General features: G+C 41.6%; 51 protein-coding genes, 3 tRNA genes and 3 rRNA genes (2 of these 57 cut by a window edge). 19 read left to right on the top strand and 38 right to left on the bottom strand.

Going from position 1 to position 57,671, the window contains the following annotated elements; all coding sequences use genetic code 11:
• The 7 genes from clpB to M1F14_RS19075 form a co-directional block, all read left to right on the top strand.
• Positions 1–958 carry the end of an ATP-dependent chaperone ClpB gene (gene clpB / locus M1F14_RS19105; protein ID WP_042848669.1) on the top strand. Its footprint begins 1,616 nt before the window's first position, so the window shows 958 of its 2,574 coding nt (coding positions 1,617–2,574); the start codon falls outside the window, past its left edge; its stop codon occupies positions 956–958.
• Positions 959–1,584: 626 nt separating this feature from the next.
• A 16S ribosomal RNA gene (locus tag M1F14_RS19100) occupies positions 1,585–3,125 on the top strand.
• 65 nt (positions 3,126–3,190) lie between these two features.
• Positions 3,191–3,267, top strand: a tRNA-Ile gene (locus M1F14_RS19095).
• Positions 3,268–3,422: 155 nt separating this feature from the next.
• Positions 3,423–3,498, top strand: a tRNA-Ala gene (locus M1F14_RS19090).
• A 315-nt stretch (positions 3,499–3,813) separates the two neighbouring features.
• Positions 3,814–6,722, top strand: a 23S ribosomal RNA gene (locus M1F14_RS19085).
• A gap of 146 nt (positions 6,723–6,868) precedes the next feature.
• A 5S ribosomal RNA gene (gene rrf / locus M1F14_RS19080) occupies positions 6,869–6,984 on the top strand.
• The 16S, 23S and 5S rRNA genes sit together here with 3 tRNA genes alongside, the layout of an rRNA operon.
• Before the next feature lie 62 nt (positions 6,985–7,046).
• Positions 7,047–7,123 (top strand) — tRNA-Asp (locus M1F14_RS19075).
• 82 nt (positions 7,124–7,205) lie between these two features.
• Here the strand turns inward: M1F14_RS19075 and M1F14_RS19070 are convergent.
• From M1F14_RS19070 to M1F14_RS19040, 7 genes are all read right to left on the bottom strand, one after another.
• The gene (locus tag M1F14_RS19070; RefSeq protein WP_371025592.1) at positions 7,206–7,916 is read right to left on the bottom strand and encodes an ArsR/SmtB family transcription factor; all 711 of its coding nucleotides are present in this window, start codon (positions 7,914–7,916) and stop codon (positions 7,206–7,208) included.
• Positions 7,876–8,301, bottom strand: a complete 426-nt coding sequence (locus M1F14_RS19065; protein ID WP_042848415.1) for an amino acid-binding protein — start codon at positions 8,299–8,301, stop codon at positions 7,876–7,878. Before M1F14_RS19065 ends, M1F14_RS19070 begins: the two co-directional genes overlap by 41 nt.
• Before the next feature lie 5 nt (positions 8,302–8,306).
• Positions 8,307–8,618 carry an antibiotic biosynthesis monooxygenase gene (locus M1F14_RS19060; RefSeq protein WP_042848413.1) on the bottom strand — a complete coding sequence of 104 codons (312 nt, stop codon included), beginning with the start codon at positions 8,616–8,618 and terminating at the stop codon, positions 8,307–8,309.
• A gap of 145 nt (positions 8,619–8,763) precedes the next feature.
• Entirely contained in the window at positions 8,764–9,096 is a 333-nt protein-coding gene (locus M1F14_RS19055; RefSeq protein WP_131680524.1) for a YfiM family lipoprotein, read from the bottom strand.
• Positions 9,097–9,164: 68 nt separating this feature from the next.
• A complete protein-coding gene (gene pssA, locus M1F14_RS19050; RefSeq protein ID WP_042848412.1) occupies positions 9,165–10,520 on the bottom strand; it encodes a CDP-diacylglycerol--serine O-phosphatidyltransferase in 1,356 nt (451 codons plus the stop codon).
• Positions 10,521–10,679: 159 nt separating this feature from the next.
• Complete coding sequence (locus tag M1F14_RS19045; RefSeq protein WP_048606336.1) at positions 10,680–13,325, bottom strand: bifunctional acetate--CoA ligase family protein/GNAT family N-acetyltransferase; 2,646 nt, start codon at positions 13,323–13,325, stop codon at positions 10,680–10,682.
• A gap of 227 nt (positions 13,326–13,552) precedes the next feature.
• Positions 13,553–14,254 (bottom strand): tRNA-uridine aminocarboxypropyltransferase, encoded by a 702-nt coding sequence (locus M1F14_RS19040; protein WP_181469124.1) that lies wholly within the window; start codon positions 14,252–14,254, stop codon positions 13,553–13,555.
• Between the two features lie 171 nt (positions 14,255–14,425).
• Here M1F14_RS19040 and M1F14_RS19035 point away from each other — a divergent pair, with 171 nt between their 5' ends.
• The gene (locus tag M1F14_RS19035; protein ID WP_131680476.1) at positions 14,426–15,511 is read left to right on the top strand and encodes a tRNA/rRNA methyltransferase; all 1,086 of its coding nucleotides are present in this window, start codon (positions 14,426–14,428) and stop codon (positions 15,509–15,511) included.
• 89 nt (positions 15,512–15,600) lie between these two features.
• On the opposite strand, the gene M1F14_RS19030 is transcribed toward M1F14_RS19035, so the two are convergent.
• On the bottom strand, positions 15,601–16,164 hold the full coding sequence (locus M1F14_RS19030) for an NAD(P)H-dependent oxidoreductase (RefSeq protein ID WP_042848406.1): 564 nt from the start codon (positions 16,162–16,164) through the stop codon (positions 15,601–15,603).
• Between the two features lie 103 nt (positions 16,165–16,267).
• On the opposite strand from M1F14_RS19030, the gene M1F14_RS19025 reads away from it, so the two are divergent.
• A complete protein-coding gene (locus M1F14_RS19025; RefSeq protein WP_042848404.1) occupies positions 16,268–16,630 on the top strand; it encodes a helix-turn-helix domain-containing protein in 363 nt (120 codons plus the stop codon).
• 150 nt (positions 16,631–16,780) lie between these two features.
• On the opposite strand, the gene M1F14_RS19020 is transcribed toward M1F14_RS19025, so the two are convergent.
• The 12 genes from M1F14_RS19020 to nrdH all read right to left on the bottom strand — a co-directional run bounded on the left by M1F14_RS19020 (position 16,781) and on the right by nrdH (position 30,727).
• On the bottom strand, positions 16,781–17,203 hold the full coding sequence (locus M1F14_RS19020) for a hypothetical protein (RefSeq protein ID WP_208292086.1): 423 nt from the start codon (positions 17,201–17,203) through the stop codon (positions 16,781–16,783).
• Between the two features lie 109 nt (positions 17,204–17,312).
• Entirely contained in the window at positions 17,313–18,809 is a 1,497-nt protein-coding gene (gene emrB / locus M1F14_RS19015; RefSeq protein WP_048606368.1) for a multidrug efflux MFS transporter permease subunit EmrB, read from the bottom strand.
• Positions 18,810–18,862: 53 nt separating this feature from the next.
• Positions 18,863–20,044 carry a multidrug efflux MFS transporter periplasmic adaptor subunit EmrA gene (gene emrA / locus M1F14_RS19010; protein ID WP_042848400.1) on the bottom strand — a complete coding sequence of 394 codons (1,182 nt, stop codon included), beginning with the start codon at positions 20,042–20,044 and terminating at the stop codon, positions 18,863–18,865.
• 216 nt (positions 20,045–20,260) lie between these two features.
• Positions 20,261–20,776 carry a transcriptional repressor MprA gene (mprA, locus tag M1F14_RS19005; RefSeq protein ID WP_042848398.1) on the bottom strand — a complete coding sequence of 172 codons (516 nt, stop codon included), beginning with the start codon at positions 20,774–20,776 and terminating at the stop codon, positions 20,261–20,263.
• Between the two features lie 663 nt (positions 20,777–21,439).
• Entirely contained in the window at positions 21,440–22,639 is a 1,200-nt protein-coding gene (locus M1F14_RS19000; protein WP_181469125.1) for an MFS transporter, read from the bottom strand.
• Between the two features lie 134 nt (positions 22,640–22,773).
• Positions 22,774–23,769: a glycine betaine/L-proline ABC transporter substrate-binding protein ProX gene (gene proX, locus M1F14_RS18995; RefSeq protein WP_181469126.1), complete on the bottom strand. Its 996-nt coding sequence runs from the start codon at positions 23,767–23,769 to the stop codon at positions 22,774–22,776.
• Positions 23,770–23,863: 94 nt separating this feature from the next.
• Positions 23,864–25,027: a glycine betaine/L-proline ABC transporter permease ProW gene (proW, locus tag M1F14_RS18990; protein ID WP_181469127.1), complete on the bottom strand. Its 1,164-nt coding sequence runs from the start codon at positions 25,025–25,027 to the stop codon at positions 23,864–23,866.
• A complete protein-coding gene (gene proV / locus M1F14_RS18985; protein WP_181469128.1) occupies positions 25,020–26,219 on the bottom strand; it encodes a glycine betaine/L-proline ABC transporter ATP-binding protein ProV in 1,200 nt (399 codons plus the stop codon). The genes proW and proV overlap by 8 nt, the downstream gene beginning before the upstream one ends.
• A 727-nt stretch (positions 26,220–26,946) precedes the next feature.
• On the bottom strand, positions 26,947–27,918 hold the full coding sequence (gene nrdF / locus M1F14_RS18980; RefSeq protein ID WP_042848390.1) for a class 1b ribonucleoside-diphosphate reductase subunit beta: 972 nt from the start codon (positions 27,916–27,918) through the stop codon (positions 26,947–26,949).
• Positions 27,919–27,932: 14 nt separating this feature from the next.
• A complete protein-coding gene (gene nrdE, locus M1F14_RS18975; RefSeq protein ID WP_071547823.1) occupies positions 27,933–30,065 on the bottom strand; it encodes a class 1b ribonucleoside-diphosphate reductase subunit alpha in 2,133 nt (710 codons plus the stop codon).
• Positions 30,066–30,077: 12 nt separating this feature from the next.
• Positions 30,078–30,491 (bottom strand): class Ib ribonucleoside-diphosphate reductase assembly flavoprotein NrdI, encoded by a 414-nt coding sequence (nrdI, locus tag M1F14_RS18970; RefSeq protein ID WP_042848388.1) that lies wholly within the window; start codon positions 30,489–30,491, stop codon positions 30,078–30,080.
• Positions 30,492–30,499: 8 nt separating this feature from the next.
• Positions 30,500–30,727, bottom strand: coding sequence for a glutaredoxin-like protein NrdH (nrdH, locus tag M1F14_RS18965; RefSeq protein WP_181469129.1), 228 nt, complete (start codon positions 30,725–30,727; stop codon positions 30,500–30,502).
• Between the two features lie 287 nt (positions 30,728–31,014).
• On the opposite strand from nrdH, the gene M1F14_RS18960 reads away from it, so the two are divergent.
• Both M1F14_RS18960 and cspE read left to right on the top strand, forming a co-directional pair.
• Positions 31,015–31,473 carry a methylated-DNA--[protein]-cysteine S-methyltransferase gene (locus tag M1F14_RS18960; protein WP_042848385.1) on the top strand — a complete coding sequence of 153 codons (459 nt, stop codon included), beginning with the start codon at positions 31,015–31,017 and terminating at the stop codon, positions 31,471–31,473.
• 217 nt (positions 31,474–31,690) lie between these two features.
• The gene (gene cspE, locus M1F14_RS18955; RefSeq protein ID WP_014657708.1) at positions 31,691–31,900 is read left to right on the top strand and encodes a transcription antiterminator/RNA stability regulator CspE; all 210 of its coding nucleotides are present in this window, start codon (positions 31,691–31,693) and stop codon (positions 31,898–31,900) included.
• Between the two features lie 156 nt (positions 31,901–32,056).
• Here cspE and lipA read toward each other — a convergent pair whose 3' ends face one another.
• The 9 genes from lipA to rsfS all read right to left on the bottom strand — a co-directional run bounded on the left by lipA (position 32,057) and on the right by rsfS (position 40,676).
• Positions 32,057–33,022, bottom strand: a complete 966-nt coding sequence (lipA, locus tag M1F14_RS18950) for a lipoyl synthase (protein ID WP_042848383.1) — start codon at positions 33,020–33,022, stop codon at positions 32,057–32,059.
• Positions 33,023–33,146: 124 nt separating this feature from the next.
• Positions 33,147–33,710 (bottom strand): lipoyl(octanoyl) transferase LipB, encoded by a 564-nt coding sequence (gene lipB, locus M1F14_RS18945; protein WP_336431474.1) that lies wholly within the window; start codon positions 33,708–33,710, stop codon positions 33,147–33,149.
• A gap of 296 nt (positions 33,711–34,006) precedes the next feature.
• Positions 34,007–34,270, bottom strand: coding sequence for a DUF493 family protein YbeD (gene ybeD, locus M1F14_RS18940; protein WP_042848378.1), 264 nt, complete (start codon positions 34,268–34,270; stop codon positions 34,007–34,009).
• A 135-nt stretch (positions 34,271–34,405) separates the two neighbouring features.
• On the bottom strand, positions 34,406–35,617 hold the full coding sequence (dacA, locus tag M1F14_RS18935; protein WP_042848376.1) for a D-alanyl-D-alanine carboxypeptidase DacA: 1,212 nt from the start codon (positions 35,615–35,617) through the stop codon (positions 34,406–34,408).
• Between the two features lie 188 nt (positions 35,618–35,805).
• Positions 35,806–36,777, bottom strand: coding sequence for an endolytic peptidoglycan transglycosylase RlpA (gene rlpA / locus M1F14_RS18930; RefSeq protein ID WP_048606341.1), 972 nt, complete (start codon positions 36,775–36,777; stop codon positions 35,806–35,808).
• Positions 36,778–36,790: 13 nt separating this feature from the next.
• Positions 36,791–37,903 carry a peptidoglycan glycosyltransferase MrdB gene (mrdB, locus tag M1F14_RS18925; RefSeq protein WP_042848373.1) on the bottom strand — a complete coding sequence of 371 codons (1,113 nt, stop codon included), beginning with the start codon at positions 37,901–37,903 and terminating at the stop codon, positions 36,791–36,793.
• Between the two features lie 51 nt (positions 37,904–37,954).
• Complete coding sequence (gene mrdA, locus M1F14_RS18920; protein ID WP_042848372.1) at positions 37,955–39,844, bottom strand: peptidoglycan DD-transpeptidase MrdA; 1,890 nt, start codon at positions 39,842–39,844, stop codon at positions 37,955–37,957.
• Positions 39,845–39,876: 32 nt separating this feature from the next.
• Positions 39,877–40,347, bottom strand: coding sequence for a 23S rRNA (pseudouridine(1915)-N(3))-methyltransferase RlmH (rlmH, locus tag M1F14_RS18915; RefSeq protein WP_048606343.1), 471 nt, complete (start codon positions 40,345–40,347; stop codon positions 39,877–39,879).
• Positions 40,348–40,349: 2 nt separating this feature from the next.
• Positions 40,350–40,676 carry a ribosome silencing factor gene (gene rsfS, locus M1F14_RS18910; RefSeq protein ID WP_080750930.1) on the bottom strand — a complete coding sequence of 109 codons (327 nt, stop codon included), beginning with the start codon at positions 40,674–40,676 and terminating at the stop codon, positions 40,350–40,352.
• A 321-nt stretch (positions 40,677–40,997) separates the two neighbouring features.
• Between rsfS and M1F14_RS18905 the strand changes: the two genes are divergently transcribed.
• Positions 40,998–41,669 (top strand): DUF1722 domain-containing protein, encoded by a 672-nt coding sequence (locus M1F14_RS18905; protein WP_225832864.1) that lies wholly within the window; start codon positions 40,998–41,000, stop codon positions 41,667–41,669.
• On the opposite strand, the gene nadD is transcribed toward M1F14_RS18905, so the two are convergent.
• The 4 genes from nadD to leuS are packed head-to-tail and all read right to left on the bottom strand — an operon-like array spanning position 41,657 to position 46,508.
• Positions 41,657–42,331 (bottom strand): nicotinate-nucleotide adenylyltransferase, encoded by a 675-nt coding sequence (gene nadD, locus M1F14_RS18900; protein WP_131680482.1) that lies wholly within the window; start codon positions 42,329–42,331, stop codon positions 41,657–41,659. The genes M1F14_RS18905 and nadD overlap by 13 nt on opposite strands.
• A complete protein-coding gene (gene holA / locus M1F14_RS18895) occupies positions 42,324–43,355 on the bottom strand; it encodes a DNA polymerase III subunit delta (RefSeq protein WP_181469130.1) in 1,032 nt (343 codons plus the stop codon). The genes nadD and holA overlap by 8 nt, the downstream gene beginning before the upstream one ends.
• Positions 43,355–43,894, bottom strand: a complete 540-nt coding sequence (gene lptE, locus M1F14_RS18890) for an LPS assembly lipoprotein LptE (RefSeq protein WP_042848364.1) — start codon at positions 43,892–43,894, stop codon at positions 43,355–43,357. Before lptE ends, holA begins: the two co-directional genes overlap by 1 nt.
• Positions 43,895–43,925: 31 nt before the next feature.
• Positions 43,926–46,508, bottom strand: coding sequence for a leucine--tRNA ligase (leuS, locus tag M1F14_RS18885; RefSeq protein WP_166685904.1), 2,583 nt, complete (start codon positions 46,506–46,508; stop codon positions 43,926–43,928).
• 374 nt (positions 46,509–46,882) lie between these two features.
• Between leuS and M1F14_RS18880 the strand changes: the two genes are divergently transcribed.
• Positions 46,883–47,299, top strand: a complete 417-nt coding sequence (locus M1F14_RS18880; RefSeq protein WP_042848361.1) for a GFA family protein — start codon at positions 46,883–46,885, stop codon at positions 47,297–47,299.
• A gap of 310 nt (positions 47,300–47,609) precedes the next feature.
• On the opposite strand, the gene M1F14_RS18875 is transcribed toward M1F14_RS18880, so the two are convergent.
• The 4 genes from M1F14_RS18875 to M1F14_RS18860 form a co-directional block, all read right to left on the bottom strand.
• Positions 47,610–48,335, bottom strand: a complete 726-nt coding sequence (locus M1F14_RS18875; protein ID WP_042848359.1) for an amino acid ABC transporter ATP-binding protein — start codon at positions 48,333–48,335, stop codon at positions 47,610–47,612.
• Positions 48,332–49,012, bottom strand: coding sequence for a glutamate/aspartate ABC transporter permease GltK (gene gltK, locus M1F14_RS18870; RefSeq protein WP_042848358.1), 681 nt, complete (start codon positions 49,010–49,012; stop codon positions 48,332–48,334). Before gltK ends, M1F14_RS18875 begins: the two co-directional genes overlap by 4 nt.
• 1 nt (position 49,013) lies before the next feature.
• The gene (locus M1F14_RS18865; protein WP_181469131.1) at positions 49,014–49,754 is read right to left on the bottom strand and encodes an amino acid ABC transporter permease; all 741 of its coding nucleotides are present in this window, start codon (positions 49,752–49,754) and stop codon (positions 49,014–49,016) included.
• A 118-nt stretch (positions 49,755–49,872) separates the two neighbouring features.
• Complete coding sequence (locus M1F14_RS18860; protein WP_042848356.1) at positions 49,873–50,766, bottom strand: amino acid ABC transporter substrate-binding protein; 894 nt, start codon at positions 50,764–50,766, stop codon at positions 49,873–49,875.
• A 650-nt stretch (positions 50,767–51,416) separates the two neighbouring features.
• On the opposite strand from M1F14_RS18860, the gene M1F14_RS18855 reads away from it, so the two are divergent.
• The 5 genes from M1F14_RS18855 (at position 51,417) to M1F14_RS18835 (ending at position 56,099) form a co-directional block, all read left to right on the top strand.
• Entirely contained in the window at positions 51,417–51,827 is a 411-nt protein-coding gene (locus M1F14_RS18855) for a hypothetical protein (RefSeq protein WP_042848354.1), read from the top strand.
• A gap of 48 nt (positions 51,828–51,875) precedes the next feature.
• Positions 51,876–53,954, top strand: coding sequence for a protein-disulfide reductase DsbD (locus M1F14_RS18850; RefSeq protein WP_048606351.1), 2,079 nt, complete (start codon positions 51,876–51,878; stop codon positions 53,952–53,954).
• Positions 53,951–54,682 (top strand): DsbA family protein, encoded by a 732-nt coding sequence (locus M1F14_RS18845; protein WP_042848351.1) that lies wholly within the window; start codon positions 53,951–53,953, stop codon positions 54,680–54,682. Before M1F14_RS18850 ends, M1F14_RS18845 begins: the two co-directional genes overlap by 4 nt.
• A gap of 278 nt (positions 54,683–54,960) precedes the next feature.
• Positions 54,961–55,461 (top strand): protein disulfide oxidoreductase, encoded by a 501-nt coding sequence (locus M1F14_RS18840; protein ID WP_042848350.1) that lies wholly within the window; start codon positions 54,961–54,963, stop codon positions 55,459–55,461.
• Positions 55,462–55,571: 110 nt separating this feature from the next.
• Complete coding sequence (locus tag M1F14_RS18835) at positions 55,572–56,099, top strand: hypothetical protein (protein WP_048606353.1); 528 nt, start codon at positions 55,572–55,574, stop codon at positions 56,097–56,099.
• A 48-nt stretch (positions 56,100–56,147) separates the two neighbouring features.
• On the opposite strand, the gene M1F14_RS18830 is transcribed toward M1F14_RS18835, so the two are convergent.
• Positions 56,148–56,861: an NrtR DNA-binding winged helix domain-containing protein gene (locus M1F14_RS18830; protein WP_181469132.1), complete on the bottom strand. Its 714-nt coding sequence runs from the start codon at positions 56,859–56,861 to the stop codon at positions 56,148–56,150.
• A 151-nt stretch (positions 56,862–57,012) separates the two neighbouring features.
• Here M1F14_RS18830 and M1F14_RS18825 point away from each other — a divergent pair, with 151 nt between their 5' ends.
• Positions 57,013–57,671, top strand: the 5' portion of a protein-coding gene (locus M1F14_RS18825; RefSeq protein ID WP_042848346.1) for an SPFH domain-containing protein. 361 nt of this gene lie beyond the right edge of the window; the window shows 659 of its 1,020 coding nt (coding positions 1–659); its start codon is at positions 57,013–57,015; its stop codon lies off the right edge, out of view.

Here is a 57,671-nt window from a genome sequence, read left to right as displayed (position 1 = left end):
TTTAGCGCGTTGGACTGGGATACCTGTATCAAGAATGCTTGAAAGTGAACGGGAAAAACTGTTACGTATGGAGCAGCAATTACATCAACGTGTTATTGGTCAAGATGAAGCGGTTGTTGCTGTATCTAATGCGATTCGTCGTAGTCGCGCAGGTTTATCTGATCCAAATAGACCTATAGGTTCATTTATGTTCTTAGGGCCTACAGGGGTCGGTAAAACTGAGCTGTGTAAGGCGCTGGCGAACTTTATGTTTGATAGCGATGACGCAATGGTGCGTATCGATATGTCTGAATTTATGGAAAAACATGCGGTATCGCGTTTAGTGGGTGCGCCTCCAGGTTATGTCGGTTACGAGGAAGGTGGCTATTTAACTGAAGCCGTTAGACGTCGTCCATATTCTGTTATTTTATTGGATGAAGTTGAAAAAGCGCATCCAGATGTCTTCAATATTTTATTGCAAGTACTGGATGATGGGCGTTTAACTGATGGTCAAGGTAGAACGGTAGACTTCCGTAATACGGTAATTATCATGACATCTAACTTGGGTTCTGACTTAATCCAAGAAAGGTTTGGCATGATCGGTTATTCAGAAATGAAAGATATGGTAATGGAAGTGGTATCCCATAGTTTCAGACCTGAGTTTATTAACCGTATTGACGAAGTGGTTGTATTCCATCCATTAGGTAAAGAGCAAATTACGAATATTGCTAATATTCAGTTAGCTCGTTTATATAAACGTCTTGAAGAACACGGCTATGAAGTGACAGCGACTCCAGCTGCACTTGAGAAAATTGGTGAGGCAGGTTTTGACCCAATCTTCGGTGCAAGGCCATTGAAACGTGCTATTCAACAAGAAATTGAAAACCCTCTGGCACAAGAAATTTTGTCAGGTAGGTTATTACCGGGTAAACCTGTCATTTTAGATGTAGAAAATGACGAGATAGTTGCTAAGCAGTAATTGATATTATTATAGAATCAAAAGGTGGCTAATATTAGCCACCTTTTTTATATCAAATTACGTATAAAACCGCGTTTTTTGCTTGAGAATTGGGCGTAAAGTATAAAATATAATCACTTGAGGTTTTTTTTTCAAAAAACACTTGCCAGATTTTTCTGACTCCCTATAATGCGCCACCACTGACCGGGAACAAGACAACGCAAAGCGCGATGAACACTGAAACGGCAGCGAGAGATTCTGAAAAGAAAAAGCAAAAAATTGCTTGACTCTCACAGAGGAAAACGTATTATACGGCTCCTCGCGACAACGACCTCGACCTCGAAGTCGAAAATCAAACAGATTTAGTCGCAACGCTCTTTAACAATTTATCAGACAATCTGTGTGGGCACTCACAGGACACTATCAAAAAAATATTTGATTTTAAGTCTTGAAGAGTGACTAACACGTTAATTCATATATATGAAATAAGGTAGTAACGCTTATTTTGGAAGGATAACGCGAAGGCAAGCAGAGATAACCCGAGACAGTACTTAGGTACGGCGAGGGGAAGCGATGTGAAGCCGACAACGTTAGCCGAACAAAAGAACGTTACGGTCAGTAAGACATTCTTTGAGCATCAAGCTTTTTAATTGAAGAGTTTGATCATGGCTCAGATTGAACGCTGGCGGCAGGCCTAACACATGCAAGTCGAGCGGTAACAGGGGAAGCTTGCTTCTCGCTGACGAGCGGCGGACGGGTGAGTAATGTATGGGGATCTGCCCGATAGAGGGGGATAACCACTGGAAACGGTGGCTAATACCGCATAATCTCTTAGGAGCAAAGCAGGGGAACTTCGGTCCTTGCGCTATCGGATGAACCCATATGGGATTAGCTAGTAGGTGGGGTAATGGCTCACCTAGGCGACGATCCCTAGCTGGTCTGAGAGGATGATCAGCCACACTGGGACTGAGACACGGCCCAGACTCCTACGGGAGGCAGCAGTGGGGAATATTGCACAATGGGCGCAAGCCTGATGCAGCCATGCCGCGTGTATGAAGAAGGCCTTAGGGTTGTAAAGTACTTTCAGTCGGGAGGAAGGCGTTGATGCTAATATCATCAACGATTGACGTTACCGACAGGAAGAAGCACCGGCTAACTCCGTGCCAGCAGCCGCGGTAATACGGAGGGTGCAAGCGTTAATCGGAATTACTGGGCGTAAAGCGCACGCAGGCGGTTGATTAAGTTAGATGTGAAATCCCCGGGCTTAACCTGGGAATGGCATCTAAGACTGGTCAGCTAGAGTCTTGTAGAGGGGGGTAGAATTCCATGTGTAGCGGTGAAATGCGTAGAGATGTGGAGGAATACCGGTGGCGAAGGCGGCCCCCTGGACAAAGACTGACGCTCAGGTGCGAAAGCGTGGGGAGCAAACAGGATTAGATACCCTGGTAGTCCACGCTGTAAACGATGTCGATTTGAAGGTTGTTCCCTTGAGGAGTGGCTTTCGGAGCTAACGCGTTAAATCGACCGCCTGGGGAGTACGGCCGCAAGGTTAAAACTCAAATGAATTGACGGGGGCCCGCACAAGCGGTGGAGCATGTGGTTTAATTCGATGCAACGCGAAGAACCTTACCTACTCTTGACATCCAGAGAACTTAGCAGAGATGCTTTGGTGCCTTCGGGAACTCTGAGACAGGTGCTGCATGGCTGTCGTCAGCTCGTGTTGTGAAATGTTGGGTTAAGTCCCGCAACGAGCGCAACCCTTATCCTTTGTTGCCAGCGATTCGGTCGGGAACTCAAAGGAGACTGCCGGTGATAAACCGGAGGAAGGTGGGGATGACGTCAAGTCATCATGGCCCTTACGAGTAGGGCTACACACGTGCTACAATGGCGTATACAAAGAGAAGCGACCTCGCGAGAGCAAGCGGAACTCATAAAGTACGTCGTAGTCCGGATTGGAGTCTGCAACTCGACTCCATGAAGTCGGAATCGCTAGTAATCGTAGATCAGAATGCTACGGTGAATACGTTCCCGGGCCTTGTACACACCGCCCGTCACACCATGGGAGTGGGTTGCAAAAGAAGTAGGTAGCTTAACCTTCGGGAGGGCGCTTACCACTTTGTGATTCATGACTGGGGTGAAGTCGTAACAAGGTAACCGTAGGGGAACCTGCGGTTGGAACACCTCCTTACCATTGAAGTGTTTTTGTGAAGTGCTCACACAGATTGTCTGATGAAATAGAGTAGCAGTATCAATAGGCTTGTAGCTCAGGTGGTTAGAGCGCACCCCTGATAAGGGTGAGGTCGGTGGTTCAAGTCCACTCAGGCCTACCAAATTTTGTTTATTCGTTGTTGCAGATTAGCTCGTTTACCCAAAAGTAAACTTCGCCAATCCGCGCCTAGACTAAACAAAATTGGTAACTTTAAGCATACTAAAAGCGAGAAGTATAAATTTTATTATTTATCATTGATATTGAAATTACCTTTATGGGGCTATAGCTCAGCTGGGAGAGCGCCTGCCTTGCACGCAGGAGGTCAGCGGTTCGATCCCGCTTAGCTCCACCATAAATTTTTCTGATTATTCAGAATAGATTAGTCAAATAGTCTATTGCGAATAATTATGCTCTTTAACAATCTGGAACAAGCTGAAAATTGAAAACAACGCACATTGTTTATCGCTTAAACAATGTGAGAGTCTCTCAAAAATCTCAACTTGAATAGTGTACTTTGAACTATCGAGTCGACGAGCGAAATGAGTTCAAGGCAGCCCGCGCACAGCAAGCGCAGCGTACTTAATGTACGTGAGCATTGCGAGCACGGACTAACGCCGAAATCATGAAGCACAGTCACTCGTTGTCAGAAGACACCTTCGGGTTGTGAGGTTAAGCGACTAAGCGTACACGGTGGATGCCTAGGCAATCAGAGGCGATGAAGGACGTGCTAATCTGCGATAAGCGTCGGTAAGGTGATATGAACCGTTATACCCGACGATTTCCGAATGGGGAAACCCAGTGCAATTCGTTGCACTATCGTTTGATGAATACATAGTCAAACGAAGCGAACCGGGGGAACTGAAACATCTCAGTACCCCGAGGAAAAGAAATCAACCGAGATTCCCCTAGTAGCGGCGAGCGAACGGGGAGCAGCCCAGAGTCTTAATCAGCATTAGTATCAGGAGAACGGTCTGGAAAGTCCGGCAGTAAAGGGTGATAGCCCCGTATCTGAAGATATTAGTGTTGTGAACTCGACGAGTAGGGCGGGACACGTGTTATCCTGTCTGAATATGGGGGGACCATCCTCCAAGGCTAAATACTCCTGATTGACCGATAGTGAACCAGTACCGTGAGGGAAAGGCGAAAAGAACCCCGGCGAGGGGAGTGAAATAGAACCTGAAACCGTGTACGTACAAGCAGTGGGAGCCTTGATTTATCAGGGTGACTGCGTACCTTTTGTATAATGGGTCAGCGACTTATATTCTGTAGCAAGGTTAACCGTATAGGGGAGCCGTAGGGAAACCGAGTCTTAACTGGGCGAATGAGTTGCAGGGTATAGACCCGAAACCCGGTGATCTAGCCATGGGCAGGTTGAAGGTTGGGTAACACTAACTGGAGGACCGAACCGACTAATGTTGAAAAATTAGCGGATGACTTGTGGCTGGGGGTGAAAGGCCAATCAAACCGGGAGATAGCTGGTTCTCCCCGAAAGCTATTTAGGTAGCGCCTCGTGAACTCATCTTCGGGGGTAGAGCACTGTTTCGACTAGGGGGTCATCCCGACTTACCAACTCGATGCAAACTACGAATACCGAAGAATGTTATCACGGGAGACACACGGCGGGTGCTAACGTTCGTCGTGAAGAGGGAAACAACCCAGACCGCCAGCTAAGGTCCCAAAGTCATAGTTAAGTGGGAAACGAAGTGGGAAGGCTCAGACAGCCAGGATGTTGGCTTAGAAGCAGCCATCATTTAAAGAAAGCGTAATAGCTCACTGGTCGAGTCGGCCTGCGCGGAAGATGTAACGGGGCTAAACTATGCACCGAAGCTGCGGCAGCGATATGTAAATATTGTTGGGTAGGGGAGCGTTCTGTAAGCCTGTGAAGGTGTACTGTGAGGTATGCTGGAGGTATCAGAAGTGCGAATGCTGACATAAGTAACGATAATGCGGGTGAAAAACCCGCACGCCGGAAGACCAAGGGTTCCTGTCCAACGTTAATCGGGGCAGGGTGAGTCGACCCCTAAGGCGAGGCAGAAATGCGTAGTCGATGGGAAACGGGTTAATATTCCCGTACTGGTGATAATTGCGATGGGGGGACGGAGAAGGCTAGGCTGGCCGGGCGACGGTTGTCCCGGTTTAAGGATGTAGGCAGGTGAATTAGGCAAATCCGGTTCACTATATGCTGAGGTCTGATGACGAGTCACTACGGTGGCGAAGTAGCTCATGCCCCGCTTCCAGGAAAAGCCTCTAAGCTCTAGATTATCATTAATCGTACCCCAAACCGACACAGGTGGTCAGGTAGAGAATACTCAGGCGCTTGAGAGAACTCGGGTGAAGGAACTAGGCAAAATGGTGCCGTAACTTCGGGAGAAGGCACGCTGGCGTTAGGTGAAGTGGTTTACCCATGGAGCTGAAGCCAGTCGCAGATACCAGCTGGCTGCAACTGTTTATTAAAAACACAGCACTGTGCAAACACGAAAGTGGACGTATACGGTGTGACGCCTGCCCGGTGCTGGAAGGTTAATTGATGGGGTTATCCGTAAGGAGAAGCTCTTGATCGAAGCCCCAGTAAACGGCGGCCGTAACTATAACGGTCCTAAGGTAGCGAAATTCCTTGTCGGGTAAGTTCCGACCTGCACGAATGGCGTAATGATGGCCAGGCTGTCTCCACCCGAGACTCAGTGAAATTGAACTCGCTGTGAAGATGCAGTGTACCCGCGGCAAGACGGAAAGACCCCGTGAACCTTTACTATAGCTTGACACTGAACATTGAGCCTTGATGTGTAGGATAGGTGGGAGGCTTTGAAGTGTGGACGCTAGTCTGCATGGAGCCAACCTTGAAATACCACCCTTTAATGTTTGATGTTCTAACGTTGCCCCGTTATCCGGGGTGCGGACAGTGTCTGGTGGGTAGTTTGACTGGGGCGGTCTCCTCCCAAAGAGTAACGGAGGAGCACGAAGGTTGGCTAAGCATGGTCGGACATCATGCGGTTAGTGCAAAGGCATAAGCCAGCTTGACTGCGAGAGTGACGGCTCGAGCAGGTACGAAAGTAGGTCTTAGTGATCCGGTGGTTCTGAATGGAAGGGCCATCGCTCAACGGATAAAAGGTACTCCGGGGATAACAGGCTGATACCGCCCAAGAGTTCATATCGACGGCGGTGTTTGGCACCTCGATGTCGGCTCATCACATCCTGGGGCTGAAGTAGGTCCCAAGGGTACGGCTGTTCGCCGTTTAAAGTGGTACGCGAGCTGGGTTTAGAACGTCGTGAGACAGTTCGGTCCCTATCTGCCGTGGGCGTTGGAAGATTGAAAGGGGCTGCTCCTAGTACGAGAGGACCGGAGTGGACGCACCACTGGTGTTCGGGTTGTCATGCCAATGGCATTGCCCGGTAGCTAAGTGCGGAAGAGATAACCGCTGAAAGCATCTAAGCGGGAAACTTGCCTTGAGATGAGTCTTCCCTGACCCTTTAAGGGTCCTAAAGGAACGTTTAAGACTAAGACGTTGATAGGTTGGGTGTGTAAGCATAGCGATATGTTGAGCTAACCAATACTAATGAACCGTGAGGCTTAACCTGACAACACCGAAGGTGTTTTAGAGATTGAGAGATGAGGTTGATTCAATGAGCGTGAGAAGCCGAGAGGCGAGGGACACAGCAGCTTGTTCAAGATTGCAGTTCTGGTTTAGTGACGAAATGTACTAAACGGGAACAAACCGAATTTGTCTGGCGGCAATAGCGCGGTGGTCCCACCTGACCCCATGCCGAACTCAGCAGTGAAACGCCGTAGCGCCGATGGTAGTGTGGGGTCTCCCCATGTGAGAGTAGGGAACTGCCAGACATTAATTAAAAATTTATTGCTTATAAGAAGCAGTAAATTGCCGAAAGGCGAAAAGAATAAGTGGAGCGGTAGTTCAGTTGGTTAGAATACCTGCCTGTCACGCAGGGGGTCGCGGGTTCGAGTCCCGTCCGTTCCGCCACTTAATCAAGCCCCGTGATGAAAATTACGGGGCTTTTTTACATATATGAACCGAAGAATGCTAATAATATTAAATAGTTAAATTAGGTGATATCAATTTCAAAATAGCGCTTTAAGGCTTTTTTGCCCGTTGATGTAAAACTTACTTCCCTATAGCCTTTTATTCTGTTTATCCATCCGTTTTGCTCAAATATTTTTAATAATTCAGCGCCAGCGACTCCACTCAGATGCATACTTCGTTCGCTCCAGTCTAAACATTCACACACCATTTTTTTTGTTGTCTTTATTGGTAATTTGATGCCTAGCTGTTTAAAACCGTCAATGCCAAATGTAGAAAGTTTGTTCTCTTCGATTAATATCCAGCCTCTTTTTTGCATAGATTGATAGATTTTTACTGCGATTTCTCCTGCTAGGTGGTTATAACAGGTGCGCGCTTTGCGTAAGGTAATAGGTGTGGTGGTGGGGGGTTGACTCTTCATTTTCATTGAAACCCCCATTAAAGTTTCAATTAGAGCTGCGATATCTGTACCAGCGAGGCGATAGTAGCGGTGTCGCCCTTGAGACAGATAGGTAATTAATTGACTATTTAACAATTTTGCCAGATGGGCACTGGCCGTTGAAGGTGTGACCCCTGCAACGGTACTTAACTCTGTTGCAGTCCAAGCCTTGCCATCCATTAGCGCACAAAGAATACTGACCCTTGAGGGGTCAGCAATTGCAGAGGCAACATTTGAAATTGAGCGTTCTAAGTGTTCATTTTCCTCGGTTAGGAGGTCTGGCTGGGTTGATCTCACGGGGAACACTCCATTTTTTCGTGATTTTAATAGCGAGCTCATTGTTATCGGTTAATAGTATCAACCTATTGTTGTGATCACTATATTGCACAAGGATATTAATATGATAATGAGCGAGGTGTGCAGCTATTTTGCCAAGCTCTCCTGGGCAATCTTGATTGAGTTGACAAATTACAGGTTGTGAAATGCTTTCAAGCTGTAAACCTACGGAGAATAGAGCTTGATGAATATTTTCTGTGTGCTCAATTAAAAAATGTGCATGGCTTTTGCCCTCGACAGAAAAAACACCGCCACCTTCGAGACTGATGCCATGTTGGCCTAATGTAGCGCCAAGTATCGCTAATTTGCCCGGTTGATTATCAAGGATCACATAAATATCATACATAAAGGTTAGTCTCTTTTATTTAATGAATAATCTCTGATAACTTGTGCTACCCGAATATGGTACTGTGAAAAAATGGTGCTTTTCCCTTCAAATTGAGCATGCTGGTGTTGCATATTGTTTTTCCATTCAATTATGGCTTCTTCATTTTCCCACCACGATAGAGACAAAATCTTCCCAGTGGTTGTTAGGCTTTGAAAACGCTCAATAGAAATAAATCCTTTAATATTTAGCAACTCTGACTTGAGTTCAGCGGCTAGCTGAAAGTAACGGCTTTGTTGTTCAGGAATTGGATTTGCTTCAAATAGTACTGCGATCATAAAACCCCCTTCAGTTAGAAAGCCTTAATATAGTCAATTTTTTTAGGGATGCTTCGATAGAGAACGAAATGTATAAGATAGTGAAGAGGGGGCATCCGGTAAGGAATGATTTAGTGAAAGGGGACGATAAAGATGAAACCAAAGATTATTTAAATGATTGATATAAGCTATATCCTGCTACAGCTCCAGCAACGTCATAAGTGAAATCATGCCAGCTCCAACCAGTTCCTTCTGGCCGACTATCATATAATTCTTTTGCTGCACCTAGTGAGACTGAAAATAAAATACCGAATTGTGCTGCGTCTCTATGTCGCATATTTTGCCTATCAGCATATGCATTTCCTGCTGCAGCCATTGCTGCGGAAAATGCGAAGTGTTGGGCTTTATCTTTGCCTTTCCAGTTATCATTAGACCAATGATAACCACTACACCCAGTGATTAACATTATGAATATACTAATAATGAATGGCTTAAACATAGTAGGTATCATCACCGAGTCAACGGCCATAAAAAGCGCCACTAAAGTGACGCTGACTTGGACTGGGGTTATAAAATCCGGCTAATTAGCCTATCCACACGTATTCGACGTAATCTGCGGATAAGTTTTTTTACTTTTACTGGGTAGGTTTGAATGCTATCAAGTTCCCGAAAATGGCCTACCACTTTTGTGTGCGTGCGGATGCACTCTAATTCGTGGCTACGTTGATCTTGTAATTCTTGTTTTGGATCGTGGATAAGCACTGCATTTTCAAGATCTAGCCCCCATGCCCGAGGATTCAAGTTATTACCTGTTATTAACTGCCACTGATTATCTACCCACATCCCTTTTAGATGATAGGTATTTTCACCATCTTTCCACAGCCTAACGGTCAGTTGTTGATTATCGATAAAACGTTGCAGACGGCTTACAAAGCGGCGCAGGTTTATCTCATAGAGATAAGGTAGTGCACCTATAATTTTAAATGGTTCTTCAGGTGGGATATAGAAATCATTAGCTGTCTTATCACCAATAATAATTTCGACTTGCTTACCCTCTCTTAGCAACCGACTAATAATTCTAACTAAAACTGCTGGTAGATTAAAATAGGGCGTACAAATTGTGAGTTTTTTATTGGTAGAGCCCATTAAATGAGTGATCACACGGTTTAAATCATTCTTTTTACCAAGACCGACAAATGGAGTTACGGATAGCTCATCGTTTGAGGCATTCCCGATAAATTGATAAGAAGAACCCCTTAACCCCAAACGAAATTGTTTGATTAAGTGTTTAAATTCAGCTGTTTTAGGGCGAGTTGTTGTATTTAGTAAATGAACAGCCTCGGCTTGTAATAACGAGTCATCAATAAATTTTTTCATTGATGCGGTAAGTTGGCTATTTTTGATCAAATGATACCGATCATAACGGTACTTATCATGACGTTGTAAGTAAACATCATTAATACTTGCACCGCTGTACAGTAAAGTATCATCAAACAAGAAACCTTTTAGGTGCAACACACCTAAGGCTTCCCTAGTATTAACAGGAATGCCATAGACTGGAATATCGATATTAGGATAATGCTGAGCAACGTCATAGTACCAATCGGCGTTAGTTGCATTTGCTGCAACGCCTATTCTGCCACGTTGAGCACGGTGCCAGTCTACGAGAATTTTGATATCCAATGATGTATTAGCTTGTTTTGCAGCATATAACGCATGAAGTACGTCTTTGCCTGCATCATCTTTCTCTAAATACAAAGCGGTTATGTAGATAGTATTTTGAGCCTGAGAAATTTGTTTCAGCAGTTCATCACGAAAATCTTCTGTCTTATATAGCGTTTTTACATCAGCAATTTCTTGAGACAGTTTAGGTAAACTAACCAAATATTGTTGATGTTTTGCTTGTTTTAATTTTGACAACATCACAGTGTGAATTTTCTCTTATTAGTCCAATAGCAAATCGCTTTACGCACATTTTCAAGCGAATGATCTATGGATGATAGCATATTTAGCCAAACCATTTAGTACAAATTAACAGCCTGTTTAATTACCATACAAGTTATGTAGTTATATCCAGTTTTTTTACAGATAGAGTGTTAGGTTTACGACCCCATCCTCAAACTGAACATCAATTTCAAAGCCTAATTTTTTTGCCAAGCTGATCATATTTCTATTTTCAGGCATGGTTATTGCCGTCAATTTTTTTATACCGTGGTTACGGGTGTAATTAAGCAGCTTTTGCATTAGCTGGTAACCAAGAGTTTGCCCTTTCATATCTGAGCGCACTAATACAGCAAATTCAGCTTCTTGGTTATCTGGATCGGCCATTGCACGGGTAACGCCAATAATCTCAGGATTAGAACCTTGGTTTTTGACGGCCACGAAAGCCATTTCTCTGTCGTAATCAATTTGAGTCATGTTTGCGAGATCATCATGGGTGAATTCGCTGATCTCGCTAAAATAACGATAGTAAAGATCTTCTTTGGTGACTTGTTCGATAAAGGACTTCAGTAATGGTTCGTCTTCAGGAAGAATAGGCCGTAGCAGGCAGGTTAGGTCTTCTTTTAAGGCGATAGTTTCTTCGAGTTCGCTCGGATAAGGGCGAATAGCAAGCCTCGATGTTGTTGCACTATCTGTTGGACTTAATGTCATAGAGACATCAAGCAAGGTAAATTCGTCACCTGAAGCTAACAATGGATGAATGTCTAAACGTGTAATATTCGGGCAATCAATAATTAGATTTGAAACACGGACCAATAAGCTAGATAGCCCTAGTATATTTAAAGGTTCTAGGGCACTTCTGGATTTGATTTTATATCCTTTAATTGCATTGATTACCAGATAACGGGCCAAAGCCATATTAAGTGGCGGCAAGGCGACGGCTGCTTGGCTTTCTTGTTGCCATTCAATACCGCCTTCTCCTAACATAATTAAGGGACCAAATACGGGGTCTAATTCAACAGCAATTCTTAGCTCTTGGGCCCCAGCTCGGTTTGCCATACTTTGTACCAGTAACCCTTCAATGCGTGCATTAGGGAAATTAGTGGAAACACGCTCAATAATTGCTTTTGCGGCATCCTCGACTTCTTTCGCATTACGTAAATAAAGCATAACCCCCTGTACTTCAGATTTATGGACAATATCTGGAGAACGTAGTTTTAATGCCACGGGATAACCAATTTTTTCTGCAATTTCAATGGCCTCATCACTTGAATGGGCAATCCATGTTGGAAGGCTGTTTAAGCCATATGCCTTTAAGATAGGCTGGACTTCATGGGTATCTAAATGAAGGTTGTTGTTAGTTAATGCTTGTTGGATGTATTCATGAGCTTGCTGAGTGTTTGCCGTAATACCCACAGGGAGCGCTGGAGTTTCTTTGAGTTGTTTTTGATTACGGCGGTATTCCACCATATGCATATAGGCGGTAATAGCCCCTTCAGGAGTACGATAAGTTGGAATACCAGCTTCACTGAAAAGCCGGCGTGATTCTTGAGATGAATATTCGCCGCACCAATTGGTTAGGATGGTTAGCCATTTCCCCCTAGGGTGCTGCTTTATGGCCTTAATAATTTTTTCTGCCATTATTTTGCTTTCAGTGATCGCACTCGGTGTGTGGATCAATAACAAAGCATCGTGGTCGTGGCTATCAAGCATTTTATTTAGCACATTGATGTAGCGTTCAACCGTTGAGTCATCCCCTAAGTCGATAGGATTTTGCGTTGATAAATCAAGAGGCAATAAAGAGCTTAATTCATTTTCGGTTTCAATACTTAGCTTAGCCAGCTTACCATTACGTAACAGTAGTTCATCTAATGCCATCGCTGCGGGTGCTGAACCATTGCTCATGATAGACAGGCGTTCCCCCCGTAATGGCGTCATATAACTTAATGTTTCTACGGCGGAAAACATTTCATGAGTGTCTTGTACACGTAAAAGCCCGGCCCGTTGGATAGCCGCATCATAGGCGGCGTCTAAGCTAGGTTTATCACCGAGTAGTTCTTGTGCTTTACGCGTACGACCACTTTTTATGACTAAAATTGGCTTATTACGTGATGCACTACGAGATGAAGACAAAAAGCGCCTTGCATCACTGATGTTCTCAAGATAAAGCAAAATAGCACTTGTTTTACTGTCCCGAGCTAAGTAATCCAATAAGTCATCGATATCGATATCGATGCTATCACCAAGGGCAATAAAGTAGGAAAAACCGATTTCTCTGTGCCTGGCCCAGTCAAGAACAGTGTTTGAGACCGCGGCAGATTGAGAGATAAAGGCGAGTTTTCCTTTTAAAATTGGAATAGGTGAAAAACTGGCATTTAGCCCTTGCCATGGGGCAAGGAAGCCTAAGCTATTTGGGCCAAGTAACCGCATTTGGTACTGTTGAGCAACTTTTTTAAGTTCATTAAATTGAATAGAAGGGGATGATAAAACAATCACAACCTTACAACCAACAGCGCCTAATTGATGCAAACAATCGATATTCCGTGAGTAATGAGTGCAAATTACAGCAAGATCAGGTTTAAGAGGGAGTTCATCAACTGATGGATAAGCAAATACACCAAGTACTGAATGACGGTTTGGGTTAACAGGAAGGATTGGCCCTTTGAAGCCACTGGTTAGGAGATTTTTCATCATCACCGAACCTGCACGGTTCGGATTTTCAGATGCCCCAATAACAACAATAGACTTTGGTCTGAATAAAGATTCTAGCTGACTCACTAAACCCATGATTGGTAACCTTCCGTTTTGCTGGAACGAACTAAAAGCTCAATAGATAAAATAGGCTGAGTAATACTTATGAATACTATGCCCTAACTTTGACTTTGCGCTAGTTTATCCTGCCAATTTAATTAATTTATACAAGCACGTTCACGTTTTATGATAATGATGGTCCGAAAGTTAAAATTTCTTGGTACTACGTGCGTAAAATAAATTAAAAAATTACCCAAAAATAGTTAGAGCGAGGTTTCATTTAGCATCATTTGTGCCATTGGATGGTGAGGTTTACCTTCAAGATATTTGTGGCGAAATAGGTTGAAGTGGCTGAACAATTGTTGAGATGCGTTGGTATCCCCAGCTAATTCTAAAACTGTTGCAGCAACTTCCGCTGTACAGTGTTGTTCTTCCCTTGATGGCATCCGTAATAAATAATCAGTTCTTGCTTTGGTATTGATTGAAAGCATTGGAAGATTATTGAGATAAGGGCTTTTTCGAAACATTTTACGGGCTTCAGGCCAAGTGCCATCCAATAAAATAAACAACGGGGGTTTTTCAGAGATATTTGGTTGATTTACCACGGTGCGTTCACTTTCAGCGTAGCTCTCTGGAAAAATAAGATATGGTTGTTTTGTGGTGTCTTGTAATATAGCTAATAACTGCGCGTCCGGTTCAGTCCTTGACCATTGGAATGCGAGGGTATTAGGCAAAATATCTGCAATCAATTTCCCAGTATTACTTGGTTTAAATACTTCGCCATCAAACATAATTAAGCAAAATTGGCTTTTTGCTTGTGATGATACCGTATCTTTGCATAAGCATTGTGGAACAGGTAACAAGCAATATTCACAGCGTTTTACTCGACAACCTCTGGCTTTAAAAGGCTTAGTTGATAATGCAAGGCGCTGCTGGCGAAGGTGATAAACTGCATTCGGGGTCATGGTTAATTAAGGTTTTTAGGGGATTTAAAATGAGGGGCTTATTGTACGCAAAACGATTTCTATACGATAGAAGTATATTCAATAAGTTTTCGGTGAGATAATAGTGTGAATCGGTGGCGTAGCCTTGCAACATCATGTAATCTTCGCGCCATAGCTTAGTAGGGGATAGTGATGAACGACTCGAATGAATTTAGTGGTAAAAACGGCAAAGTAAAAGTGATGTATGTCCGTAGTGAAGAAGCGGACAACAATAAAAATAATGATAAACGCCGTGGCGGTCGTGACGGAGGGCGTGACGATAGACGTGGTAATGATAAACGCAGTAATGACCGACGTGATGGAAGAAATGACCGTGGTGGGCGCCCTAATCGTCCAGAGCGTCGTTCTGATAGCCGCGATGATGTATCTCGTGAGCGTTCACCATGGCGCACTGTTTCTAAACCAGATAGCGAAGAACTGGTTAACGACCATGGTGGAATTGCGGGTAAAAGCCAAATAGACCCGGAGCAATTACGTAAGCAACGTCAGGAAGAAACGCGTATCTATGGTGAAAACGCATGCCAAGCTATGTTTAAGAACCGGCCTGATGCGATTGTTCGTGCGTGGTTCTTACAATCTGTGACGCCACGTTTTCGTGATGCATTAAAATGGATGGCGGCAAACCGTAAAGCTTACCATGTTGTTGATGATGAAGAGTTATCAAAGGCATCGGGCACTGAACACCATGGTGGTGTCTGTTTTATCATCAAAAAGCGTGGTGGAATGAGCGCAGATGCTTATATACAGCAAGCGGCAGAGAAAGATTGTGTATTAGCACTAGAAGATGTAGGTAACCCACATAACCTAGGCGGAATGATGCGTAGCTGTGCCCACTTCGGTGTGAAAGGCGTTATTTTGCAAGATGCTGGCATGCTAGAGTCTGGTGCAGCAATTCGTACCGCAGAAGGCGGCGCTGAGCATATTAAAGCGATTGATGCTGACGGTTTAACCTCAACGTTGGATAAATTTCGTCAAGCAGGTTATACCATTGTGACTACCTCTAGCCATAAAGGAAGCCAAGATTTAGCGAAAGCTAAGTTACCCGCTAAAATGGTCTTAGTATTAGGCCAAGAAAGTGATGGCTTAAGTGATAGCACGTGGGATCAAGGGGATATGAGTCTGTATATTGGCGGTACAGGTAAAGTAGAAAGCTTGAACGTGTCTGTTGCAACTGGAATTATGTTGGCGCAATGGTGGCAGCAAAACCAAGTTAAGTAATAGCGCACTGAGTAAAAATTAAATCCAGGCTAGCTAAATATAAAGCTAGTTCTGGATTTATATTTAGCTCGTATAAAGTGAGAGCTAACTTAACAATTTATTGATTCAATAAATTCTAAATATTGGGTCATTTGTTTATCCGTAATATTCCCTTCAGGTGATAATTCAGTTAGTCCTTTTTCGTCATATGTTTCGGTACCATAAAACCCAAAAAAGCCGCCCCATTTAGCATTAATGTATAAGACGGTAACTTCGAACGGCCGCAATATCTCAGCGAGTGTATACTGATATTTTCCTTCAGCATGGTAGTCCTCATCCCTAATTCCAGCGGTAACGGCTAAAGCGATCGTTTTTTCTTTCAGTCTGTCGTGACTTTGTGAACCATATGCCCACCCATAAGTAAATACATCGTCTAGCCATTTTTTAAGTAATGGCGGAGAGTTAAACCAATAAATAGGAAATTGTAAGATCACATTGTCATGGGCTTCAATTAGCGCTTGCTCTCTAGCAACATCAATATTCCAATCTGGATAAGCTTCATAAATATTATGGATCGTAAAGTCATTGGTTTGTTTGGCGGCTTGTTCTAATAGATGACGATTAATAACAGAGTCTTGCATATTAGGATGAGCGACGACGATTAAAGTTTTCACTAAATTATTCCTTTGTTTGAAAGTATTGGCAGTATAAAATCCAATTTCAAAAAAGAAAATACGCACACTGACGATACATACTTACCTAAAGGATAGTGATAATATGAAAAATAGAGAGGAAATATTATGTGCTTTGAGTGGTATTAACCCGCAAGAAACTGGCTTCGGGTATACGCTTTCCGTTATCAATGGCAAATATAAAATGATCATTTTGTATTGGTTAGCGCAACATAAAGAAGTGATCCGTTTTAATGAGTTACAACGTTGTATCGGAACGATTACTTACAAGACATTAAGTTCGACGCTTAAAGAGTTAGAAAAAGATGGTTTAGTATTTAGAGAGGAATACCCTCAAATCCCCCCTAAAGTAGAATATAGTTTAACTCCCCGAGGAAAAACGTTAATTCCAGTTCTCAATATGATGTGTGAGTGGGGGGAACAAATACGTGACGAAATAGCAAATTAAAAGTCATGCGGGCTTAACTTCTATTATGGGGGGGATTTTTAGCAATAGCCGATTAATTATTTATGGCTTAATGAGTTTCACTCGTTGAGTTGTTATTGCGCTATAAGCCTATGACTGAGCAAATATGTAATATTTTTTGTATAAAGAATATTATTTATGCAATAAGCAAACTAGCTCAGTTAATTTAGGGGCTAAAAATTCCTCTTCGGAATAATTACATGAATAAGCTTCTAGCAAATGATTTGCGAATTGAATAAGGTCTAAGCGGGTTAATGGTGTTACTTTTGTCACGATTTTATAAGCTGCAGAAATTTCATTTAAACTGATGCAGTATTCATAATAGCCTGTTTCGATGGCTTGAGTAATTTCTTGTGGAATACAAGTAAAATCAAGGTCATCAGCTTCAAGTTTTAGCTGCAGATAAGCCTGAACATCGTCCAATATATCGAAAGGGTAAATTTCTTGGTATTGATTGACATAGCAAATAAGTTTTTTGCGGTATTGCTCTGCTTGGAAGTCATCTAAGGTGTTGATCAGTTCTACTAGCTGGCTATTTTCAACCCATGATTTCATGATAATTTACCTGAGCAATCTGATTAGTGAATTAGTGTATTGGTTAGAAAGGCGATAAGCAAAAAAATAACCCCACATAAAAAGTGGGGCTAGGATGATAAAGCGGGGGCTAATGTGCACCACCACCTTTTGAACCTGCACCGAATGGGGGTTTTGCAAACCAAACAATGACCATTAATAAGATAAAAATCCCTGCGGATAACCAAAAGATCTCATTTGCGGAGATAATAAGCCCTTGGTCTGTAATGGTTTTCGCTAAATATGCAGCACTTTGTTGCTCATTCAAACCAATCTTTGCCAGTTCATGATACATATATTGGGCATTAGGGTTGTAAGGGTTGACAAACTCTGTGAGGTTTTCATGGTGCATTGATTCCCTTTGTGTCCACATCGTGGTAGTAATCGATGTCCCTATTGCCCCTGCTAATGTACGGGTAAAGTTGGATAGGCTGGATGCTGAAGCCATTTTCTCAGGCGGTAGGCCTGATAAGGTAATGGTTGTTAGTGGCATAAAGAAACAGGCGATGGCTAGGCCTTGTACAAATTGTGGCCATGCTGCTGCTGCGAAACTCATATCCGGTTCAAAGGTATAAGCTCGCCAATAGTAACAAACAGCATAGATAATAAAGCTGAATGTAACCAGATAGCGCATGTCAATTCGGTTACCAAAACGACCAATTATTGGGGTAATTAACAAGGGTAATAAACCAACGGGTGCAGAAGCCAAGCCTGCCCATGTTGCGGTATAGCCGTAAACCTCCTGCAATAATTGGGGCAGTAATACAATGGTCCCAAAATATAGCATGTAAGCGAGGCTTAGGGATAAGCAGCCAATAGTAAAATTCCGTTCTTTAAATAGTGAAAGGTCAATTACGGGGTGTTCATCCGTGAGCTCCCATACGATCAGGAAAGCAATAGCAACAACGGCAATTATGGTCAAAACAATAATTTCGGTAGAGTTAAACCAATCGAGTTCTTTGCCTTGGTCAAGCATGATTTGTAATGCGCCAATCCCTACTACAAGCAATACTAAACCAATAGTATCAATGCGTTGTATCGATATTTTTGTTTCACGACCTTTTAGCGTTTTCATGATGGCAAAAATAATCGCGATACTAAATGGTACGTTGATAAAAAATATCCAGCCCCAATGATAGTTGTCACTAATGTACCCACCAAGAATTGGCCCGCAAATAGGCGCAATGACAATGGTCATTGACCAAAGAGCTAATGCCATATTTCGCTTAGCTGGTGGGTAGTTATTAAGAAGCAGGCTCTGAGATAATGGGATCAGTGGTCCCGCAACTAAGCCTTGCAATACACGGAATAAAATTAGCATTTCTAAACTACTAGAAATGCCACATAGCCATGAAGTTAAAGCAAATAGCCCTGTCGACCACAAAAATAATCTTACTTCGCCTATCCGGCGAGCTAGCCAGCCAGTGATTGGAATTGAAATTGCATTAGCGACACCAAAGGAGGTAATTACCCAAGTTCCCTGTGAGTTAGAAGCACCTAAGTTACCCGCAATAGTTGGGATCGCTACGTTAGCAATCGTAGAGTCAAGTACTTGCATAAAGGTTGCCAATGAAAGGGCAATAGTCATCCAAGCAAGTTTTGATCCTGTTAACGGTGCTGGCGTCACGGTTGCTCCCTCACTTATTTATTCCCTGAGTTATTATTAATTATCTCAGTAACTATTTTATCGGCAGGTGACATATCAACGGCTAATGCTGCAGTGTGGTATGCAGGTGTATCGCGCATGCCTTTAGAAAGTACTTTGCCATCTTTATTTAAAGTATCGACGGTCACTTCAGTTGATAACCCTATGCGCAGGGGATGCTCTTCAACTTGATTAGCATCTAAGGCGATACGAACGGGGAGACGTTGTACGACTTTGATCCAATTACCGCTCGCATTTTGTGCGGGGAGTAATGAAAAGGCACTCCCTGTCCCCATATCTAAACCGACGACGGTTCCATTGAAAACAATATCTTTACCGTAGAAATCAGTGGTGACCTTTGCAGTTTGGCCAATACGCATATCCGCAAGTTGAGTTTCTTTAAAATTAGCGTCAATCCACATGCCACTAGAAGGGACGATAGCCATTAATGGTGTTGAAGGCGTAATCTGTGAACCTACTTGTACACTGCGGCGGGAAACATAACCATCGACGGGGCTGACGATTTTAGTTCGTTGTAAGGTTAACCAAGCGTTTCTCACTTGTGTTGCGGCTTGTTCTACAGCGGGTTGTTTTGCTATTGGGGTGTTAAGAACAATGGCTTGATTGGCATTGTACTGTTCAATTGCCATATCTAATGCGGCTTTTGCACTGACGACAGCCTCTCTGGCATGTTGTAGTTCTTCTTTGCCGATAACATTGCTACTACCTAGAACTTCTCTGCGTTTTAAATCATTTTGTAATCGGTTAAGTTCTGAACGCTTAACGGCAATGTTCGCTTGCAATTGGCGGCTGTTAATTATGTGTTGGCGTGTTTGGCGCACACTATTGGCAAGTTCTGTTTTTGCTTTTTCAAGTGCTATTTCTGCATCCCTAGGGTCGAGCGTGACTAGCGTGGTCCCACTTTTGACGAAGTCAGTGTTATCAACATTGACCGTCATGACACTTCCAGAAACTTGAGATTGAATTTGTACTTGGTTACCTGCGACATATGCATTGTCTGTAGACTCATAATGACGAAGTACGAGATACCAGTAAACAGCCCAGCCAACGCCAATAGCAATAAAAATAATGGTTAAAAACACGAGCGCATTTCTACGTTGTCTTTTTTTATTTGGTTGGGGAGTCTGCGTTTGTTGCATTTCCTCAGGGGAACTCATACTCATATTCTCCATGTTCGATGGATAGGGATCACAATTGTTTCCAGTAGTTAGGGATTAACCACTGGAAACTAAGACTACAAATGATTTTGCTGCTCGATGGGATATCGTAAAGCATAAGAATGAAAGGATAACGAAATATTGTTAGCTGAAAAGTTTTTTTTCACCTTTGAGCGTAAGAATGCCTCAAATACATTAACCCTATAAAGATCATGGTTAATCTTTTATCGTATCCAGTTTGGTGAGTAATTTACGCATCAGCATATCCAGCTGTTGTTTTTCATTAGCATCCAAAACAGACCAAATATCAATAAGGGCGCCATGCTGAGGTGGCAATAAACCATTTAAGAATTCAGTTCCTTTCTCAGTCAAATGCAAGTGTAGGCAACGTCTGTCGTTATGGCTTTCTTTACGTTCAATCCAACCATTTTTTTCAAGCTCATCGGCTATGCGTGTGGCGTTGGTTCGTGAGGAACCGAGTGCTGCACTAAGTTCAGAGGGCTGGATACTACGGGAGTCTTTTGTATCAAGGATCATTAATGCCATGAATAAAGTTTCATTAATACCTTGAGCTCTTAACATGTTATTACGTGATTCAAGTAGCTTGCCATGAACATGCATACATAGGCGTGTTAAGAGAATTTCTTGATACGGAATCGGTGCTTCATGTGAATCTTGCTGTGCAACACGAGCGTTTAGTAGTTCTTCAGTCGGTGTAAATGAACTTTCCATTATTTGGATACCTTATTAGTTTCAGTTGGTAAGATTACAACTGTCATCAACCACCTAAATGGTATATTAAAAGATAGAATTAGCAATTATACTTACTTAATACCGTCGATTTTATTTTGATTATGATACATCATTCATAAATTTTATGAATGTAATTTACAGGTTTCAGTATAGCGTAACCAATCATTTTTGCTTTTTTAGACATGATTGGTTATGAAGCAACCAAAAATAAATCGATTTAGGCACTAAATATAATCATATAAAACAATATATAATCACATCACATTAACTCAATACCACTTTTTTTATTACTCAATAATTACAAGTTAGATGGAACATTTTAATTATTACGTATAAATACCGAGTTTTGTTTAATTTATATATTATTCTATGTGTTAATAATTGCCACAACTAACTATTAGTATACCTTTTAATTAAGATATAGTATTTGTTTAACAGTGTCATTTGCTAACTTTCGCCTTAGTTATTATAACAAATAAAACTATTTAATGAATATATGAATATTTATTAATTCAATATTCAAAATATTTATTTGATAAACTTATAGGGTATCACTTTGATATGTTAGGTTTGTTTATGTGTTAAAGCACTGCAGCTAGCATTTTGTCTGAAATGTTAGCTGCGTTTTTATCTGCAGAAACGTTATTGATCCTGCGCGGTGATGGTAGGGTCAAAACGAATACCAATTGCCCAAATAATTAAACTGATTGTAGTTAAGATAACACCGGAAATGGCTACGCCTTCCCATCCTGCATGTTCATAAGCATAACCCGAAAGTAGTGAGCCTAGCGCTCCACCAATAAAATAACTGGTCATATAACCGGCAGTAAGCCGATTACGAGCCTCTGGTAAAATACGGTATAACGTACTTTGACTTGTTACGTGAACAGCTTGTACTGCAAGGTCGAGAACTAAGACGCCAATAATAAATGCAACGAGAGAGTGTTTAGCTAACCCTATAGGTATCCACGATAACAACAACAAAACGAGCCCAATTGTGGTCAGGAGTTTACCTTTCCCTTTATCAACAAGATGTCCTGCCTGAGATGCCATGAATGCTCCAGCAGCCCCAACCAGACCAAATAAGCCAATAGTGCCTTCAGAGTAATTAAACGGTGGGCTTGCCAATAAAAAAGCCATCGCTGTCCATAGTAAACCAAAATTAGCAAATGAAAGTGCTCCGAGCGAGGCTCTTACGGCAAGCACGGGAGTACCAAAAAATAAGCGACCGATAGAGCCAAGTAACTGAAAATAGTTCAGATTGGTTTTTTGGTGATAGCGAGGCAATTTGATGGCTAGCACAATCATCAATAGGATCAATAAAGCGAAAGCTACCCAATAGATAGCTCTCCAGCCACCCACCATGGCGACAGCCCCTGAAACTGTCCTTGCAAGTAAAATCCCAAGCAGTAACCCACTCATAATGATACCAACCGCTTTACCGCGTTGATGTGGTTTGGCGATAGATGCTGCTAGTGGAATAAGTACTTGAGCGACCACTGAAAATAAACCAGTGAGAGCTGTACCTAATAATATTTGCCATACATGATTTGATAAAGCTGTAATTAGGAGACCTAACGCGGAAAGAAAGGTCATAACCAAAATTAAGCGTTTACGTTCAAATAAATCCCCTAAAGGGACTAAAAATAGTAAACCAGCAGCGTACCCCAACTGGGCAGCGGTCACAATAAACCCAGCCATATTGGTGGTAAGGTTAAATTGCTCGGCAATAGTCTCTAACAGAGGTTGAGCATAGTAATTACTAGCGACAACTAAACCTGTTGAAATTGCCATTAAAATGGTTAGGCCAGTAGTGAGTTCAGCCGTTTGTGGTTGTTTCATTTTTTATTACCAATCATCAATTAGGCAAATACTATAAACAAAATTCAAAAGCTTGGTTTATTTCTTTTCGCTATTTATAAAAAAAACCATCTTCAAGAAGAAGATGGTTTTTAGTTTTTGCTCAGTAGTTTAACTTATTTGGCAGCTTGTTTTGCTTCTTCAACCCAGCCATCGAAAGTGGATTGGTGTGCTTTAATCCATCCATTCACATGGCGTTCAATATCAGCTTGAGAAGCTTCTCCATTATGCATCCTTAAGTTTTGCGCATTCACATCGGCAATAGGTAATTTCATAATGGAAAACAATTTCGCCGCAGCGGGGTTATCGGCAGCCCATTTTTTATTCGCTACAATGTGCATTGTGTTTGGTGGGAAACCATAGTTTTTGCCATTAAGAAGGGTAGTATCTGTTTTTTCACCATTCGGCATTGCCGAGAAAGGCACTTCTAACCAAACTACATCACGGCCTGGTTTTAACACATCACTGATCCAGTAAGGGGTCCAGGTATAGTAGAAAATAGGTTTCCCTTCTTTGTAGCGCGTGATGGTATCGGCCATCATAGCCGCGTAGTTTCCTTGATTGTGATCGATAGATTTTTCAAGGTCGTAAGCTTTTAAATGTGTATTGATCGCAGCTTCACAGCCCCAACCGGGGTTACAGCCAGTTAAGTCCGCTTTACCATTACCGTTAGAGTCAAATAATTTTGCGATTTTTGGGTCTTTTAATTGCTCAATGTTGGTAATGTTATATTTATCAGCGGTTTTTTTATCAATTAAATAGCCTTGTGCTGCATTGACAACATAGTCCCCTTGGCGATAAAAGGCTTTATCACCACCGGCAGCTTCATATTGTGCATCATGTAAAGGTACCCAACTTACGGCTAGGAAAGTTGCGTCTCCATTGGCAATAGAGGAATAGGCAACGTTGTAATCCACTTCTTTGATAGGGTTAATATCATAGCCGAGCTTTTCAAGGGCTTTTGAGACAATTAAGGTTTGGAATGTTTCCTCACTGATGGTGCTTTGTACAGGGTTTATTTTAATTCCTTTACCCGGTAATGACTCCGCATACGCGAGTGAAGAGCTAAGAATAGCAGTCAGGGCAGTTGCAAGAATAATTGGCTTTCTCATTATGTTTATCCTTCTATTTTGGTTCGTCGCTTGGCTTTGCAAGCGAAGAGCCAAATAATGGCTCTATCGTGGATGGAGGATGTGTTGAACGTGTTTATTTTTTACTGAATGGGCGAGTGATTAACCCAATAGGGCCTTTTTGATACCAGCGTGATAGTGCTTTGCCACGTGTATCTTGGCCTAACGATTGTGTAAAGCGGTCTAATACGATAGCAAGGATGACGATCCCAACCCCACCAACAGAGGCTAATCCCATATCTAAGCGTCCTATCCCGCGTAGTACCATTTGTCCTAAGCCCCCGACAGCAATCATAGAGGCGATCACCACCATGGATAGTGCTAACATCAATGTTTGGTTTACCCCTGCCATAATTGTCGGCATAGCTAAAGGTAACTGGACTTTGAATAGCATTTGGCTAGGGCTGGCTCCGAATGACTCTGCGGCTTCAATTAAGTCTGCTGGGACTTGTTTAATACCTAAAATGGTTAAACGAATGATCGGGGGTAATGCAAAAATAATGGTGACCACCACGCCAGGTACATTACCAATACCAAATAACATCACAATGGGGACTAGGTAGACAAACGCGGGTGTTGTTTGCATGGCATCGAGTAGTGGACGGACTACTTTTGCTGCTCTATCACTACGTGCAAGCCATATTCCGAGGGGTAACCCGATAACAATACAAAATAACAGAGACGTTAATACTAATGATAATGTGACCATGGCTTCTGACCATGCTCCGATTGCCCCGATAACAATCATTGAAACGAATGTTGCAATACCCATTGCTCTTCCTGCGAATTGCCATGCTAATAAAGCAAATAAAATAATGGCAACGGGGGAGGGCAGGGAGGTTAAAAATTGCTCGAACCCACTGAGAATAAAATCAATTGGTGCACGAATAGCTTGGAATACAGGGCGAAAATTTTGTACTACCCAATCAATACCGTGAGTTACCCACGAATCTAATGGTAACAATGTGTGCTGAAATGGGTCCATAAAGTTAAATTGATCAATTGATACGCCATCTGTTGGCGCTGCATCTAACCAGTCGTTGCTGCCAGATTCCGCTGGTGCATCTGTTGTTGGGGCATTACCCCATGGGTCATCTGAAGATGTTGGGCTATTATCGGAGCTCGCAGCCCATGGATCATCAGCAGCAGTTTCTGGGGTTTGTGTCGGGGCTTCTTGCACTGAAGCATCCGCCCATGGATCTTGCTGGTTAGTTGTTTGTTCTTGATTATGTTTACTCATTTGGCGTCTCCTTATCCAGTGCTTGCAACAGCATTCCTTTCGAAATTACCCCCAAATAACGATTTTTTTCGTTAATGACTGGTACCGCACAAGGAGCTTGCGCTACAGTTGAGATAACTTCATTCAAAGATGTATCGCCTTGAATAGGCTCGATATCTGTTAAAATTGCAGATTCAATACCGGCTTTTTCACGGAGCGCTTTTTCGAGGGATTCAACAGAAACGACACCGACAAAGGTTTGACCTCGAGAGATCAAATAACCATGATAGCGGTCCTCGTCATTTAGAACTTTAAGGGCAGAACGCGGACCAAAACCCGGTGCGATATGTAAAAGAGCATCAGGTCGCCGACGAGCAATATCTTTGGCGCTAAAGACTTGGCTAATATCAACGCCACGGAAGAATGTTTTGACGTAATCATTCGCAGGGTTATTCAGAATTTCATCTGGAGTGCCTATTTGAACAACGACTCCCCCTTGCATGATGGCAATGCGATCACCAATTCTCATGGCTTCATCAAGGTCATGGGAAATAAAAACAACGGTGCGCTGTTTATCCCCTTGTAAAGAGAGCAACTCATCTTGCATTTCAGTTCGGATCAAGGGATCTAGCGCAGAAAAAGCCTCATCCATTAATAGGATATCAGGGTCATTGGCTAGTGCTCTTGCCAACCCTATACGTTGACGCATACCTCCTGACAGTTCATCAGGGTATGAGTTAGCCCATTTCTCTAGGTTGACTTGTTGAAGGGCATCCATTGCTTTTTTATGCCGTTCTTCTTTCGAAATACCAGAAAGTTCCATACCAAAAGCAGTGTTATCAATCACGTTCATATGCGGCATAAGTGCAAATGATTGAAACACCATACTGATTTTAGTTCGTCGAACTTCACGCAGTGCTTTGTCAGTAATTCCGGAGATGTCTTCTCCATCAATCATGACTTGGCCACTTGTCGGTTCTATCAGGCGATTGAGGAGGCGTACCAACGTGGATTTCCCTGAGCCAGAAAGCCCCATCACGACAAAGATCTCGCCTTCTTCAATCGTCAGATTAACATCTTGAACACCTACGGTTAGGCCTGTTTTTTCAAAGATATCATCTTTACTCATTCCTGATTTCAGTAGCTTGAAGGCCGGATCAGGATTTTCCCCAAAAATTTTATATAAATTTTTAACTTCTAATTTTGTTGCCATATATTATTTACCCAACTTTCAATCAATAAGGAAGAATGATTGCCCATATTGAATGTGATTAATTCTGTCGTGATAGCTTAAACAATATTTTAAAATTGCGACTATCGGTTGAAAATTATTAGGGCAGAAATTCCTATTTTAGTTTAATGGGTTCGATCATTATGGTTTAAATTTAATTATTCCTGTTTTAGTTATTAGCAAAACTTGCAAGCAATAAACCCTAGCATAATAAAATCGACTGACAACCCTCGGTTAAGCATAATTAATCAAAAAAATCACATGCAGAAAAGACGAATTATTCTTGCTGATTAAAGAAGTAATTAGCCTAATTCGTTAGTACGTTAATTTAAGATCCTATAGGTTAACTAACTGGTGAGACTGAATTTATTAGATAGCGCATTTAATACAATCTATTGGAGTAATAAGTTTTTAATTTATTATTAATACGGATAAAAATTAACATTTAGAGTAGAAAAATAAATGTAATATACACTAGTTTATATTAATTTATCTTATCAAAAATAATTGAAATATGGATTATTTTCAAATAATTTGCCAGATTGACTCATTAAAAATGAGTAATTAAACAGATATACATATAAAAAACGAAATAAACTGTCTGTTTTTTGAGCTAAAAAATATCATGATAAATAAAATCATTATTATTCATCATGATATGGTTTTTTAGGGGATTTACCTTGATAGATAAACTAAATTTACTGGTTTATTAGAAGTTCCAATCATCATCCTCGGTACTTACTGCCTTTCCAATAATATAAGATGAGCCGGAGCCCGAAAAGAAATCATGGTTTTCATTCGCATCTGGGGATAATGCGGATAATATTGCAGCACTAACATCTGTCACTGTATCTGGGAATAATGCTTCATAACCTAAATTCATTAATGCTTTATTCGCATTATAATGAAGGAATTTTTTTACATCTTCTGACCAACCCACCGAGTCATACAGTTCTTGCGTATACTTAACTTCATTTTCATATAAATCAAGTAATAATGAAAAAGTGAAATCTTTAATTTCTTTTTGTACTTCATTATCATATTGTTGTAATGAGTTTTGAAATTTATAGCCAATATAATATCCATGTACAGCTTCATCCCTAATAATTAATCGAATGAGGTCTGCGGTATTAGTTAATTTACCTCGACTTGACCAATACATAGGTAAATAAAACCCTGAATAAAAAAGGAATGATTCTAAAAATACACTCGCAATTTTTTTCTTCAGTGGATGTGAATTGCAATAATAAGAAAGGATGATTTTGGCTTTATTCTGTAACGCTGTATTTTCTTCACTCCAACGGTATGCGTCATCGACATCAGTGGTCGAGCACAATGTTGAAAATATTGAGCTATAAGACCGAGCGTGTACCGCTTCCATGAAGCTAATATTAGATAATACGGCTTCTTCATGAGGGGTTTGAGCATCAGGCATTAAACAAGGAGCACCAACCGTATTTTGGATGGTATCGAGTAACGTTAAGCCAGTGAATACTCGAATAGTGAGCTGTTTTTCTGCCGCAGTAAGCGTGTTCCAAGATGGTGTGTCATTGGAGAGCGGGATTTTTTCAGGTAACCAAAAGTTGGTGGTTAACCGGTTCCAAACTTCTAAATCTTTATCGTCTTGAAGTCGGTTCCAGTTGATAGCTTTAACAGGTGTATAAGATGTGCTGGTGGTCATTTGATTTTTTCCTATTACAGAGTGCAAGATACGCAGCCTTCGACTTCGGTTCCTTCTAGGGCGGTTTGGCGTAACCTAATGTAATACAGTGTTTTTATCCCTTTTCGCCATGCATATATTTGCGCACGATTGATATCGCGGGTAGTGGCATCATCTTTAAAAAATAGGGTTAAAGATAAACCTTGGTCAACATGTTGAGTGGCCATTGCATAGGTATCAATAATTTTTTCTGGCCCGATTTGGTAAGCATCTTGGTAATACTCTAGATTTTTGTTATCCATAAAAGGAGCAGGGTAGTAGACGCGCCCAATTTTACCTTCTTTACGAATTTCTATTCGTGAAACGATAGGATGAATGCTAGATGTTGAATTATTAATATAGGAAATTGAACCTGTCGGAGGGATAGCTTGCAGATTCTGGTTGTAAATTCCGTGGGTCATAATTGACTGTTTCAAGGCTAGCCAATCTTCACGACTTGGAATTTCGATACCCGAACGTCGGAATAATTCCTGCACATTCTGTGTCTTTGGTAACCAAAGGTTGTTGATATATTTATCGAAATATTCACCAGAGGCATATGTAGAGTGTTCAAAGCCAACAAATGCAGTTTTTCTTTCTCTGGCTAATTGGTTGGATGTTTTTAGCGCATAATAAGTGACACAGTAAAAATAAATATTGGTAAAATCCAACGCTTCTTCAGAACCATAATGAATGTGCTCCCTTGCAAGGTAGCCATGTAAATTCATTTGCCCTAAGCCAATGGCATGGGATTGGCGGTTACCTTGTGCAATAGAAGGGACTGAGCGTATATCACTCATATCTGAAACTGCACTTAAAGCCCGCACAGCAGCCTCAATAGATTGAGCAAAATTAGGGGAGTCCATTGTTTTAGCGATATTCATTGAACCTAAGTTACAGCTAATATCTTTACCAATCTGTTGGTAGCTTAAATCATCTTCATAAGTACTAGGGCGATTAACTTGCAGTATTTCCGAACACAAGTTGCTCATATTAATTCGCCCTGCGATTGGGTTGGCCCGGTTGGCAGTGTCCTCGAAGAGAATATAGGGATATCCCGATTCAAATTGAATTTCAGCTAAGGTTTGGAAAAATTCTCGCGCATTAATTTTGTATTTTTTGATCCCCTTGTTATTTACCATTTCATGGTATTTCTCTGTCACACTAATTTCGGACATTGGAACACCATATATGCGTTCAATATCATAAGGAGAGAACAAATACATATCTTGATTATCTTTTGCCAACTGGAAAGTGATATCAGGAATAACAACCCCTAGAGAAAGCGTTTTGATGCGTATTTTTTCATCGGCATTTTCCCGTTTAGTATCAAGAAAACGCATAATGTCAGGATGATGCGCGTGTAAATAAACGGCTCCGGCACCTTGACGAGCCCCTAATTGGTTAGCGTAGGAAAAGGCATCTTCTAGCATTTTCATGACAGGGACTACACCAGATGATTGATTCTCAATCAATTTTATTGGAGCGCCTTGTTCACGTAAGTTGCTCATTAAAAATGCGACACCACCGCCGCGCTTGGATAATTGTAATGCTGAATTTACGGAGCGACCGATGGATTCCATGTTGTCTTCGATTCTCAAAAGAAAACAAGAAATTAGTTCACCTCTTTGCTTTTTACCGCAATTCAGGAATGTGGGGGTAGCAGGTTGAAAACGACCGCTGATGATCTCATCCACATATAACATCGCGAGGCTTTCTGAGCCTTGTGCAAGTGTTAATGCCACCATACAGACACGATCTTCATAACGCTCTAAATAACGTTTACCATCAAAGGTTTTTAGGGTATAGCTGGTGTAATATTTGAAGGCACCTAAAAAAGTCTGGAAACGAAATTTATGCGCATAAGCTTGTTTAAATAATGATTTGATAAACTCAAAATCATATTGACCTAATACGCTACTTTCGTAATAGTTTTCTTGCACTAAGAAATCTAATTTTTCTTTTAAGTCATGAAAAAATACAGTGTTTTGATTTACATGTTGCCTAAAATAATGATGTGCAGCTTCCTTGTCTTTATCAAATTGAATGTGGCCTTTGCTATCATATAAATTCAACATAGCATTAAGTGCGTGATAGTCTATATCAGTGGTATTTTGCATTTTATCCATTTTGAAATAACTCTAGTTGTCAGTACGCTGCCAAAATATTTGAAGGCCTTGCTTAACGGATTGAACATCTTTTTCTGTGCCAAGAAGCTCAAAACGGTAAAGGTAAGGAATACGGCACTTTTGCGCGACAATATCCCCAGCAATGGCATAGGCATCGCCAAAGTTGGTGTTACCCGCAGCGATCACTCCACGGATAAGTGAGCGATTGGCTTCAATATTTAGAAATTGGATCACTTCTTTTGGGACAGCACCCTTTAAGCCTCCACCACCATAAGTAGGCAGCAACAAAACATAAGGTTTTGTTGCAATTAGGCTGTTTTCTTGGCGACCAATGGGGAGCCGTGTTGCTGGAAGGCCTAACTTTTTAACAAAGCGATGGCAATTTCCAGAACGACTGGAAAAATAGATAAGCGCTTCCGTTGCCATAAGAACCTCTAGGCCGCTAATAAGCTAATCATATCTGGACGAAACCCAGACCAATGTTTGTCCCCAGCAATGACTACTGGGGCTTGTTGATAGCCTAATTTTTTAACTAGTTCAAGGGCTTGGTCATCTTGAGTGAGGTCAATTACCTGATAGGAAATTTGTTTGCGATCTAGCGCTTGGTATGTTGCATTACATTGAACGCAATTAGGCTTACTATAAATGGTAATCTCAGTCATATTATTTACCTTTTGATTTTTTAACGTGTCATAGCCAACAAGATTAATAAGCAAATACTATATATGGGTGAGTTATTTATCAACCACACAATATGTAGTGGATATGAAAAGTTGAATGATAATTATTCTAATTATTTGCTAGGTTGTTATTAACATTGAAAATAAAAAATAAGTGGATTTAGTGATTCAGTTGGTGACACTAAGAAAAAAGATTATTGCAAAGCGGAAATAATTTACTCTATAACTGTATATACAATCAGGTAATTGATTCCTTTTAAGGAGATACTATGTACCATCAATATTTAGAAACACCGGAAAAGTTTCCTAAACCGTGGATCCATATTACGGCTGATGATGACGGAATAACGAGCCTGTACTTTGTTGAAGAAAAAACAGAAAAAGAAATTAAGAATGAGCACTCCAAACTTTGCGTGAAAGAGTTAAAAGAATATTTTAGTCATAAAAGAAAAGTTTTTACGGTTGCTTTAAATCCTCAGGGAACTGAGTTTCAAAAGAAAGTTTGGAAGCATTTATGTGGGATACCTTATGGTGAGCGATGGAGCTATAAGGATTTGGCTTTAAAGTTAGGTTCTGTAAATTACTGTCGTGCTGTTGGAATGGCTAATTCACGTAACCCCATTTCTTTAATTGTACCTTGTCATCGTGTATTAGGGCATGATGGAAAGCTAGTCGGTTATACTGGCGGCCTAGATATTAAAGGTTGGTTACTATTGCATGAGAAGTAATATCTAAATAATTCACTATAGCTAATACTATTAGTTGTAATAATTGCTATTTGTAAGAATTATGGGTGGAATTTGCACAGATAATACCGATAAATAATATATTTTTACTTTTTTAGTCAATTTTCGTGATCTAGGTTGTAGACAAGTAACTTAGATATCTGATGTACTGAGCCTGATACAGATGGTGTGTCTATTTTATTTTAAAGGTAATAATTTGATGTCTAAAGTTAAAGGTAACGTTAAGTGGTTCAACGAGTCTAAAGGTTTTGGTTTTATCACTCCAGAAGATGGTAGCAAAGATGTATTTGTGCACTTTTCTGCGATTGCAAGCGAAGGTTTCAAAACCTTAGCGGAAGGCCAGAAAGTCGAATTTGAAATCACTGAAGGTGCTAAAGGCCCATCTGCTGTTAACGTTGTCTCTCTGTAATTTTAATAATTAACAATTAGAAACTAACAGCTATAAACTCGCTCTGGTTAACTGGGGCGAGTTTTTTATTAAGCAGTAAAAGACAAGAGCCGGATTTAAACAAATAGGTTGAATCCGGCTTTATAGAAATAATGTAGCGTACCAAAAAGCTAGGGGTTATTTGACCTCTTCACCTTTAGCTTGTAAGTCTGCATGGTAAGACGAGCGTACAAAAGGCCCACAAGCTGCGTGGGTGAAGCCCATTGCCATTGCCTCTTCTTTCATTTCGTCAAACTCTGCTGGGCTAACATAGCGTTTTACAGGCAGATGATGGCGACTCGGTTGCAAGTATTGACCAAGCGTTAGCATTGTTACGCCATGACGGCGTAAATCACGCATAACTTCAATAATTTCGGCGTTCGTTTCGCCTAACCCAACCATTAGCCCTGATTTAGTCGGGATATCAGGGTGCGCTTCTTTAAATTTTTCGAGTAATTTTAATGACCATTCATAATTCGCGCCTGGGCGAACTTGGCGATAAACGCGTGGTACGTTTTCAAGATTATGGTTAAAGACATCTGGTGGCGTTGCGGTCAGAATTTCTAGTGCGCGATCCATACGCCCACGAAAGTCAGGGACTAATGTTTCAATTTTAATTGAAGGGTTTTTTTCGCGAATAGCACGAATACAATCCGCAAAGTGCTGTGCGCCACCATCACGTAGGTCGTCTCGGTCCACAGAAGTAATAACGACATACCGTAATGCCATATCTTTGATTGTTTGCGCTAATTTTTCTGGCTCATTGGCATCTGGCGCGTTTGGACGACCGTGGGCAACATCACAGAATGGGCAACGTCGAGTACAGATAGCACCTAAGATCATAAAGGTTGCTGTACCATGGTTAAAGCACTCGGAAAGGTTTGGGCAGGAGGCTTCTTCACATACCGAATGTAGACCATTTTTACGCATAGCGGCTTTAATGCCTTGAATACGAGTTGAGTCAGCGGGAAGCCTAATTTTCATCCAGTCAGGTTTACGTAGAATTTCTTCTCGTTCAGTCACAACGTTTTTGACAGGGATCAGCGCCATTTTGTCGGCGTCACGATATTTAATTCCGCGTTCTATCTGAATTGGTTTACTCATAATATGACGGTTCCAGTTATCTTTTATGCTGATGGATAATTTTTAATTCTAAATAAAACCGAATGGAAAGCCGTAACCCATTCATTAAAAAATAGTTTAAAAATGTTAAAAAATTATAGCATTATTATTGAACAATATGAAATCCTAGTGTGTCACAGAATTGACGGATTAGCACAGGCTGAACATCAGATAATGACACTTTGGGAGCAAGATCACTAATCTGAGTCATCTTTAATTCACTGTAACCACAAGGGTTTATACGGTTAAATGGCTCAAGGTCCATATCGATATTTAAAGCAAGCCCATGGAAAGAACAGCCTTGCCTAATGCGTAAACCAAGAGAACAAATTTTGTCCCCGTTAACATATACACCGGGCGCATCGGGGCGAGGGTAAGCTTCGATATGAAAATGGGCGAGGGTATTCACAACCGTGTTTTCTAGTGCGGTGACTAACTCACGCACACCAAGTTTATTGCGTTTTAAGTCTAGCATAACATACATGACTTGCTGGCCGGGGCCATGGTAGGTAACTTGGCCCCCCCGATCACTTTGAATGACTGGGATATCGCCAGGAGCAAGTACGTGCTCGGCTTTACCGGCTTGGCCTTGAGTAAATACTCGGGGGTGTTCAACGAGCCAAATTTCGTCGCAGGTTTCAGGCGTACGGCATTGCGTAAATTGGTGCATCGCATCAGAAACGGGTTGATAAGGCGCGAGGCCAAGTTGGCGGATGATTATACTTCTGTCTGACAAAATTAAGCGTCCACGTTGTCATTATCGTTAGGTCAGTATAACGCCTATGTTTGTTACACATCAAGTTGTCAAGGTATTAGCTTGTTGTATATAAGTGAGTAGATACAGAATTAATGGTTAGCAATGATAATTTTTAAACTCGGCTGTATTTTGGCATAAAAAACCCCCAGTAATTGGTTGTCCAGCTATTGGGGGTCACTTCACTATTTGGTTTTTTATTTACTCGTTGATTAAAGCACAACTTTAACTAATTCTAATGCGCCTAATTCGCTATACAAGGTTTCAACCTGTTCGATATGTGTTGCATTAATAGTAATAGAAACTGAGTGATAGTTGCCTTTGCTACTTGGTTTCACATCGGGAGAGTAATCACCAGGCGCATGACGCTGAACAACTTCAATCACTTGATCAACCAACTCAGGCTGTGCCAAGCCCATCACTTTGTAAGTTAATGGACATGGGAACTCAAGCAGTTCACCTAATTTCGTTTTCATGGGCACTCCTAATTTTTTAAATTGTGTCGCTGGTTGAAAAAGATTGGCTGGTATTAAACCAGCCAATCAAAAGTATTCATCCAACAAACATTTCGATGCTTACTATATGGGGGTGATTTATTTTTGTTTCAAGCCCTAGCCAAACCAACGGTGAAATAATAGTTTGATATAGTCAATTAATCGGCTGAAAAAGCCACCTTCTTCAACATCTTTTAGAACGGCTAAAGGGTGTTGTTCAATAGTTTTTCCATCGAGCTGGAAGCTGATCGTACCGACTTGCTGACCTTTGGTCAAAGGCGCTTGTAATTCTGTCGTTGACAGTTCATAGCTGGCTTTTAAATCTTTTAACCGTCCCCGAGGTATCGTTAAGTATAGGTCATCCACTACACCTAATTTCACTTCATTTTCATCACCAAACCAAACAGGAACACTCGCAAAATCAACGTTAGCTTGTAATGGTTTAACTGTTTCATAGAAACGGAAACCATAAGTGAGTAATTTTTTACTTTCAGCATCACGTCCTTTGCTGCTTTTCCCACCCATCACAACGGAAATTAAACGCATATCACCATCTGTTGCGGATGCAACAAGGTTGAAACCTGCGGCATTTGTGTGACCTGTTTTGATCCCATCAACAGCAAGGCTCTTATCCCACAACAAACCGTTACGGTTAATTTGGCGGATGTTGTTAAAGGTAAATTCTTTTTCTTTGTAAATGGCATATTCTTCTGGTACATCACGTACTAAAGCTTGACCAATAAGCGCCATATCACGTGCGGAGCTATACTGGCCTTCTGCATCTAAGCCATGAACAGTTTCAAAATGGGTGTTTTTCAAACCTAATTTATTCACATATCCATTCATTAATTGAACAAAATTGGTTTGATCTCCAGCGATATAATCAGCCATTGCAACACAAGCATCGTTACCTGATTGCAGGTTAATCCCACGAGTCAGTTGAGAAACGCTGACTCGATCTCCTGGTTTTAAGAACATCAAGGATGAGCCTTTAAACACAGGGTTACCGGTTGCCCATGCATCATTACCCACGGTGACTATGTCATTTGCACCAATTTTACCTGATTTAATCGCCTGACCAATAACATAACTGGTCATCATCTTGGTTAAACTGGCTGGGTCACGACGCTGATCCGCATTACTTTCAGCGAGGACTTTTCCTGAATTATAATCAATGAGTATATAGGCTTCAGCATCTATGGCTGGTGCTGCGGGAATTGAAGTATTTGGAAAGCTGTCATTGGCATTTGCAATACTGGCAGTCAAAAGAAGCAGAGCAGAACCCAGCACTGTATAACGCACGATGCGTGATGGAGCGACATTATTCATGGTTTTACCATTTACATCCGAAATTCGGTTAACACAAGGAGGCGCAGTTTAGCAAAAGAATAGGGCAAGAAAAAAGCCACTTTTGCGCTCCACCAATTATTTTTGTCAGTTTGATACAGTCATACTTTAGGCCCCATCAACATCATCACAATGTTGAGAGACCTAAAATGTTTGGTATGTATTCAGATTTAAGGTGCGACTACCATCGAAGTTTGGTTTTTTTCTGATTGTAGACGGCCCTGTACTTCAACAGCTTGTTGTCGAGTACTAAACGGCCCTAATTGAACCCGGTAGATACCATTGTAGGGTTGTAAACGCCCAGGAACATTAAATTGTGTTTTTAGTTCATCCAGCATTTTTTGTGCGTTCGGTTGGCTGCTAATTGCACCCGCTTGGACTAAAAAACCACGCTCAGGCACCGCTTCTTCGGCCGCGGGTTGTGGCTCTGGCGTAGGGGTTTGTAAGCTCATATCAGGCATCACTGGTTGCATAGGTTCTTTGGGCTGTTGGACAGGCAACGCATTTTCTGGCGTTGGTAAGTTTTCCATCACAGGCGTTCCCATAGGGCCTGAACCTAGTTGTGGGCGCCCAGGTAGTGCATAGCTCTGCTTAACAAAATTAGAGCCGACAGTACCGGTACCAGAAAGTGTACCGTCTTGGGCGACTTGGATAGCGTCTATTTTAATCTTAGTGGTTGGTAATAAATTTAAGCGGTCAGCCGCAGCCCGAGAAATAGCAATGCTTTTACCTTGCATATAAGGGCCACGGTCGTTGACTCGAACCACCATCATGCGGCCATTCATCATATTGGTAATACGCACATAACTAGGGATTGGCAAAGTCGGGTGTGCTGCGGTTAATTCTACGGGGTTAACTCGTTCACCAATGGCAGTCATATTGCCTGTTGATTCAGCACCATAAATTGAAGCGTAGCCAACTTGGCTAAATTGTGCCGGGTCACGTACGATTTGGTATTGCTGGCCATTACGTGAGTAATCACTATTTGCTGTTGGGTGATATGGCTCATAATGAGGTTCAGCACCTAATACATCTTGAGTGGGCACATTGGTTGGCACTTGGGCGGGTTGCTTAACCTCTTCTGTAACACAGCCACTAAGTAGCGCGGCAGTGACACCAAGCATTATCCATTGTAAACGCATACTAAGCCTCATTTTATAAACTTTTTGAAAGGAATCTTCGGTGTGTATGTATCGACATGATAATACCGAATCCAGCCATTAAAACAATTAAGGCAGAACCGCCATAACTCACTAAGGGGAGGGGAACGCCAACGACAGGTAATATACCACTGACCATGCCGATATTCACAAACACATATACAAAAAGGATTAAGATCAAACCACCAACCATCACTCGACCAAAGGTATTTTGTGCGCTGGCGGCAATATAGAGCCCGCGGATAATCAGCAAAATATATAAGCCAAGAAGGATAAGAACACCGACTAAGCCAAGTTCTTCGGCTAATACAGCAAAAATAAAGTCAGTGTGCCTTTCAGGTAAAAATTCAAGTTGTGATTGTGTACCGTGCAGCCAACCTTTCCCCATTAACCCACCAGAACCAATCGCAATTTTTGATTGAATAATATGGTAGCCCGCACCTAATGGGTCAGTTTCTGGGTCCAATAACATCATGACACGAGCCCGTTGGTAGCCATGCATCAAGAAGAACCACAGCAATGGAATGAAGGCCGCTAGGGCGATAGCAGCAATAGCAATCAGCCGCCAACTCATCCCAGCAAGAAATAAGACAAATAACCCCGAAGCCGCCACAAGGATTGATGTTCCAAGGTCAGGCTGTGCAGCCACTAATAATGTCGGTACAAAAATGAGGACGAGTGCAATCAGTGTATTTTTAAATGAAGGGGGACACAAATCACGATTCATAAAGCGGGCAACCATAAGTGGCACCGCTATCTTTGCAATTTCTGAAGGTTGGAAACGAATAAAACCGAGGTCTAGCCAACGTTGGGCCCCTTTACTGATTTGCCCAAACACATCGACAAAAACTAATAAAATGACACAAAAGATAAACAGATGTGGAGCCCAATTTTCATACATTCGAGGGGGAATTTGAGCCATAACGATCATTACAATAAAGCCAGAAGCTATTTGCCCTAGCTTTCGCTCCATCATTTCAGGGTCTTGACCACTAGCGCTCCACATAATAAACGCGCTATAGGCAAGCAATGCCATGATAATTAATAGCATAGGCACATCTATGTGCAGACGTGTTGATAATGAAATTTTTTTCTTATCGTCTGTCATCTTTTTTATAGCTCACTGTATTTGGTTGAAGCTGATAGCTTGAACGGGACATCAGCGGTCCTCCCCAGCGCTAGTTGGTGAGGTGGCAATTTCTGTACGGTTATCACCAAGAAGAACATGGTCAAATATTTGCCGCACTATATCCCCTACAGAAGGACCTGCGCCGCCATTTTCTAAAATAATAGTGACAGCGATAGTTGGCTTATCATAAGGCGCATAAGCAATCATCAATTTATGGTCACGCAAGTGCTCGGCGAGTTTACTTGCATTATAGGTTTCATAACTAAAGACTTGAGCCGTTCCAGACTTCGCGGCAGCTTTATAAGGGGTACCGATAAAACTACGACGACCTGTACCATTAGGTGCATTGGCTACGCCATACATCCCCTGTTTAGCGAGTTCCCAATAACCCGAATGAATGTCCCCAATTTGAGTGGTTTCTTTATCTTCATAAGGCACCATGGCATTACCAAGTTTGGTGCCATAAAGTAAGTGAGGCGTTTTGACCTGACCGTCATTGATTAAGGTCATTAAGGCCTTTGACATTTGAATTGGGGTAGCAGTCCAATAGCCTTGGCCGATCCCGACTGGAATAGTATCCCCTTGGTACCAAGGTTTCTTATAACGTTTTTGTTTCCACTCACGAGTAGGCATAATGCCTGAACGCTCTTCGGCAAGGTCGATCCCAGTGTACTCGCCAAAGCCAAAGCGGGTCATCCATACAGAGAGACGGTCAATACCCATATCATAGGCAACTTGGTAGAAGAAGGTATCTGCAGACTCAATAATAGATTTCATCACATTCAGCTTACCATGACCCCAGCGTTTCCAATCTCGGTAGCGTTTTTCTGAGCCGGGGAGTTGCCACCAACCGGGGTCAAATATTGTGGTGTTGGGCGTGATGACTTTTTCACTCAATGCGGCAACAGAAATAAAGGGTTTTACGGTTGAGGCTGGGGGGTAAAGCCCTTGGGTTGTTCGGTTAATCAACGGCCTATCAGGGTTATTCAGTAACGCTTGGTAATCTTTGTTTGAGATACCGTTGACGAACAGGTTTGAGTCATAGCTTGGGTTAGAAACCAGCGCCAGTATTTCCCCGTTGCGTGGGTCTGTCACTACGACAGCAGCACGGCTAGTGGTTAATAATTTTTCAATATAGATTTGTAACTCGAGATCAATCGTTAAATAGATATCCCGGCCAGCTTGAGGCGGTTGTTCATGAAGCTGGCGAATAACCCGCCCTCGGCTGTTAACTTCGACTTCTTCATAGCCTGTTTTACCGTGTAATACACTTTCATAATAACGCTCGATGCCTAATTTACCAATATCATGGCTAGCCGCATAGTTAGGTAATAACCCGTCTTTATCAAGGCGCTCGATGTCTTTATCATTAATTTTAGCGACGTAGCCGATGACATGGGTCAATGCAGAACCATATGGATAGGAGCGACGTTGATAACTTTTAACTTCTAAACCGGGGAAGTGGTATTGGTTTACGGCAAAGCGAGCCACTTGAACTTCATTTAATTGTGTTTTTAAGGCGATAGAGGTAAAACGACGTGAGCGCTTGCGTTCTTTTTCAAAATTAGCAATATCCTCATCGGTTAAATCAACGATATCACGAAGTTTGTCTAAGGTTTCTTGTAGGTTATCGACTTTCTCTGGCACGATTTCTAACTGATAAAAAGTGCTATTTAGGGCGAGCTGTGTTCCTTGCCGATCGTAGATAATGCCACGGCTTGGTGCAATGGGCACCAATTTGATTCGGTTATCATTAGAGCGAGTTTGGTAATCCTCATGGCGAACAATTTGTAAATGGTACAAATTGGTCACGAGGATCGAGGTTAAAATGACAATCACGCCGAAAGCAATAAGCGCTCGGCGGATAAACAAAACAGATTCTGCGGTGTGGTCGCGAAAAGGGGTGCGTTGTGTTTTCATCCCATTGCCATTTTGAACTTATTCAAACCAAACTATTCCCTATGATAAGGGTGATTAGTCGTAATACTCCATGCGCGATAAAGACTTTCGGCAACAAGGACACGAACTAGTGGGTGAGGAAGCGTAAGTGGTGATAATGACCAACTTTGCTCAGCCGCCGCCTTACAAGCGGGAGCTAGCCCTTCGGGACCACCGATCAATAAGCTGACATTACGGCCATCTTGTTTCCACTTATCCAATTGAATGGCCAGTTTGGGAGTATCCCAGCGATCTCCTGGAATATCCAAGGTGACAATACGGTTTCCTTTACCCACGGCTGCGAGCATTAACTCGCCTTCTTTTTCTAGAATGCGTTTTATATCTGCGTTTTTCCCGCGTTTCCCAGCGGGTATCTCCGTTAATTCAAACGGCATATCTTTAGGGAAACGGTGGAGGTAATCCATAAAGCCGGTCTGGACCCAGTCCGGCATTTTTGTTCCAACGGCGATGAGTTGTAATTTCAAACTCAGCTCCAGAGTTTTTCTAATTCGTACATGCGGCGGCTTTCGTCTTGCATAATATGCACAATAGCATCACCTAGGTCTACTACGATCCAATCAGAAATGCCTTGCCCTTCAACACCTAATGGCATTAAACCATTTTTACGGCAGGCATCTATTAACCGGTCAGCGACAGACATCAGATGGCGGCTTGATGTACCTGTACAGATGATCATCTGATCGGTAATACTTGATTTCCCTTGAACATCGATAGTGATAATGTCTTCTGCTTTGGCATCATCAAGCTGATCGATAATAAATTGTTGGAGTTCAGTTCCTTGCAAAAGGTTCACCTTTCATTCAAATAAACAGAATATTACATTAAACACTGTTTGTAGTTTGTAGATAAAGCGTTTGCTGATAGCTAATGAATCAAAATCATTCTCAGCGAAGCCATTTTACCCTAGATTTTAAGAAAAATCGGCTAAATTCTTTTTTATTCATTATGGAGTGAAATTTATAGGGATATCTGCTCACTTGAGCAAGAGGTTTGTGTTAACTTTACAAAATAACTCAACAAATTCGCACCCTAGCAAATATTTTAGAGTGAGATGGATATTGTGCAAATAATGAAGCCAAATATTTTCGTATTTGAAGGGGTTAGTCATCTCCCCATGAAAATTCAACCATGGGTAGAGCCTATTGTGGAATACCTAACGGCTGATGTTGTCAATTCAGCCCACAACCGCGTAGATGGCATTATTTGCGCTGCGCAAGATAGGCTTCAATTGGCTGGGTTATTTCCAGCGAGTATTGCGGTGATCACTGACGAGCAATGGCATGATGTCGACTACTGGGATAGTTTCTTAACGAAACTGTATGTTTTGCAAAGGCTTAATAACTTATGCCAACACCTAACACAGGCTGAAATCATCCAATTTCATAGCCGCCATAAATATTTGATAATGGCATATTCTCCTGTGGGGTATCAATTAACTGGCCGCTTAGTGGCAAGTATTCGTAAGGGAAGCGACCTCCACGGTTTTTTTAACCACTACAAAGCAGGGCTAATGGAAATATTTTCGTCCCTTCCAGCTAGAAATATTCAAGTAAATGCGCTTAGCCATATGCAAGGATATTTTAAACGTAAAGCAACCTCAGATGAGAAAAAACGGTTGTTATGGTTGATCAATGATTATCGAGAAGGGAATTTACCAATAAGCCAGCCGTTAGCAATGATGCGCCAATTATTGGTGCAATACCCTGATAACTATTTGAGTGAACAATATTTTTTTGAACCTTACCCTAATTGCATCCCCATAAGAGAACTTCCTTATCGTTGGTAAAGGTGCTGTTGGTGAATATATTGAAGAACGGTTTCAGGGATAAGCTCGCTACAGGTGTCCCCTGCATTTAGTTTTTCACGTATTTCTGTGGCAGAAATATTGATAAGAGGGGTGTCACCAATAAAAATATAACCATTGGCAGATTGGCTTAGTTGCGAGGGTGTTGTGGCTTGATGTTGTACCAGCCAAGCTTGCATTTTGGGGTCGGTAAATTGCGTAGCATATCCTGGGCGGGCACAAACTAATAAGTGGCAATTATCAAGAATTTTCTCCCATTCGTACCATGTATTAATAGATAACAAGGAATCTTGCCCAATGATAAACGCAAGGGGCTGGGTTGGTCCCATTTCTTGGCGTAGTTGAGAAAGTGTTTCTATCGTATATGAAGGGCTATCTTTTTCTAGCTCACGAGTGTCGATGGCAAATAACGGGTTATTTTTAACCGCTAATTTTACCATTTCCAAACGCTGCAATGGGGTAGCCTCTGGTTGCGGACGGTGTGGCGGGACATGATTGGGTAATAAAATAATTTTTTCTAACCCAACTTGTTGAGCTAGAGCCTGAACAGGGCGTAAATGACCGAAGTGGATCGGGTCAAATGTCCCACCAAATAACGCTTGAAGGTGATTGTGTTTATCTTTAGGCGAAAAATGGTCAGTCATGAATAAAATTCTCTGCAAATGCTTTACCACATAATAACATAGATAGTGATTGTAGGTCAGGCCATGCTGAGTGACTAAAATCTTGTTTAATATGGATTTCAGCTTGTGTTAATAACATTAGTGCAGATTGTAATTGATGCAACGTTAAACGCTGTAGTGCTTCAGAGATCATTCCACGGCGGTTTTGCCAAACTTTGTGTTGGTCAAATAACGTTTTCAATGGTGTTGTGACTGATTGGCGTTTTAACGTAATAAGCAGTATTAATTCACGTTGTATTGAACGTAACAAAATGACGGGTTCAACATCTTCATGTTGAAGTTGTTCTAAAATATGCCATGAACGGCGTGATTTACCTGCAAGTAACGCGTCGACCCAATGGTACGGTGTAAAATGGGCAGAATCATTAACTGCATTTTCAACTCGGGGGTAGGTGAGTTTGCCATCAGGGTACAGTAATGACAGGCGCTCAAGGGCTTGCGCCAAACCTAGTAAATTACCTTCGTAGCAATAACAGAGCAGTTGGTTGGCTTCGGCTTCTAAAGATAAGCGCATACTGTACGCGCGTTTCGATACCCACTGAGGGAGCCGTTGGTATTCAGGCGTCAGGCAACTGACATACACGGCCTCTTTACTGAGGGCTTTAAACCACCCGCTGTTTTCTTGGGCTTTTGTTAGTTTATGTCCACGTAGTACAAGGAGTAGATCTGGGTGAAGTAACTGCGACAACTGGCTTAATTTTTCCGCCATTGCTGCGTTGGGGCCATTTTCAGGTAATAACAGCGTCAGAGTTTGACGACTAGCGAATAAGCTTAGCACCTGACATTGACTAAAAATTTCATCCCAGTCAGTGTTCTGCTCAAGAGAATACACAAAATGTTCCTCAAAGCCTTGTTGTTGGGCAGCTTTGCGGATGGCATCTTGGCTTTCTTGAAGTAGAAGGGGCTCATTGCCCCAAATCAAATAGCGGCCTCTTAGCGTTTCTTGTAACGAAGAGGCCAGCTGTTCAGGGTAAATACGCGTCATTATGGTTGCGTGTTCGTATCAGCCGCTTGGTTTTTTGCTTTTTCAAGTTCGGCTGAGTGGACAAGCAGTAACTTACGAACTAAGTTACGTGCAGCTTGCTCCTGCATTTCTTGCCTAACAATTTCTTTTTCTGCATCTTTCGCAAGTGCTTCTAAAGGGTTGTCAAAGAAAGTACGCTCAACACGACTTTGTAGCGGGTAAATAGCGCCATCAGGCATCAACACTTGCGCATTCATAACAAGTGTAAGTTGCTTTTCTGCTGCTTTACCATCTTGATAAATCGAAACGGTTTCCGTGTTTTCATTGGAACCGAGGACTTTCAAAATAGGGACACTTGCGTTGCCTGTTTCAAGGATTGTTACGTTATTCAGCCGTAACTGCTCCCTAAGTGCCCTTGTAGGATAGCCATATGGGTCACTTGAACTCAGCTGCAACGTTTTCAGTTCTTCAGGAATTTGGGTGGTTCCTTGAAGGCGAAAACCGCAGCCTGCGGTGACTAGCACCGCCAGGCTCAAAAATAAAGTTATCAGATAACGCACCTGGCCTCCTTATCAGCCATCAACCTAACTATTAACCTACAACAAGGTTTAGCAATTTGCCTGGAACATAGATTACTTTGCGGATGCTAACACCTTCAAGGTATTTCGCTACGCTAGACTCTTTTTGTGCCATATCCAGTACAAACTCTTGGTTTGCATCAGCAGGAACTGTTATGCGACCACGGACTTTACCATTAACTTGAACAACAACCAGCTTGGTGTCATCAATCATCGCTTGCTCATCAGCAACTGGCCAAGAAGCAAAATCAATATCTTCATTATGCCCAAGCGCTTGCCACATTTCGAAGCAAGCATGTGGGATAATCGGTGATAACATTAACGTAATTGCTTCTAGAGATTCTTGAACTAACGCACGGTCCTGTTCGCTCTCTTGTGGGGCACGAACGAGTTTGTTCATGAACTCCATCACAGCAGCAATAGCAGTGTTGAATGCATAGCGGCGGCCAACATCGTCGGTAACTTTAGCAATCGTTTTGTGCAGGTCGCGACGTAAGTCTTTTTGCTCTGGCGTTAACGTGCTGATATCTAAAGGTAAGGTTGCCCCTTTTTGTGAGTGTTCGTGTACTAAACGCCAAACACGGCGAACAAAGCGGTTCGCACCTTCTACGCTAGATTCTTGCCATTCAAGGGTTAATTCAGGTGGTGCGGCGAACATCATAAACAGACGAACGGTATCGGCACCGTATTTTTCGACCATTAATTGTGGGTCAATACCGTTGTTTTTCGACTTAGACATCTTGCTCATACCGGTATAAACCAGTTCATGGCCTTCTGCGTCTACAGCTTTAATAATACGGTTCTTATCGTCACGTTCAACAATCGCTTCTGCTGGAGAAACCCAAACGCGCTGGCCGTCACTCCCGGTGTAGTAGAATGCATCAGCTAATACCATGCCTTGGCACAGCAGACGTTTAGCTGGCTCATCGGAGTTTACTAAGCCTGCATCACGCATTAATTTATGGAAGAAACGGAAATACATTAAGTGCATGATAGCGTGTTCGATACCACCAATGTACTGATCAACCGGTAACCAATAGTTAGCCGCAGTTGGGTCTAACATACCCTCATTGTGTTGTGGGCATGTATACCGAGCGTAATACCAAGATGATTCCATGAAAGTATCGAAGGTATCTGTTTCACGTAAGGCTGGCTGACCATTAATCGTGATTTTAGCCCACTCAGGGTCGGCTTTAATCGGGCTAGTAATACCATTCATTACGACATCTTCAGGTAAAATTACTGGCAGTTGATCTTCAGGAATTGGAACGACTGTGCCATCTTCTAATGTTGCCATTGGGATAGGTGCACCCCAATAACGTTGACGTGAAACTCCCCAGTCACGTAAACGATAATTTACTTTACGTTGACCTGCGCCAAGAGCAACCAGTTTGTCTGATATCGCATTGAAACCAGCTTCGTGATCTAACCCGCTAAATTCACCTGAATTAATCAGAGAACCTTTATCCGTCATAGCTTCTTGCGATAAATCAGGCTCGTTGCCTTCAGCATCAGCAATAACGGCTTTGATAGGTAAGTTGTATTTGTGTGCAAACTCCCAGTCACGTTGGTCGTGAGCAGGAACTGCCATGACAGCACCCGTACCGTATTCCATTAAAACAAAGTTAGCGACCCAAATTGGCAGTTTTTCTTGGGTTAATGGATGCACAACGAATAACCCTGTTGCCATCCCTTTTTTATCCATGGTTGCCATATCCGCTTCTGCGGTTTTGGTATTACGGCACTCATCAATAAATTGAGCTAATTCAGGGTTGTTAGTCGCTGCCTCTTTAGCTAAAGGGTGACCTGCGGCAACAGCCACGTAAGTCGCCCCCATAAAAGTGTCTGGGCGGGTAGTATAAACGGTTAATTTTTCATCACGCTCGGCTACATTAAAGGTGATTTCAGTCCCTTCTGAGCGGCCGATCCAGTTACGTTGCATCGTTTTAACTTGCTCTGGCCAATCTTCGAGTTTATCGAGGTCATTGAGCAGTTCTTCTGCGTAATCTGTGATTTTAATAAACCATTGTGGGATTTCTTTGCGTTCAACTGGGGTATCACAACGCCAGCAGCAACCATCAACAACTTGCTCATTGGCGAGTACAGTTAAATCGTGTGGACACCAGTTAACCGCTGAGGTTTTTTTATACACTAAACCTTTTTCATATAATTTAGTGAAGAACCATTGTTCCCAACGGTAATACTCAGGGGTACAGGTTGTGACTTCACGGTTCCAGTCGTAACCAAAGCCCAACATTTTTAGCTGGCCTTTCATGTAATCGATATTGGCGTATGTCCAAGGTGCAGGAGCTGTGTTGTTTTTAACCGCAGCACCTTCAGCAGGTAGGCCAAACGCATCCCAACCGATTGGTTGGAGTACATTTTTCCCTAACATGCGTTGGTAACGAGAAATAACGTCACCGATGGTGTAGTTACGTACGTGGCCCATGTGTAGTCGACCAGAAGGGTAAGGTAGCATGGACAGGCAGTAGTATTTTTCTTTGCTGTTGTCTTCTGTCACTTTGAAAGTTTCTTTTTCATCCCAGTGACGCTGTACTTTAGGCTCTATATCTTCTGGACGATATTGTTCTTGCATGGCACCGATAATCCTATGGTGAATATAAATGCTACATCTGTAGCGTGGATGTCTATCTTTATTTAGATCCGCATAGCATAGCGGATCTGTACCGAAAACAACAATAGTTGATTAGCTGAACCTGCGGGGGGAAGCTGAATATTGCTTTTCGGGGAACGGGATCAGCATATTTTATGCCGATAACCAAACAACTTAACTAAAAAAACAGCTAAATGGTAGTGGTTTCTTGAACTATTTTGAATTCAGCAAGTTGTTGTTTATTTCTATAGAAAGAGCATTGTCTTTATTGTCCCGAATGAAAAAGCATGAATTCCTTAAATAAGATGAACTCATTGAACGTAAATTAGAGGTGATACCGATAAAAGGGGAAACAAATGAACGCGATTAAAGCTCAATGCCACTGTGGGGCAATAAAGTTTACAGTGAAATTAACCGATGGGTTAAATACGGCTAGGCGCTGCAATTGTTCTTTCTGTGCGATGAGAGGGGCTGTCGCTGTTTCTGCACCATTATCAGGGATTAAACTTTTGGAAGGAAAAGATAAGTTAACAGAATATCGTTTTAATACTCATCAAGCTGTTCATTTTTTTTGTTCGGTGTGCGGCATTTATACCTTTCATCAACGGCGATCAAACCCAGAGGAATACGGGGTAAATGCTGCCTGTTTAGAAGGTGTCTCACCATTTGATTTTGCATCTGTGAATGTAATGGATGGTGTTAACCACCCAAATGATGGTGGCGGTGGCGTAATGGGGCAGTTAATATTTAAAAAAATGACTAAAGAAGAATGACGAGCTAAAGCGCTTTATACCAAAATAGTGCGGTTTCATGAGCGTTTTTTGGTGCAACGGTATAGCGCTTTATTATAACCCTCGACACAACAATTCTTGTGTACATAATTCTTGTGTAAATAACGTGGTGAAATCGCAGTGAGTACAGTCTAATTCGTCGGGGTGAGTAATCTATAAGATGGAAATATTTTGTCGGTTGATTTTCATGGTTGTTAAGAAAAATGCGGTTAGACGATAAATTATGGAAGATTACGTGACAGCGACTCCAAGGGAGCCCTGCCACGTTGTTTAGATATATTATTGAGATGAATTAATGAAGTATTTTCGCAAGGAAATCTTTAGCACGTTCAGATTGTGGGTTAGCGAAAAAGTCTTCTTTTTTACTGTCCTCAACAATTTTCCCTTCATCCATAAAGATCACGCGGTTTGCTACTTTTTTGGCGAAGCCCATTTCATGGGTAACCACCATCATGGTCATCCCTTCATGAGCTAATTCAACCATGACATCAAGTACTTCGTTGATCATTTCAGGGTCAAGAGCAGATGTTGGTTCATCAAATAACATTGCAATAGGGTCCATACAAAGTGCGCGGGCAATGGCGACACGTTGTTGCTGTCCCCCTGATAATTGAGCAGGGAATTTGTTCGCATGGCTTGTTAAGCCAACTCGTTCTAAGAGTTTCAACCCTTTAGCTTCAGCGGCTTTTTTATCTCGGTTTAATACTTTGACTTGCGCCAATGTTAGGTTTTCTATAATTGATAGATGCGGAAATAGCTCGAAGTGCTGGAACACCATTCCCACCTTAGAGCGCAACTTTGCAAGGTCAGTTTTTTTGCTATTAACTTGAATATCATTCACAAAAATTTCACCCTGCTGAATAGGTTCTAAGCCATTCACTGTTTTTATTAATGTGGATTTACCAGAGCCAGATGGCCCACATACTACCACGACTTCGCCTTTTTTGACTTCAGTTGTGCAGTCTGTAAGCACCTGAAATTGGCCATACCATTTAGATACATTTTTCAGGGTAATCATGAAACAGTCCTTTTCTTAAGATAATTCACTAACATGGAAGCGCCAAAACTGATTATAAAGTACACCAGACCTGCGAATAGTACCATTTCCACCTGTGTGCCATCCCGTTCGCCAATGTTAGTGGCTGTCCGGAAGAAGTCCGTCAAACTTAGGACGTATACCAATGAGGAGTCCTGAAATAAGACAATACCTTGAGTTAGTAGCAATGGTACCATTGCTTTGAAAGCCTGTGGTAATACAACTAGCCTCATGGTTTGCATATTTGTCATACCAAGTGCTAATGCTGCTGATGCCTGACCTCGGGAAATACTCTGTATACCCGCACGAATAATCTCTGAATAGTAGGCCGCTTCAAAAAGGGAGAAGGCTATCATTGCTGAAATTAAACGAATATCATTTTTTGGTGATAAGCCTAGAACATTTTGTAATAAGCTAGGCACAATCAAATAAAACCACAATAAAACCATGACTAACGGGATAGAACGAAAGGTATTAACATATAAGGCAGCAAACCAACTGATAGGCTTGAAAGGTGATAGCCGCATAACAGCTAAGACTGTTCCCCATAAAATCCCGACGACAATGGCGGTAAGTGTAATTTTAGCGGTGACAATAAAGCCATCAATTAAGAAGGGGATACTCGGTGCAATTGAGCTCCAGTCAAATTCGTAAAGCATCTTATCGCCCTCCAATAGTGCCAGGTAAACGAACTTTTCGTTCGAGTAGCGACATTAAAATCATAATGATGACGTTAATACCAACATAAGCTAATGTTATGGCTGTAAATGATTCCCATGCATGGGCAGAGTAATCCAGTAGTTTCCCCGCTTGTACAGCCATATCAACTAAGCCGATTGTTGATGCGATTGCTGAGTTTTTGACCAAATTCAACATTTCTGAGGTCATTGGTGGCAATATTACTCGGTAAGCATTCGGCAATAAAACGTAACGATATGTTTGTGGGAGAGTTAGCCCCATCGCCAGAGCTGCGCTTTTCTGCCCGCGAGGGAGCGATTGAATAGCGGCTCGAACTTGTTCGGTCATCCGTGCGGCTGTGAATAACCCAAGGCATAACATTGAAGAAATAAAAAATTGGTAGTTAGGGTCTAACTCCATTTTAAACCAATCCCCAATGGAGCGAGGCAGCAGCTCAGGGATCACCAAATACCATGTAAAGAATTGCACAATCAATGGTACATTACGGAATAACTCAACATAGGCAGTGCCAATAAAGGCTAAGTAACGATTAGGTACGGTACGTAGAATACCAAAAATTGAACCGACTAAGAATGCGATAATCCATGCACAAATAGAAAGTGTAACGGTGACTTCAAGGCCAGATATTAACCACCCTAGATAGGTGGTATTCCCAAACGGGGCTTCCTGAAGGAAAATCCCCCAATTCCAATCAATAGACATAATGTTGACTTCCTGTGGGCAATTAGATCCCCGAATACTGTTATCGATAAGTATGCAAGGCGGGGAACGACCGCCTTGCCACTATCTACTTCACAGTAATACCCTGTTTGTCTTTTTATTAGTTTAATGCTTTGTCATTCGGTGCTTTAAATAGGGCTTTCATTTCATCGGATAACGTAAATTTCAGGTTGAGATTTTTGGGTGGAATTGGCTGGTTGAACCAACGCTCAAAGGACTTCTCTGCGACGCCTGATGTTTGTGCATTGGCGATAGTTTCATCAACGAGAGCTTTAAACTGAGGGTCATCTTTACGTAACATGCAGCCATAGGCCTCTTCAGTTTGCGGTGTACCGACTATCTCCCATATTTCAGGTTTTTTAGCTTTAGCACGCTCACCCGCTAACAGCGCATCATCCATCATAAAGGCAACTGCACGACCGGATTCTAAGGTACGGAATGAATCACCGTGGTCTTTGGCGCTAATAATGCGCATCTTCATATTTTTTTCGTCATTTAACTGATTGAGTAGAATTTCAGAGGTGGTACCAGAGGTAACCACGACGTTTTTCCCAGCTAAATCTGCGAAATCTTTCACACCTGAATCGCCTTTGGTTAACAAGCGTGTGCCGACCACGAAGATAGTGTTAGAGAATGCAGCTTGTTTTTGTCTCTCTAAGTTATTGGTGGTTGAGCCACACTCGAAATCAAATGTGCCATTTTGCAGTAATGGAATACGATTTTGTGAAGTAATCGGGATCAGTTTGACCTGTAAATCAGGCATATTGAGTTTTTTCTTTACTGCATCGACAATTTCGTTGGAATAATCTTGTGAGTAACCAACGACTTTTTGGCTATTATCATAGTAGGAAAATGGGACAGAGGATTCACGGTGACCAACAACAATTACACCGTTGTCTTTGATTTTTTTCAGAGTACCGTTTAGCTCTTCTGCTTGAACAGCGCAGGTTGCACCTAAAATCATCATTGATAATACAAGCTTACTTATACGCATAATTACAGCTCCTTTAGACCATCGGTGTAAACCCATCGTATTTCAAACGCTATCTTGACGGGCGAGCGTCAGTTGGGCTAATTGCGGTTAAAGCTGCTGTTAGCTAAACTGTTGTTCTTCCGTTAGATACCCCTTGAATGACTTTGGCTTTGTTGTGTTGTGTTTGCGGATATTTTGCTGATTTAGACAATGCCGCGATTATCCGCTATATGTTTTATTATTGTTAAAAAGTAATTAAATTTGTTAATTAATGAAAACAAATTGTTTCAATTTCGGGAGCTGTCTCGCATATTATTTGGCGATTTCTTGAATTGCTGCACTAACATGATAAACAGCGGCTAAAATTTGTTTAAATCCGACAATCATGCACCGTTAGAGTGCAAATCATTTCGTTTTCACTCGATGATTAAAATAAAGCAATTTTTGTGCCTACTTTTAGATGTGTTTAGATTTTTATTGAGCTAAAAAGGAATGTTTTTTTGTAAAGTTAGATGATGATACTTGTACGGAATGTTTTGCTGTGTAAGATGTAACCTCTATTTAACTTATAGATGGTGTAATGGTATTAATCAAAGCATGGTTTTTATCATTGCTACTAGCGTGTAAACCATATAATTGGTGTTATTTCAGGAAGATATACCGAGATACGCATGAACAGGCATTTGAAATTAGGTAAAGGATTAGTGATACTCGCCTGTCTGATGGTGTTGGTTTGTATGAACCAACGTGCTGTCGGAGAGCGTCTGTTCGCCAATTTTTTTGTGCCTAATGTGTTAGTACAGGCGCAAGACCCTACCGGGTATAGCTTTAGCTATGTCGAACAACCTCAAATAGAACAGAGTGATAACAGTAGTACTCAACTTTCCAGTTGTGAACTTAGCGCGAAGTCATTAATGACATTGTTGCCTGCTGTTATTGAACCATTCTTCTTTATGTTTCTTTCTTTAGCTGCATTAACTCTATTTTGCACTAATCTATTTATATCTAGAGCTAACAATGAAGAGAAACATGCCCCCCCTCGTGTCAGACGACATTTACAGTTTTGTAATCTTCGGAATTAGCACACAACAAATAGGGATCTGTTTGTGTAATTTATTCTGGAGGAAACAATGCGTTTTTTGATTAATTCATTTTTAATTTTATTTGCTCTTTTTTCGAGCAGCATTCATGCTGCGGATACGGGGTGGTTGCAACCAGCGAATAACGGGTGGATGAGTGATAACACCCCAAGGCATGCACAAGTGAGGTTACTCAGTTCTACCCAAGAACAGGGTAAAATCGATATTTTGCTTGATGTGAAACTGGATGATGGCTGGAAAACTTATTGGCGCTCACCGGGAGAGGGTGGCGTTGCACCTGAAATTGTGTGGTCATCACCTGTAGAGTCCACCGATTGGCAATGGCCAACGCCTGGGCGTTTTGATGTCGCAGGGGTATCAACTCAAGGCTATATGGGGGATGTTGTTTTCCCTATTACAGTCAAAAGTACTGAAAAACTAGATAAACTGGCTGGGACATTAACATTATCGACTTGTAGTAACGTTTGTATTTTAACGGATTATCCGTTTGAGCTCGATTTAACTGAGCCTGTTCCTGCTGATTTTACTTGGGCGTTTAACCAAGCGAAAGGGGCAGTACCGCCAACAAGTGGTTTAGTTGAGCAAACTAAAGTTGGTTTTGCCCATGACAAGCTCGTTATCGAATTACAAAAAAATTCAGGTAGCTCGTGGGGGAAACCGAATATCTTCACTGATGTTGTTGAAGGTGCAACATTAGGGGTGCCTGAGATTGAAGTCTCAGGGGAGCATTTAACAGCAACTATCGACGTTGGTGATGATTGGGGTGGGGAATCCCCAGATTTAACCGGTAAAACTGTTTCATTTGTTGTGAGTGATGGTGATATTTCTCAGCAAATTAATAGCCAAGTTGGTTCATTTTCAGGAACTATTGGTGGAAGTAGCGCTGGAAGTGCAATTTCCTTATGGCAAGTGGTGGTATTTGCCTTGGTTGGTGGGTTAATCCTTAACTTAATGCCATGTGTTCTTCCTGTGCTTGCGATGAAGCTGGGCTCTGTATTGATGGTGCCTCAAGGTGAACAAAAAACCATTCGTCGCCAATTTTTATTATCTTCCTTAGGAATTTTAGTTTCCTTCTGGTTACTTGCTTTACTCATGACGCTGTTACGTGTTGGGCAACAAGCCGTTGGCTGGGGAATTCAGTTTCAAAACCCATGGTTTATTGGTTTTATGGTGCTAGTTACAGCACTGTTTACCGCTAATTTATTTGGCTTATTTGAAATTAATTTAGGGAGTAAGGCCAACACTCGTCTTGCAACCGCTGGTGGGCATGGAAACAGTGGGCATTTCTGGCAAGGCGTTTTTGCAACCCTGCTAGCGACCCCTTGCTCTGCACCATTTTTGGGCACCGCAGTTGCTTTTGCACTTACCGCCCCGATGGAAGAGTTATGGTTGATTTTCACGGCTCTGGGAGTCGGGATGAGTTTGCCTTGGTTATTAATTGCCGCTTTCCCAGTAATATCAAGGTTATTACCAAAACCTGGCATGTGGATGCTAAAATTACGTGCTGTGCTTGGGGTGATGATGCTCCTCTCCAGCTTGTGGTTAATTAGCTTATTAATTCCTCATTTTGGTGTCACAGTATCAACAGCTATAGCGGTAATTTTCTTAGTACTGCTGGTGGTTTTTATTGCGATAAAAAGAGGGGTACGAGCTGCGTTCTTGCCATTGTTGTTATTTGCTGTTTTCGCTATTGGTTTTGTGTGGATGACGCAAGAGCAACATACCGGAAGCCGTTCTTTAGTAAAGGATAGTGTAGATTGGCAGCCATTAACTGAGCAGGCAATTACAGATGCACTGGCCGATAATAAACGTGTCTTTATTGATGTAACCGCTGAATGGTGCGTGACTTGTAAGGCGAATAAATACAATGTGTTATTGAGAGATGATATTCAGCAGCTTCTTAGTGAGCCTGACGTCGTCGCTTTACGTGGTGATTGGACGAAACCATCACCAGAAATTACTGCCTTCTTACAAAAACGTGGGCAGGTAGCTGTTCCATTTAATCAAATTTATGGCCCTAACTTGGCCGAAGGCGAAGTACTGTCAACTATACTTGACCGTGAGTCGTTAATATCAGTTATGAATCAGGCCAAAGGAGCCACAAAATGAATAAAACAATTTTAGCTGTTCTATTTTCATCACTTATGTTTGGTGCAATGGCACAAGCCGCGCCACTAAATGCAGAACAGGAAGCACAAGTTCGTAAGTTAGTCAGAGATACGTTAGTAGAAAACCCTGAGATTTTAGAAGAGGCGATCGTCGCACTGCAAGCCAAACAGGGTGAGAAGCAACAAGCGCAGATGAAAGAAACGCTAAAAATGGAAAAAGAGGCATTATTTAATGATCCAACTAGCCCAGTTTTAGGTAATAAAAATGCGAAGCTAGTTTTGGTCAACTTTACTGATTTTAACTGCCCATTCTGTAAACGTTTTGATCCACAACTAGAGGATATCGTGAAAAAATATCCAAATGATGTTGCTGTGGTTATCAAATATCTGCCATTTAAAGGCCAGACTTCAATGGATTCGGCTCAATTAACGATGACATTATGGCAAGAGAATCCAAAGGCGTTTGAAGCGTTACATCATAAATTTATGCAAAAGCAAGGCATGCTGTCTGATGCGAATATCAAAGAAGCCCTGAAAGCGACGGGTAATGATAAACTGAAAGCGAGCGAAAAAAGCCGTGAAGGTATTCGTACTAACATGATGTTAGCTGAAAAACTGGGAGTTAATGGGACACCAGCGACACTAGTCGGTGAAGAAATGATCCCAGGGGCTATTGATGCGCAGCAGTTTGAAGCGATAGTGAAAGAGCAGTTGGCTAAGCTCAAATAATATCCTCGTTATACTTCGCGCTGTGGCGTTGTTGGCTTGGCATACTAACCCTAGTCACATACTGATGTATGCTCCTAGGGCTTAGTTTCACTTGCCGCCTAGCCACAACACGAATTATTTAGGGGATAAAGCTAAGCTTAAGATTGACTTAGAAAAGTATTAGCGAATCAGCAAAGAAAGCATTTTAACTTAATGACAAAGCATTAATTTCGATTAAATGCTTTGCTTTGCTACACTTTAAATTTGTACTATTTGATAACAAATAGGTTAATAACCGTATGAATAGACTGAAAAAGTGGTCTAAAGAAATTATCGTTTTAGCCATTATATTGTTTGTTGCCTTTACGGTAATGGACTTGTGGCGTAAACCACAAACTTTAGCCCCTGCATTGTTGGAACAACATACTTTAGTTAATGGTGAAACGGTTTCATTAGCTGAGTTAAGTAAAGAAAAACCGATATTGGTTTATTTTTGGGCTACATGGTGTGGTGTGTGCAATCTAACTTCGCCAACAGTTTCAGATTTAAATCAATCAGGTATGCCGATTATTTCTGTTGCCATACGTTCCGGTGAAACGGCTCGCTTAGTCTCAGGGATGGAAAAAAAGGATTTAAACTTCCCTGTTATCAATGACAGTAGTGGGCAGCTCTCGAATGCGGTAGGAGTCAGTGCAACACCGACGTTTATGGTAATTGATAACGGCGAGTTAGTTAGTTTTACTTCAGGCTGGACTAGCTCTTATGGTTTAAAAATGCGTATGTGGTTAGCCTCATTTTAATATTTTTATGGTCCCCTAGCTCGTTAAAAGGGGATTTTTCTGTCTATAAGTTTAATTTATCATTATGGTAAACTCATCCTGCTATATAAATAATAAAATAGGTGGATGGGATGGTAGTGTTCAAAAAAACAGTATGCTTACTGTTAGGTGCAGTATTAATGGTTGGGTGCTCGCCTGATACGGAAGAAAAAGCAAAATCTGAGCCGTCTTCTGTAGCAACTGCGAATTCAGAATTAAAACAGCGCGTTGATGAAATTAAAAGCAATTCGACAGAAGATAAAATCAATGCATTTAATGCCAAGTCAGATGATGACCCGACAATGCTGCGTGGTATTTTTTTGTCTGAAATGGCGAAGTCATTACCTATGTTGATTGATGATGTAACATTATTAACAGAGGTGACAGAAAAAAATGGCATGTTGTTTTATCAATATACTATCAAAGGGATCCCTGACAATGTGCTAGAGAGTAATAGCTGGCAGCAGAACATGCGTAAGGTCTTAGATATAAATTACTGCGGTAAGGATGCAGGAATGAAAATTTTACATGAAATGTTCCCTGATGGGATCACACATAATTATTATAAATCCAATAAATTAATTTTTACCTATATTGTTACTCCTGCTATTTGCCTCTAACCTTTATTATTGCGCCTGATAATCGCTATTTATCAGGCGTACTCATGATTAAAACTCTAAATTACGAATAAAACGGTATTCAGCCGATTGGGGTTTTAAGCGGTATAAATTGGCTGGTCGGCCGCGCTCATGGCGTTTTTCCCCTGTATCGATAAGCAAGTCTGCTTGTTCTAAACGACGTCTAAAAGACTTATTTTGCAAAGTCTTACCAATTAAAACCTCATGGACATGCTGCAATTCAGACAGTGTAAAAACGTCAGGTAAAGCAAAGCCGGGTACGATGGAATAAAGTGATTTTTGTTGTAAGCGCTCACGAGCCTGTTGATAGAGTTGTAAATGGTCAAATGCCAGAGGCAATGTAGCGATGTCATCAATAGATACCCATTTTACTGATTCGACGCTCTCAATATGAGCTTCACAATCTTGATAAGCAATTAAAGCGGTATAACAGACAGTGACAGACCAACCCCGAGGATCACGTTGTTTATTACCTACCGTACAAAGTTGTTCAACATAAGGCGGGATAACCCCAGTTTTTTCTTTTAGCTTACGTAGGATTGTCTCTTCGATAGTTTTATCATTTTGTTCATCAACGAAGCCACCAGGTAACCCCCATTTCCCCTTTTCAGGGAAATTTGCCCTTTCGACTAATAAGACTTTGAGTGTGTTTTCATGATATGTGAACAAGACGGCATCAACAGTCAGCAGTGGTGAGAGATATTCATTTTTGTTATATCCTGCTAAAAATTCTTTTTCATTCATATTGTTACCTACTTTAAATTGCACTCAAATCAATAGAGCTATCATACGCTAAAAGCCAATTAATGTCATTAAGACATTTAATGCTTGACTTGTTTGTGTCTATAGGACAATAATTAATTAAAGTCATAAGGACATTAATGAGAGGTGGACTATGTTCAATTTTAAATATTTCAAAGCAGACTCATCTACATTTGTTATTCAGTCAGTGAATGGGAAAGTGCGTAAGCAAGGAAAGGGGATTAGTTTTTGGTATAACTCGGATAAGACATCTATTGCGGCATTACCGTTAAGTGCTCAAGAAGCTCCTTTTATTTTTAATTTACAAACTGCGGATTTTCAAAGTTTACGCATTCAGGGGCAAATTTCATTTCAAGTGAAGAACCCAGAAAAAACAGCAAATGTATTAAATTTCAATTTAACTAAAGATGGAAAAAATCACGCTTCTGAAGACCCACTTAAATTGAGTGATAGAGTAGTGAGGGCTGCGCAAACTATTATCCAAGCCAGAATTCAAACGACTTCATTGCGTGATGCATTACTTATTAGCCAATCATTAGTGACTTTAGTCACTCAACAACTGGCAGAACAAACGCTAATTGAATCATTAGGCCTTGAAATTTTAGACGTCTCTTTTGCTGCAATAGCGCCTTCACCTGAAACTCTTAAAGCGTTAGAGGCGCAAGCGAGGGAGTCAATTCTAAAAGAAGCGGATGATGCTATTTACGCAAGACGCAAATTTTCTGTTGAACAAGAAAGAACGATTAAAGAAGCGGAATTAGAAACGGATTTATCTGTTCAAGCAAAAGAACA

Source organism: Providencia sp. PROV003 (assembly GCF_045040775.1).
In the GTDB taxonomy this organism is placed as follows: Bacteria; Pseudomonadota; Gammaproteobacteria; order Enterobacterales; family Enterobacteriaceae; genus Providencia; species Providencia huashanensis.
The sequence above is the reverse complement of the archived record's forward strand: the minus strand, read 5'-3'. Positions and strand labels throughout refer to the sequence as shown.

Coding starts and splice junctions, on each gene's coding strand:
- M1F14_RS19065 (WP_042848415.1), bottom strand. CDS start 8,301: ATGTATGATATTTATGTGATCCTTGATAATCAACCGGGCAAATTAGCG.
- M1F14_RS19060 (WP_042848413.1), bottom strand. CDS start 8,618: ATGATCGCAGTACTATTTGAAGCAAATCCAATTCCTGAACAACAAAGC.
- M1F14_RS19055 (WP_131680524.1), bottom strand. CDS start 9,096: ATGTTTAAGCCATTCATTATTAGTATATTCATAATGTTAATCACTGGG.
- pssA (WP_042848412.1), bottom strand. CDS start 10,520: ATGTTGTCAAAATTAAAACAAGCAAAACATCAACAATATTTGGTTAGT.
- M1F14_RS19045 (WP_048606336.1), bottom strand. CDS start 13,325: ATGGGTTTAGTGAGTCAGCTAGAATCTTTATTCAGACCAAAGTCTATT.
- M1F14_RS19040 (WP_181469124.1), bottom strand. CDS start 14,254: ATGACCCCGAATGCAGTTTATCACCTTCGCCAGCAGCGCCTTGCATTA.
- M1F14_RS19035 (WP_131680476.1), top strand. CDS start 14,426: ATGAACGACTCGAATGAATTTAGTGGTAAAAACGGCAAAGTAAAAGTG.
- M1F14_RS19025 (WP_042848404.1), top strand. CDS start 16,268: ATGAAAAATAGAGAGGAAATATTATGTGCTTTGAGTGGTATTAACCCG.
- M1F14_RS19020 (WP_208292086.1), bottom strand. CDS start 17,203: ATGAAATCATGGGTTGAAAATAGCCAGCTAGTAGAACTGATCAACACC.
- emrB (WP_048606368.1), bottom strand. CDS start 18,809: ATGACTATTGCCCTTTCATTGGCAACCTTTATGCAAGTACTTGACTCT.
- emrA (WP_042848400.1), bottom strand. CDS start 20,044: ATGAGTTCCCCTGAGGAAATGCAACAAACGCAGACTCCCCAACCAAAT.
- mprA (WP_042848398.1), bottom strand. CDS start 20,776: ATGGAAAGTTCATTTACACCGACTGAAGAACTACTAAACGCTCGTGTT.
- M1F14_RS19000 (WP_181469125.1), bottom strand. CDS start 22,639: ATGAAACAACCACAAACGGCTGAACTCACTACTGGCCTAACCATTTTA.
- proX (WP_181469126.1), bottom strand. CDS start 23,769: ATGAGAAAGCCAATTATTCTTGCAACTGCCCTGACTGCTATTCTTAGC.
- proW (WP_181469127.1), bottom strand. CDS start 25,027: ATGAGTAAACATAATCAAGAACAAACAACTAACCAGCAAGATCCATGG.
- proV (WP_181469128.1), bottom strand. CDS start 26,219: ATGGCAACAAAATTAGAAGTTAAAAATTTATATAAAATTTTTGGGGAA.
- nrdF (WP_042848390.1), bottom strand. CDS start 27,918: ATGACCACCAGCACATCTTATACACCTGTTAAAGCTATCAACTGGAAC.
- nrdE (WP_071547823.1), bottom strand. CDS start 30,065: ATGGATAAAATGCAAAATACCACTGATATAGACTATCACGCACTTAAT.
- nrdI (WP_042848388.1), bottom strand. CDS start 30,491: ATGGCAACGGAAGCGCTTATCTATTTTTCCAGTCGTTCTGGAAATTGC.
- nrdH (WP_181469129.1), bottom strand. CDS start 30,727: ATGACTGAGATTACCATTTATAGTAAGCCTAATTGCGTTCAATGTAAT.
- M1F14_RS18960 (WP_042848385.1), top strand. CDS start 31,015: ATGTACCATCAATATTTAGAAACACCGGAAAAGTTTCCTAAACCGTGG.
- cspE (WP_014657708.1), top strand. CDS start 31,691: ATGTCTAAAGTTAAAGGTAACGTTAAGTGGTTCAACGAGTCTAAAGGT.
- lipA (WP_042848383.1), bottom strand. CDS start 33,022: ATGAGTAAACCAATTCAGATAGAACGCGGAATTAAATATCGTGACGCC.
- lipB (WP_336431474.1), bottom strand. CDS start 33,710: ATGCACCAATTTACGCAATGCCGTACGCCTGAAACCTGCGACGAAATT.
- ybeD (WP_042848378.1), bottom strand. CDS start 34,270: ATGAAAACGAAATTAGGTGAACTGCTTGAGTTCCCATGTCCATTAACT.
- dacA (WP_042848376.1), bottom strand. CDS start 35,617: ATGAATAATGTCGCTCCATCACGCATCGTGCGTTATACAGTGCTGGGT.
- rlpA (WP_048606341.1), bottom strand. CDS start 36,777: ATGCGTTTACAATGGATAATGCTTGGTGTCACTGCCGCGCTACTTAGT.
- mrdB (WP_042848373.1), bottom strand. CDS start 37,903: ATGACAGACGATAAGAAAAAAATTTCATTATCAACACGTCTGCACATA.
- mrdA (WP_042848372.1), bottom strand. CDS start 39,844: ATGAAAACACAACGCACCCCTTTTCGCGACCACACCGCAGAATCTGTT.
- M1F14_RS18905 (WP_225832864.1), top strand. CDS start 40,998: ATGAAAATTCAACCATGGGTAGAGCCTATTGTGGAATACCTAACGGCT.
- nadD (WP_131680482.1), bottom strand. CDS start 42,331: ATGACTGACCATTTTTCGCCTAAAGATAAACACAATCACCTTCAAGCG.
- holA (WP_181469130.1), bottom strand. CDS start 43,355: ATGACGCGTATTTACCCTGAACAGCTGGCCTCTTCGTTACAAGAAACG.
- leuS (WP_166685904.1), bottom strand. CDS start 46,508: ATGCAAGAACAATATCGTCCAGAAGATATAGAGCCTAAAGTACAGCGT.
- M1F14_RS18880 (WP_042848361.1), top strand. CDS start 46,883: ATGAACGCGATTAAAGCTCAATGCCACTGTGGGGCAATAAAGTTTACA.
- M1F14_RS18875 (WP_042848359.1), bottom strand. CDS start 48,335: ATGATTACCCTGAAAAATGTATCTAAATGGTATGGCCAATTTCAGGTG.
- gltK (WP_042848358.1), bottom strand. CDS start 49,012: ATGCTTTACGAATTTGACTGGAGCTCAATTGCACCGAGTATCCCCTTC.
- M1F14_RS18865 (WP_181469131.1), bottom strand. CDS start 49,754: ATGTCTATTGATTGGAATTGGGGGATTTTCCTTCAGGAAGCCCCGTTT.
- M1F14_RS18860 (WP_042848356.1), bottom strand. CDS start 50,766: ATGCGTATAAGTAAGCTTGTATTATCAATGATGATTTTAGGTGCAACC.
- M1F14_RS18855 (WP_042848354.1), top strand. CDS start 51,417: ATGAACAGGCATTTGAAATTAGGTAAAGGATTAGTGATACTCGCCTGT.
- M1F14_RS18850 (WP_048606351.1), top strand. CDS start 51,876: ATGCGTTTTTTGATTAATTCATTTTTAATTTTATTTGCTCTTTTTTCG.
- M1F14_RS18845 (WP_042848351.1), top strand. CDS start 53,951: ATGAATAAAACAATTTTAGCTGTTCTATTTTCATCACTTATGTTTGGT.
- M1F14_RS18840 (WP_042848350.1), top strand. CDS start 54,961: ATGAATAGACTGAAAAAGTGGTCTAAAGAAATTATCGTTTTAGCCATT.
- M1F14_RS18835 (WP_048606353.1), top strand. CDS start 55,572: ATGGTAGTGTTCAAAAAAACAGTATGCTTACTGTTAGGTGCAGTATTA.
- M1F14_RS18830 (WP_181469132.1), bottom strand. CDS start 56,861: ATGAATGAAAAAGAATTTTTAGCAGGATATAACAAAAATGAATATCTC.